Genomic DNA, 57671 nt, shown 5'->3' with positions numbered 1-57671 from the left:
GGTAATCGTCGGTAGCTGTCCTTGCGAAGTGTCGAGCCCATCGTGGCCAGCGTTGTTGCTGGTATTCAGGCATTCCGCAAAAGTCATCCAGCCAGCGCTAGCGTGAGTTCGCCGTGGGGATGATGGCTTCTTCCCGGTTCGGGCACACATGCAGTGGTTTTTCGGGTAGCTGCGTGGAGGCGCCCTGCCGCGCCGTCCGTGACGCCGAGCTCGCCCTTACTGACTGTTTGCCCACAGTAGGAGGCGTTGGAGGATCACGATCTGCAGGCCTTCGAGCACCACGCCGGAAACGGCGGGGTGAGCCTTTCTGGCCATCGCCAGCGCGCTGCGTACCGCTATCGACCCAGCCACTGTTCGCGTCGATCAGAGTCAGATGTTGGATCCATCAGGTGGCAGGTCGGCGGGTGGCTGCGGGGAGCCGCCGTCACCGGCGGCGTGGGGGCAGGACAGGCCGAGGGTGTAGGCCGTCATCGACAATGATCCGTAGGCGTAGCCGTCGACGAGGACCTCCGTGCTAGCAGTTGCCTCCGTGTCTGCGGCCAGGCCGGCGAGGTACAGGGCGGGGATGAAGTGGTCCGGTGTCGGTACGGCGTGGCGGTAGTCGCGGTGCGCGTCGAGGGTCGCGAACTCGGATGGATCGCTCAGCATCCGGGCTTTGGCGTCCTCGTCGAACCGCTGGGCCCAGTCGTAGCCGTCGTCGGTGAGCTTCCAGTCCATTCCGCGCAGGTTATGCACGACGTTGCCGCTGGCGACGATCAGTACGCCACGTTCGCGCAGCGGGGCCAGCTTCGCGCCGAGGCCGAGGTGGTAGTCGAACGGCTTGTCGGCGTTGACGCTGAGCTGCACGACGGGAATGGAGGCGTCGGGGAAGGCATGTGTCAGCACCGACCAGGTGCCGTGGTCGATGCCCCAGCTGTCGACGTCGGCGCCGACCCAGGTGGGGTGGACGACGTCGCTGACCTCCGCGGCCAACTCGGGTAGCCCGGGTGCCGGGTACTGCACCTGGAACAGTTCCGGCGGGAAGCCGTAGAAGTCGTGGATGGTCCGCGGCTTCGGCATCGCGGTGACGGCGGTGGCGTTGATGTACCAGTGCGCGCTGATCACCAGGATGGCGCGGGGGCGGGGTACGGCCGCGCCGAACGCCTTCCATGCGGTGGTGTAGCGATTGACCTCGAGGGCATTCATCGGGTTGCCGTGGCCGATGAACGCCGCAGGCATCAGCGTGTCTGAGGCTTTGAGGGAGTCTGCGGGCACGTCGGGCCTTCCTAGGTCGCGACTTCTTCGGAGGGCGGGGACCGTGGGTGGGGCAGGAAGTCTGCGTAGGTTTCGCCGGGCAGCGGCTAACCCAGACGCTTTCGGCGCAGCCATCGGGAGAGGCGGTCTGCCACCTCGACGTTGTTGAGGTCGGAGAAGAGGAAGTGGGTGTTGCCGCGGATGCCTTCGTCGGGGAGGTGCACCACGGTCACGTCTCCCCCATTGCGGTTAATGAGGTCGGCCCAGCGCCGGGCCATCTGCAGAACGGCGCGCCAATAGTCGCGGGCCGGGATGTCCGACGGCTGGCGGGGGATGTTGTCGCCGTAGTAGACCACGATGGGAATCTCGGTCAGTTTGAGGAACTCGCGCCGCGGAACCGCAACCCCGGTCACGGTGGCGTAGTTGTTCGGGATCGGCTCCGGCATCTCATCGTCGGGGAAGGTGAACGCACCACCCGGCTCGTAGGCGACGATCGCACGCACCCGAGAGCTCTTCATAGCCGTCCGCCAGCCCGGCGTTCCGCCCTGCGAATGTGTCACGAGGATGCCCGGTCCGGACCGTTGGAAGACGGCGGCCATCGCGTCGGAGATGACTTGATCGTTGTAGGGGCCGGTGTTGGGTGTCATCTGGCGGAAGAACTGGTTCAGCGATTCCTCGTCACGCGGGAATTGCACGCCTGGGTAGAAGCCGGGCCAGAGGCCGATGCGGAACTGGGTGAACCAGTTCTGGTCGGCGGTCTCGGCGGGGATGGTGCCCGGCTCAGTGCTCTGGCCGGCTTGTCCGCGCCGCGGTTGATCGACGAGGTACACACCGCGGCCGCGGCGCAGGAAGATGTTCTGGAAGCCGTCGCGGCCGTCCGGCGTGGTTTCCCAACAGCGTGCCGACTGGCCGGCGCCGTGCAGGAACACCAGCGGGTATCGCCGTGCCCCTTCGGGGATCTGGTAGCGCACGCTGGCGTGGTCGCCGTGCAGGGTCTGGCCTTGGGGGTCGAACGGCGTCTTGGGGTTGAAGACACCCTCGGCGCGTTTGACGGTTCCTCCGGCGGAGAAGCTTCCCTGTTCCCTGATGATCAGCGGCTTGGGCCTGCCGGAACCTGATGTGCTGCCCGCAGCGGGGCTCGCCGAGGCCGACGCGGGAACAAGAGGTGCGGTGCTCGCGGTGAGAGCCACCGCCGAAGCACCGAGCATTTGCCGCCGGGAGAGGGTCATCAGAGTGCTCCTGTCGGGATTTCGTCGGATGGATCCGGGAGGCAGAGCGTGGGCCGGCAGGTGGGACAGTTGTCACCCAGCTGGCAGGCAGCAGCCGTACGGCTGCGGATCGGGTTCGGTGCAGCGCCCCGTCCGGTTATGGCCGGGGCCGTCATCGCGTGGAGTGGCTGCGAAGCGTCCCTCGACTGGATGCTACACATTTTCGCTGGTAGTGGCGGGGCCGATACTTATGGTGACGTCGCCGTACGTATGCCGATTCCAGGGCCGTGAAGGGATCGCCGCTTGCAGGGGTATCGCCGTCGGACCGCTCACATCGTCAGTCGTTCCTGATGAATTCGCCGCGACGAGACTCCGATCTTTCTAAGCAGGCGCTGATTCGCCAGGACGGCGGGATTGGGGCCGACGATGAAGAACGCCCCGTTCCTGACGGCATCCGCCGGGAGCAGCTCAGCAAGGTCGTCCCGGCGGAAGCGCCCGACCTTGGTGGTCACGTGCATGCGGTTGTCCGACGATGCCTGGTACCGGGCGAGCACGTCGCGGTAGTAGGCGTCCTGCGGGTCGCGCACCGCCCACAGCAGGTGGATATTGCGGGTGGTGTGGTGGGCGGCGGCCAGGCTCAGTAGCGGTGCGACGCCCGCGCCCATGCCGAGCAGGACCAGCGGCGCGTCTGCGTCCTGTTTGCGGACGATCGATTCGAACCGGCCGAAGGGTCCTTCCAGCCGGACGCGGCTGCCTACCGAGACGTCCGTGAGGCGTCGGGTGAAGTCTCCGTGCTGACGGATGGTGAAGCTCAACGTCTTCTGATCGTCGTCGGTCACGGAGAACGGATGCCATTCCTTCGACACCGCCTGCGCGCCTTCGAAGCGCAGGAAGAAGAAGTCGCCGGGTCGGATGCTCGCGGCCGCGTGATCGAGTTCCACGGACAGGCGGCGGCTTGACCCGCCCCGTGCCTGGTTGCTGACGAGCGTTGCCGTCAAGTAGGTGTCCGGGGCGATCCACTTCTTCCACACGTAGAGGCCGAGAACGGCCACCGTGAACACGTCAAAGAGCATCATGAATGCGAAGTACTGGTTCACGCGCACGAGCAGGTGCGCGTGGAGCCAGATCATCGCGACGATCACCAGATTGAGGCGATGCACCCACACCGACAGCTGGTGATGGAACACCTTCTCGAGGAGCCGCTTGGCGCTCAGCAGCAGCCGGACCCGGTCGACCAGCCAGCCGCTGAGGAAGAACACGGAGAACAAGAGCACGGTGACCGCGGCGTAGAAGCTCCAGTCGCCCAGCAGGATCGCCAACTGGCTGCCCGAGTAGGAGTTGTCGCGGTGCACGTAGGCGAGCACGATCGCGAGCACGCCCAGCATGCCGTGCAACCCGTAGATGGACGGCAGCCCTACGAGGCGCTCCAGCCACGGCGGTCTGACGCTGAGCACGATCGCGAGCAGCCACCAGGCGTAGGCGGTGAGCCCGAGGGTGACGTAGAACCTGAGTTGCTCGGGTTCCACCGCGAGCGTGTTGTACGTCAGCACCAGCGGCAGCGGGAACACCACCGCGACGCCCCAGAACAGCACCTTGCGCAACATCGTCACACCTCCGCCGCGTTGGCGCTTCGTCGGCCGGCGTCCGGGTCCGCGGCTAGTGAGTAGTCCGACGAGCCGCTGGCCCCGCGCACATGCTGCAGGTTGACGTAGGTCAGCGCCGCCAGAGTCGCCAGCATGATCGCGACGAGGACGAACACTTTCGCCTTGAGGGTCATACGTGGCCGCGGCCGGCTTGGCGGAGGGTCGGAAGGGTCGTACCGGCCCGGCAGCGCTGGTGCCGCCGTGTCCGTGGGGTGCGTCATCGGATGGCTTTCTGTCGGATCGAGCGATTGGGCCGCAGGCGTCGGGCGCCGTCACAGCAGGATGAAGTCACGCCCGTGCGAGACGCGCGGGATTGCGTTGGTGCGGCGCGTGTTCTATCCGGCTGTTACGCCGAGGCTGTCGAGCCAGGCGCCGACCTCGTCTTCGGCGCTGTCCATGTCGTCGCGGGAGATCGTGAACGCGTTGTCGACGACGGTTGCGTCGCCGAGTTTCTCCGCGATCTTCTCGACGGTTCCGGACAGCCGGCTGCCGCCGTGCGTGGTGAACGGGATAATGGTTTTGCCGCCGAATTCGTGCCGTTCCAGGAACGTGTACAGCGGCATCGGCATGTCGTACCAGTAGATCGGGTAGCCGACGAACACCGTGTCGTAGTCGTCGAGGTTCGACACCAGGGCCTTCAGCTCGGGCCGAGCATCCGATTCTTGCTCCTGCAACGCTTGCTTCTCGAGCACAGGAAAGTCCAGCGGCAGTGGTTGCGCCGTCTCGATCCGGAACAGTTCAGCGCCGGTGCGCGCCTGGATGATCTGCGCGACGTGCTGCGTGTTGCCGAGGACTTTGCCGTCGACAACGTGCGTGCTGTTCTCCTCGTCCCTGTTCATGTTCTCCGGGTCGTCGGTCAACGGCAGGGAGAAGTACGCGATGAGAGTGCGCGCACCATCCACCGGGCGGGCCAGCGCGTCGCCGCCTCCTTCATTGCCGCCCAGTCCAGGAATGCTGGAACACCCGGCGACACCGAGACCCGCCAATCCGAGTGCGGTGAATCCGAGGAGGTGCCTGCGTGTCATATCCATCATCGGCAGTTCTGATCCTTCGCTGGCGTGTCTTAGGGCGTGCTAGATCGGTTGCGGTAGTTCAATGCCGTCCACAGGGCAGGTGTGGCGCTGGATCCGGTGTTCGCTCGCCGCTGCTCATCCCCAGCCGGGCGACGTCAGCGCCCGGCGTCGGCTTTGATCCGGGCGAGCGCGTCGTTGAAGCCATCGGGTGTGCTGCTGGAACCGGCCACCCGGTCGAGGTTCACCTCGTCGATGTCCTTGCCGATCACCTCGTCGCCGACACCCGCGGCGAAACGCTGCTGGTAGTCCAGCGAGGTGGCATTGGTGGCATGCGGGGTGACCTCGACGTCAGTGATCGTGTCGTCGGCGAGGGTGACGGTGACGTCGATGCTCGACGGACCGCTGCCGTACCAGCCGGTGGCGGTGTAGCGGCCGTCGGCGTACGTCGTCTGCCCCGACTGTGCCGAGGGAGGCGCGCTCGAGGGCGCGGGAAGAGCCGACGGGCCGGCGCCCGGGTTCGCGGGGACCGCCGTGTCGCTGTCGCCGCCCGAGCAGGCGGCCAATGCGAGGATCGTCATGCCCGCCATCGAGATCGTGGTGACATGCCTGTGCAGCCGTGTCATGGGTGCTCCGATCATGAGGCTCGGGTTCGCAGGAACAAGTCGCCGCCGAAGCCTGGCGAGGTCTCGGCGCGGCCGTCGGCGAACATCCCCACCGCGGTGAAGGCGAATGACTGCGCCAGGCAGCCTCTCGCCCCAGGCACGTCGGTTGGCTGCCGATGCGGCCAGCGCCTGGTCACCGAGCCGGGCCACACCAACAACCCGCCGAGAGTCACGCGGATCCTCCAGCCCGACGCGGATGCTGCCAGGCCCAGGCGCCGCGTAAGTCGCCATCGGCGTCGATGACGTTGCGGCCGATGAGCGGGTCGACGGCGCCGTCGGTGGCCGCGGCAAGCCGGTCGTAGAAGCCGAATAATGCGCGAGCGTCAGCTGGGAATTCGAAACGGCCGCGCGGCTGGGTGGCGATCCGACTGATCAGCGAATCGGTACGGAACCGCGAGTAGACGGCGTCGAAGCAGGCGATCCGCTGCTCGAGATACTTGCTCAGCTTGTCGTTCAGAGGTTGTGGTGTCTCAATCTGCCACCGAGTGCCGATCGCGTCGAACCCCCACGTCGTTGACGCCATCAGCTTGCTCCTCCCCCGCCCTCGCTCGACCACCTCCAGTAAATCGCTGCACATCGGCACGAAGAAGGCACTGCTGAAAGGGGTAATGGCAGGGACCCCCTGGCGTGGGACTCGCGGCGTACCAGGCAAATTCCTCGGCGGCGTGGCCGCCTGGAGGCGGCCGTTCGACGCTTCGGCGTCGGCCGCGCCGCGCGGTGGCAGCGGCGAGTTTTGGGGCGATGAGCGTTGCTGACCTACAGCCGCCGGCCGAGGTGCCTAGCCTGGAGGTATGGACAACCGCAGCGAGGTTCGCGCGTTCCTGACCTCACGCCGGGCGAAGATCAGCCCCGAGCAGGCCGGCATCCCGGCGTACGGCAGCCGCCGTGTCGCAGGGCTGCGCCGAGGCGAGGTCGCCGCGCTCGCCGGGGTCAGCGTCGAGTACTACACCCGGATGGAACGCGGCAACCTCACCGGTGCCTCCGAAAGTGTTCTGGAAGCCATCGCCCGTGCGCTGCAACTCAACGCGACGGAGACCGCGCACCTGCACCACCTGGCCCGCGCCGCCGGCTCGACACCGGTACGCGCGCGCGTCCGCCGCGACAAGGCACCCGAGATCCGGCCGGCGATCCGCCGTCTGCTCGACTCGATGACCGGGGTACCCGCGTTCCTGCGTAACCACCGCTTCGACATCCTCGCCGCGAACCCGATCGGCATGGCCCTCTACGCGCCGATGTTCGCCGCGAGCCGGGCGCTACCGGTGAACTCGATGCGGTTCAATTTCCTGGATCCGCACGCCCAGGCCTTCTACGTGGACTGGACGCCGGTGGCCCGCTCCGCCGTGGCTGCGCTGCACATCGCCGCCGCTCAGAACCCGGACGACCAGCAGCTGGCGAACCTGATCGGTGAACTGTCGATGCGCAGCGACGCCTTCCGCACCTGGTGGGCGGACCAGGACGTCTACGTGCACCGCCACGGCAGGAAACGGTTCCGCCATCCCGCCATCGGCGAGCTTGAGTTGGATTTCGAGGCGCTACAGCTGAGCGACGAGAGCCTGACGATCGTCACCTACTCTGCGGAGCCGGGCACTCCATCCGGGGACGGCCTGCAATTGCTCGCCGCCTGGGCAGCGACGGAGAACAGCGCCACGGCCTCGGCCGAATAGTTGACGTGCCAACTCACGCCTGCGCGGAGGCCAACTCCACAACCGTGATGTCGGACGGGGCGCCCACCCGCACCGGTGGCCCCCAGACGCCTGCCCCGCGGCTGACGTACAGCTGGGTGTCGCCGTAGCGTTCCAAACCGGCCACGGTGGGGTTGGCCAGTCCGGCGAGCAGGGGGCCCGGCCATAGCTGGCCGCCGTGGGTGTGCCCGGACAGTTGCAGGTCGACGCCGTGTGTGACGGCGTCGTCGATGACGACGGGTTGGTGGGCGAGCAGGACCGCGGTGCGGGTGCGGTCACGGTCGCCGAGGGCCTTGGCGAAGTCCGGGCCTTGACCGCTCTGTTCGCCTTGGACGTCGTTGACGCCGGCCAGGTCAAAGCCGGGCAGCTCGGTGCGGGCGTTCTCCAGCGGGCGCAGCCCGAGCTCACGGATCTTGTCGATCCATTCGGCGGGCTCGTTGAAGTATTCGTGGTTGCCGGTGACGAAGTAGCTGCCGTGGCGCGCGCTCAGCTGTGTGAGCGGTTCGACGGCGGAGGCGAGGTCTTCGACGCTGCCGTCGACCAGGTCACCCACGACGGCGATCAGGTCCGGCTGGGTGCTGTTGATGGTGTCCACCACGCGCTGGGTGAAGCGGCGGCCGAGGATCGGACCGAGGTGGATGTCGCTGACCACCGCGATACGGAACCCGTGCGCGGTGCGGGGCAGTTTGGCCAGCGGGACCGTGAGCCGTTTGACCTGGGGGCCGCGCATCACGCCGTAGGTGCCGTAGCCGACGGTGCCGAGCGCGGCAGCGGCGGCGGCGCCGCCCACTACTCGCGAGACGAATACTCGGCGTGACAGCGCCTGCGCCGCAGGTCCGTCAGGTTCGTGGTCTGTCTGCGGCGCCACCGCAACAACGCTCTCCTGGTCGGGATCCGCAGGCGGCACGGCAGCGACTAGATCGCCTGCCGCTGGCTTCCCGCCCGGCTGCCCGGCGGGTTCGGTGGTGCCGGTGTCGCGTCGGGCCAGCCACCACCGCAGCAAGGGACGGAGCAGCTCGCCCACGGCCAAGGCGAGAACCAGGTAGAGGAACAGGGCGAGCCACATGAACCCGGGCCAGTCGATGACGCCTTCGAAGGCGAAGGGGATGCCGGGCATGTCGTCGCGGATCGCGGCCAGCCCGAGCACCGGTCCGGCAATGAACACCGCGGTGCCGACGCGCCGCAGCGTGGAGCGGCGGGCTGTGGTGTCGCGAACGACGCGCCGCCACGCGTACCAGTGCCCTGCGGCAAAGGCGGCGAAAACGAGCACCGCTACCACGATGAGAATAAGAATGGTGATCATGTGGTGCGGTTCTCCTGTGGCGGGTGTCAGCGGGTGAGTAGGCCGATGCGGCGCAGCCACGCTTCGACGGCGGCCTCGGCGTCGGTGACTTCCTCGCCGCGCACGGCGAGGCCTTCCCCGAGCATCGCGTCGGGGCAGGCTGCGGTGTAGTCGCGCTCGGCGGTGCCGAGACCGCTCATCGCGTGCGTGGTGAGCGGATGGATCGTCTTGCCGGCGAAGTCGAACCCCTCGACGAACGTTGTCATGATCATCGGTGCTCGTACGTTCCAGATGGGGCTGCCCAGCAGGATCGTGTCGTAACGCTCGATAGATGCGAGTGGGTTCCCGATGCCGGGCCGGGCGTCCGCGTTCTGTTCCTGCACGTTGCGCGCGACCGTGGGATCGTAGTCGTCCGGGTAGGGGTCGGCGGCCTCGATACGGTGCACGTCGCAGCCGATCAGCCGGCTGATCATGCCTGCCACGACCTCAGTGTTACCGATGGCCAACCGTTTACGTCCGCCGTTGAAGTAGTTCTCACCCGCGCGGGAGAAATACGCCAGCAACACCGTGCTGCCCGCACCAGAAGTGGATGCCGGGGCACTGCGAGATACGTCGCTGGGCAGGGCGGAGGCCGGCGTAGAGGTGGTCGCTTGCGAGTCGGCGCAGGCGTTGAGCACCGCCCCGGACGCTGTCCCGGCGACACCGAGCAGCACGCCTCGCAGGACAGCGCGACGCGGATGTCTGTTCATCGCATCCATGAGTTCTCCCAGGGACAAGGGCGGGCTGGAGTCGCCGGGACGAGACGCTCTCCTGTGGTGAGCGAGCTCGGTGCCGAAGGCGCTCAGCACCAGCCGGATGGCCGATGCCGGCCATCCGGCCTGCTGCACGGGCTATGTCAGGGCAGCGGGGCTTCGACGCCCGACAGTGCGAGCACCGGCGCGGGCAGCCGCTCACCGCGGATGGGAATTGCGTTCAGCGCGGTGGTGAACTCGCGCAGCTCGGCAGCGGTGAAGGCGAACTCCTCGGTGCCGATGTTCTCCAGCAGGTGCGAAGTCCGGGTCGCGCTCGGGATCGGCACGATCCACGGCTTCTGCGCCTGCAACCAGGCCAGGGACAGCTGGCCCGGGGTGGCGCCCTTGCGGACCGCCCACTGGTGCAGCAGCTGCACCACTGCCATGTTGGCCGGCATGTTCTCCGGCGAATGCCGCGGCACAAACGCCCGGAAGTCGCCCTCGACGAAGCGGGTGTACGGGTTGATCGTGCCGGTGGTGAAGCCGTACGCCAACGGCGCCCAGCACACGAACCCGATGCCCAGTTCCTCACACAGCGGCAGAATCTGCTCCTCTGAACCGCGCCACAACAGGTTGTACTCGTTCTGGATAGCCGCCAGCGGCTGCACCGCATGCGCGCGGCGTACCGTCTGCGGGCCCGGCTCGGACAGGCCCCAGTGCCGCACCTTTCCAGCCTTCATCAGGTCCTTGACCGCGCCCGCCACGTCCTCGATCGGCACCGCGGGATCGACGCGGTGCTGGTACAGCAGGTCGATATGGTCGGTGCGCAGACGCCGCAGCATGCCGTCGACGGCGCGTTTGATGTGGGCCGGTTGACTGTTGAGGCCCGGCAGCTGCTGTCCGGTGTCCGGATCGATGTTCCAGCCAAACTTCGACGCGATCACCACTTCGTCGCGTACCCGGCGCAGAGCCTCGCCGACGATGCGTTCCGATTCGAACGGCCCGTAGGCCTCGGCCGTGTCGAAGAAGGTGACACCCTGATCGAACGCGGTGCGGATGATCTTCACCATGTCCTGGCGGCTGCTGACCGGCCCGTACAGCCGACCCGTCATGGTCTGGCAGCCCAGGCCGATGCTGGAGACCTTGAGCCGGCCCAGCTTGCGGCGGCTGGTCAGCGTGGTGGCCGTGGCCGCCGGAGCGCCGTTGCCGGCGGGACGGCCGGCCGCCTGCGCGGCCGCAGCGGGACCCACGAGGCCGGCCACCACGGGAGCTGCCGCCACACCGGCCGTACCCATCAGAAACCGGCGGCGGCTGTTGTTGTCAGACATTCGGCACCTTCTCGTTGTCGCGATAGGGCGTGCTCGTAGCCCATGCAACCTGCATCCCCGGCCGACAGGGAGCCTTTGCTGAAAGGGGTAAAGACAGTGCCCCCTTACGACGGCACGAATCCGCGCGAGAATTCGCTCGGCCTGGTACAACTCGGGCTGATCGCTCGGCGTTCTCCGCGCCAGCTGCAATCTCTCGTGGCATAGCCTCATGGTTTGCCAGCCGGACCTACGGCTGGGCGCTCCCGCTCGGCCCATGGACGGCTGCCTGGTTGGGCGCTGATGCCCCCGGCGGAGATCAAGCGAACCAGCGCGCGCCCCGCGGACGCACGCCCTCAGGGCGCAGTCATGGTCTTGACGCCACCCCATGATGCGTGGGCAGGGCACCCCACTATCTGGCGACAGCTCCGACACGAGGGACGTTCACCCCGGTGGCTGCGGCTGCTCGTGGCCGAGGGCGGCCCGCCCATGCTCGACTCGGTTTTCCGGAGGAGTACAAGCCGGAAGCGGAAGCCCACTCCCTCGTCCTGGACGGGCCACGCAACGCCGGCGCCACGGTCGACTGGTTCTATCTACCTCAGCCCGCGTTTCACTGTGGGCTACTGACAAAGATGATTCCGTGGCCGGTCGGCGCACTGCCCGGCGACGGAATCGATCTCAGAATTGGACGAGGACCTTGAGAGCTTCGCGGTCGTCCATCGCCCGGTAGCCGGCCGGGGTTTCCTCGATGCCGATGACGCGGTCGAAGACCTTGCCGGGCTCGATCTTGCCGTCCAGGACGTCCGGCATCAGCTCTTCGATGTAGTGGCGCACCGGGGCCGGTCCGCCGGTCAGGGTGAGGTTGCGGCCGAACAGGTTCCAACCGATGTCGCCGTCGTTGTACTGCGGCACACCGACCCGGCTGATCACCCCGCCCACCCGGACCACGCCGAGGGCCTGCTCGTAGGCGGGCATGTGGCCCACGCACTCCAGGACCGTGTGGGTGCCGTCGCCGCCGGTCAGCTCGCGGACCTTCTCGATGCCTTCCTGGCCGCGCTCGGCGACGACCTCGGTGGCGCCGAACTCCAGGCCCAGGTCGGTACGGGACTTGTGCCGGCCCATCAGGATGATCCGCTCCGCGCCGAGCCGTTTGGCCGACAGCACAGCGAGCAGGCCGACCGCGCCGTCACCGATCACGGTGACCGTGGTACGCGCGTTGACGTTCGCCCGGATCGCGGCGTGGTGGCCGGTGGCGAACACGTCGGACAGGGTCAGCAGCGACGGCAGCAGCGCCGAGTCGGCCGCGACCGGCAGCTTGACGAGGGTGCCGTCGGCCTGCGGGACGCGTACCGCTTCGGCCTGGCCGCCGCCGATGCCGCCAGCGGCCCAGAAACCGCCGTGCCGGCAGGAGGTCTGCAGGCCCTCACGGCAGAAGTCGCAGGTGTTGTCCTGCCACGCGAAGGGCGCCACCACCAGGTCACCGGCCTTGATCGTGGACACGTCCTTGCCGACCTCCTCGACCACACCGAGGAACTCGTGACCCATCGGCGTGCCGCTCTCGTCGGCCGGCATCGAGTGGTACGGGTGCAGGTCGCTGCCGCAGATGCACGCCTGCACGATCCGCACGACCGCGTCGGTCGGGCCCTGCAGCGTCGGGTCGGGGACGTCGATCACGCGCACGTCGCCGGTGCCATACATGAATGTCGCACGCATCAGAGAACATCCGTTTCTTGAAAGTTGAACTGGTGGCTGCGTGTCTCAGCCGCCGATATCTAGCTAAACATGCAGCTCAGCGGCGTCGCAGGGCTTGTCGTGACGGGTACTGGCAGTACCTGTCATCAACTGCCGCTGGTCTCGTTGGCGGCCTTGTACTGTTCGTCGGTGACCGGCTCGAGCCAGGTGGTGGGGTCGCCGCCGTCCGGTTTGGCCTCAAGCATCGCGAGGTGGCTCATGAAGGTGTCCTCGGCGGCGCCGTGCCAGTGGTCCTCGCCGGGCGGGCAGATGACGGTGTCGCCGGCCCGTGCCCGCACCACGGCGCCGTCGCGGGTGCCGACCAGAGCAACGCCATCGGTGACGTGCAGGGTCTGACCGACGGCATGCGAGTGCCAGTTGGTGTAAGCGCCGGGGGTGAAGCGCACGAGGGCAACGGCCATCCGCGACGGTCCGGCGCCGTTGTAGATAGGAGTCATGTAGACGTCACCGGTGAACGCGGTGGCGGGAGTCTTGACGGTAGCGTTGACGTGCTTGAGTTCCATTGACGTTCCTCGGAGGTTAATTCTCGTCGGTGCTGAAAACCTGCTTGGCGACGCTCATCCGCGGACATCGCCTTGGGTCAACCGGCGTAGAAGGCCAGGTGGGTGATCGCGTCCTTGAGCTCGGTCTCGGTGAGACCGTTCTCCCGGGCGAAGCTCAGATGGAACGTGAGCTGCTCAATGTTGCCGCTGGTCAGCAGGGCGGCCACGGCGATCAAACTGCGGTCCCGCTTCGACAATCCCGACTTTCCCGTACCTCAGCACAGCGGCTCCCATGGTTGTGATCGTGGACAGGTTCACGTCATCCATGAAAGCGAGCGGAACGGGCCGCTGGGAGGGTTTGGCGAAGCAGGTAATGACAGGGCCTCTTTCACCGTTCACCCCGGTCGTAGCGTGCATGTCGTGGACAACAGGAACGACATCCGGGAATTCCTGGCCAGTCGCCGGGCCCGCATCACGCCTGACGAGGCCGGCCTGCCCGACTTCGGCGGTAGCCGCCGGGTCCCGGGGCTACGCCGCGCCGAGGTGGCGATGCTGGCCGGCGTCAGCCCGGACTACTACACCCGCCTGGAACGCGGCAACCTGGCTGGTGTCTCCGACAGCGTCCTGGACGCCCTGTGCCGCGCCTTAAGGCTCGACGAGGCGGAGCGCTCCCACCTGTACGACCTGGCCCGCGCAGCCGGCACCGGCCCGCGCGCCCGCCACCGCCCCGCCAGGCAGCAGGTACGTGCCGGCACTCAGCATCTGCTCGACGCGATGACCGAGGCGCCCGCATTCGTCCGCAACGGTCGCCTGGACATCCTCGCCGCCAACCGCCTCGGCCAGGCGCTCTACTCCCCCGCGTTCGACACCACGGCCCTCCCAGCCAATCTGGCTCGGTTCTGCTTCCTCGACCCTCGCGCCGAGAAGTTCTACCCCAGCTGGGACGAGGCCGCGAGCACCACCGTGGCACTGCTGCGCACTGAAGCCGGCCGGGACCCGTATGACAAAGCGCTGACGGACCTGGTCGGTGAGCTCGTCACCCGCAGCGACGACTTCCGCATCCGGTGGGGCGCCCATGAGGTACGCCTGCACCACACCGGCGTCAAAACCTTCCAGCACCCGATCGTCGGGCGCCTTGAGCTTGGTTTCGAAGCCATGCCTATGCCGGCCGACCCCGGACTCACCCTGACCGCCTACAGCGCCGAACCGGGCACCCCGGCCAGCGACGCGCTACGCGTGCTGGCCAGCTGGGCGGCGACCGCGGCCAGCATCTTCCCCACCGTATAGCAGGGGGAACCGGGTTTCATGTCTACCGCGGCGCTGGCCCGCACGTCGCCGCCGGACAACGGCAGCCCCGACTCGGCAAGGAGGGCCCCTGTGGTGAACCCGAACAACGCACACGCCTGGCGAGGCCGGCCATGAAGGCACGGTACGGCCTGAGTGCGCCGAAGCGATGCCCACCTCGAACGACACCCCGGAAGCAGTGGCCGCCCCCGCAAGGGTGGTTTGAGCCGCCGATGCCGGTGCCCGGATCAGCGTCTACTGCGGCGACAACATCCTCATTGAACCGACGGATATCGCCGGGCGCGACAACTGACGTACTCGGGATCGTCCCACCAGGGCTGACGAGATCATCCAATGTAGGAGTGATCGGTGATCCGCATGAGATCGCCGCGTACCCCCGCCGAGCAGAAGAGGAGCATTAACCGCGATGGAAGAGCCGCTACTGGCCCGACGCGCGCTGCTGCGCGGTTTCCTGGTCGCGGGTTCCGTTGCCGCCGTCTTTCCCGTGCTCACCGCCTGCACGTCGGGTGATGTGACCCCCAGGACCGCGGCCAGCACCGGGACGCCATCCGGGGCTGCGACGGGTCAGACCCCGTCCGGAACGGCTGCGGGCACGCACCCGCTTCCCCCGGAGATGGCGGTCGTCCCGCAGGAATTCTCCGGCGCGGCCGACCGGCAAGGGACGCTGGTCGAGCTGGGCTATGACACATACGAGTCGATGACCTATGAGCAGAAAACGCAGAAGCTCACCAAGCGTGCGATCGTCTACCTCCCGTACGGCTACACCGAGGAGAGACGGTACAACGTCTTCTATCTCATGCACGGCGGGTGGGGCAACGAGACGACGACACTCGGAACGCCCAGCACCCCGTCCGACTTCAAGAACGTGCTCGACAACGCGATCGCCGCGGGTCGGATCGAACCTCTGATCATCGTCTGCCCCACGTACAACAACACCAGCCCGCAGGACAGCGCCAACTTCGGGCTGGCCTTGACGCTGACCCAGAACTACCACCACGAACTCCTGGGCGACCTGATCCCAGCCGTGGAGAGCCGATACTCCAGCTACGCCGAGAACGTTTCCCCGGATGGCCTCATGGCCGCGCGCGACCACCGCGGCTTCGGCGGGTTCTCGATGGGCGCCGTGGCCACCTGGCGGACCTTCCAGTACGGGCTGGACTACTTCCGCTACTTTCTGCCGATGAGCTGTGGCACCTCGCTGGACATGGACAGCATCCTTGCCGCCGCACGGGGTCACGACCCGGCCGGCTACTTCGTCTGGGTCATTACGGGAACCGACGACTTTGCCCACTCCTACGACCAGGACCGGGTGGAGCTCATGCGGGAATCCCCGTACTTCACCGAAGCCGACAACGAGCAGGACGGGAACTTCGCCTTCCGCGTCAAGGACGGGTACGCCCATGACGGGGTCGCCGCGATGGAGTACACCTACAACGGGTTGCGCTGGTTCTGGAACCCGTGACGCCAGGAAACCGCGCGAGAGCATCTCGTGCAGGTCACTTACGAGATCCCGGGCGCCGCGGTGCGGTGGACGCTGACGAGAGTGGGCGCACTTCAAGGTCCCCGGGATCGGCACCCGGTGGGAGATCGGCAACGCCTCCGCCCTCACCGCGGTTCGGGCCGACCGCATCCGGGAGGCGGTCAAGATCTTCGACAGCGTCCCTTCCGGTTCCGGCGTGACCCGCTGAACAGACGTATCGACGTCGCGACGATTAGTGCCTATTCAGGCGATGCCCTTCGCATTCGCCTGCCGGTGGCTGTGGCTGTCAGTCCAGCCCGATATACATAGTCCGATGCAGGGCGGCGACATGCTCGAAGACGGCCTCCGCCGTGGCGGCCAGGTCGCGTGAGTCGAGGGCCGCAACGATCAACCCGTGCTCGCGGTTGCTGTCTCGCAGGGAGGCGATCGGGTACGGCAGGAAGTACGCGTAGAGGTCGGTGAGCGTCGAGGAGTACAGGTGCATCGCCGCCGGCAGGCCTGCGGCGGTGGCGACGGCGAGGTGGAAGCGCTCGTCGAGCACGTGGAACTCCGCCCAGTCCCGCGCGGCTGCCATCCGCTCGACGCACTCCCCCAGTACGGCCAGGTCCTCGTCGGTGCGCCGCACGCAGGCCCGCTGAGCCAGGCCGACCTCGAGTACGGCACGCTCGTCGATCAGCTGCCGGACCCGCTGCGCGTCCTCGCGGTAGGCGGAGATCTGGGTGACGGCGCCCTTCGGCGGGGCGCCGCTGATGTAGGTGCCGCCGTAACGGCCCCGGCGGCGCTCAACGACGCCGGCCTGCTCCAGTTCCTCCAGCGCGCGGCGGACGGTGATCTCGCTGACCTCCAGGCCCGCCGCGATCTCGCTCACGCCTGGGAGTCGTTCGCCGGGTGTGAGCAGACCGTGCTCGGCCGCGAGCGCGATCCGCGCCTTCACCGTGTCGACTGCACTGGTCCGCCGGATGGCCGCCACGGCGCGGCTGTTCAGCACCGTGACGGCCTCCTGCGGCGTTCTGTGCACCGGGCGGCTGGGCATGTCAGGAGCTTACGACCCCTACTCCGCCGCGAATGCCGCTCGGGCCCCGCGTTGACCGATGACGCACCCGACCAGAAAGACGGCTGGCGGCGCGAGGCCGAGGGCGATGCTGACGCCGACGCTGCCGCCGGTGACCATGGTGAAGTTCGAGACCACCAGCCAGGCGCTGGCGAGCAGGCCGAGAACGGCCAGCACCGGCGCGATCCGGGTCGTCCAGAGGCGGCCACCGGCCTGGCGGGGGTTGCGGGCGAACCAGACCAGGACGGCTATCGACGTCAGCAGCATCAGCAGCACCATGCCGACGGTCGAGACGCCGGCCATCGAGCCGAACACGCCGACCAGCGGATCCAGGCCGAGAGCGACGAACGCGACGAGAAGCACCGCGGCCGTGATGGTCTGTACGACCGAGGAGCGCGCCGGGGAGTGGTGACGCCGATGCACCGTGCCGAGGCCGGCCGGCATCAAGCCCCTCCGGGCAAGCACGAACTGGTAGCGGGCGACGACGTTATGGAACGAGAGCACGCACGCGAACAGGCTCGAGATGAGCAGGACCTGCATGACGTCGCGCAGCATGGTGCCGAGGTAGGTCTGTGCGGTGTCGAGCATCATGTTGCCGTTTCCGGCCAGGGTGTCGCCGGCCACCTCCACGGCGTTGCTCGGGCCGACGCCGGTGACGATCGCCCAGCACGAGATCGTGTAGAACAGGCCGATGATCAACACGGCGAGGTAGGTGGCGCGAGGGATCGTACGCTCGGGGTCGCGGGCCTCGTCCCGGAAGATCGCGGTCGCCTCGAAGCCGATGAAGCCGGTCAGAGCGAAGAGCACCGCCACGCCCAGTGGCCCGGAGGTGATCGCGTCCGGCGTGAAGGAGGTCAGGCTGTTGCCCTCCGCGCCGCCGGTGAAGAAGATCCGCAGGTCCATGACGACCACGATCGCGATCTCCAGCACCAGCGCGACACCGAGCACCCTGGAGCTCAGCTCGATGTGCCGATAGCCGAGCAGCGCGACGACCCCGACGACCGCGAGGGCGTAGACCCACCAGGGCACTGCGGGGCCGCCAAAGTGCTTGACCAGGTCATCGGTCGCCCAGCCGAGGTAGCCGTACACGCCGGCCTGGATCGCGGTGTAGGCGAGGAGTGCAGTGAGTGCCGCACCGGTGCCGGCGCGCTTGCCCAGGCCCATCGTCACGTAAGCGAAGAAGGCGCCGGCCACCGTCACGTACGGGGTCATGGTGACGAAGCCGACGGCGAACAGCAGCAGCACGGCGGACGCGATGAGGAAGCCGACCGGAGCGCCTACGCCGTTGCCGTTGCCGACGGCGAGCGGGACGTTGCCGCCGATCACGGTCAGCGGGGCGGCGGCCGCGATCACCATGAAGACGATCGATCCGACGCCGAGCCGGCCGGACAGATTGGCCGGGGCGGAACTGGTGCCCGGTGGGACCGGGGGGTTCGAGGTGTCAGGGACGGACATGGGCGTCATCCTTCGCGAAAGGGGCGCGCGGGCGCACGTCAGGCCACCGGTCCCGGAGGGCCCGGGATCGGATGTGCTTGCTGCGTGGTGCTTTGGGGGGACCGTCAGTACAGGTCGAAACGCCGGTCGGCCAGGTACGGGTTGTCCGCGCGGGCCCGGGCGACGATGTCGGTGTCGATGGTGGCCATCAGCAGGTGGTCACCGTGCTCGGCGCTCGCCAGCACGTCTCCGGAGGGCGCGACGATGCTGCTGCGGCCGACGTACTCGAGGGTCTGCTCGCGGCCGTCGTGGTTGACGTAGGCGACGTAGACCTGGTTCTCCCAGGCGCGGGCACGGATCACGTGCTCGGCGACGAACGCGAACGGGGTCATCTGGGCGGTCGGGACGGCGATCAGGTCCGCGCCGTTCGCGGCGGCCGCCCGGACGGTCTCGGGAAACTCGACGTCGTAGCAGATCAGCACCGCGATCCGGACACCGTGCAGCTCGACCATGGTCACCAGCTTGTCGCCCGGGGTGAAATAGCGCCGATCAAGACCACCGAACAGATGCGTCTTCCGGTGCCGGGCGAGCACCTCGCCACGCTCGTCGACGACGATCGCGCTGTTGTAAAGCACTTTCGTGTCCGAGCCGGACGACTCCGGTATCCCCGCGACGATCGCGATCCCGGCTTCTCTCGCGATCTGCCGAACCATGCCGATCAGATCCAGCCGGGCCAACTCGCGCACGCGGTCGCCGATGTCGTACCCGGTGAGGAACAGCTCAGGAGTGACCAGGAGCCCGGCCCCGGCCGCAGCCGCCTTGCCGGCGGCCTCACGCAGCTGAACGTGGTTCGCCTCGACGTCCCCGGGAACGCCGGCAGCCTGCAGACCCGCCACGGTCAGCTCCACGCCGCCTCCCCCACCCGCTTATTTGCTCAATATGATCAAATAACAAGGAGGGCGCGGTGCACAAGACCTTCGACTGTTGCGTTCTCGTAAAGCACGCCGCACCGAGCGTGCGGGCCGGGCCGGCAAGGTCTGTCGTCCATCGCCACCCGCAATGGCCCAAGAGGGCTGCCGCGTAGTTGTCCGGCGCGAGCCCGAGCTGCGACCCGATCGGCTCCCAACGCCTGCATCGGCTGGATCATCGGGCACTGGACGCCCGCTTAACGGCCAATCGGGGCCACGTCTGTCGGTCTGATTGTCATGCCGGGGATGCGTCGCTGGACGGTCGTTCCCCGACCGTCCAGCGACGCGATGCGGCCCGGTGACCGCCGAGCGCGACCGGCTGCTACTCGGCGTTCAGCGCCCGGTCTGCAGCGCGGACATGATGCTCAGCCCGGCGTCGTTCATGAATGCGGCGCCGGTGGCGAACGAGGAGTCGTCGCTGGCAAGGAAGAGCGCCATCCGGGCCATTTCGATGGGCTGGGCCATCCGGCCGAGCACCGACATGCTGCGCATGGTGGCCTGCATCTGTTGCTCGGTGACGCCGCGCGCGAGGGCTTCCTGCCGCTGGTGCTCGGCCATCGGGGTCCAGGTCATGCCCGGGTTCAGCGTGTTGACCCGGATGTTGTGCCGGCCCAGCTCGGTCGCGGCGACGCGGGTCAGCGCGACGACGCCTGCTTTCGAGGCGCAGTAGCCGGCCGAGCTGACCGCGACGAACGCGCCGGCCGAGGCGTTGTTCACGATCGACCCGCCACCCGCTTCGATCATGTACGGGACGACGTACTTCATCATCAGCCAGGTCCCCTTGAGGTTGACCTCGACGGTCTTGTCGAACGCCTCCTCGTCGATGTCGATCGTCGCGCGTTTGTTCTCCAGATCCACCCCGGCGTTGTTGAACAGCACCGTGGGCAGGCCGAGCTCAGCGACCGTACGCGCGGCGAGCTCACCAACCTCGCCGGCCCTGGTGATGTCGGCGCCGATCGCGATCGCGGTGCCGCCGTCCGCGCGGATCTTGTCGACCACCGGCTGTACCGCTTCGGCCCGCAGGTCGACGGCGGCGACCTTGGCACCCTCCGCGGCGAACAGCAGCGCTGCGGCCTCGCCCATGCCACCCGCGGCACCCGTGATGATCGCGATCTTTCCATCCAGTCTCATGCTGCCGACCTCCCACCTTCCAACCGGACAATGATGTCCGGTTGGTTATAGTGGATCATGTGAGCGTGTCGCGCAAGGAGAACCTGGGACCGAAAGCCGCAGCCGGCAACCGGCAGGCACTGATCGCCGCCGCCGCCGAAGTCTTCGCCGAACGCGGCCTGGACGCACCGCTGTCCGAGGTCGCCAAGCGGGCCGGCGTCGGCCAGGGCAGCCTCTACCGGCACTTCCCCGACCGGATCAGCCTCGCCCTCACCGCGTTCGAGGAGAACATCGCCGCCGTCGAAACCCTCGTCGCCGCGGACAGCACCACTTTGCGTGACGTGCTCGACCTGCTCACCCGGCAGGCGATCGCCTCGGTCGCCTTCATCCAACTGGTCGGCCCCGACGATGACGACGAGCGGATCGCCGCAGCCTCACAACGCATCCGGCAAGCTTTGTCCGGCCCGCTCGACACCGCCCGCGCAGCAGGCGAGGTACCACCCACGCTCACCGTCACCGAACTCGCCCTCGCCGTCGGCATGATGGCCGCCTACGTCGCCAAACGCCCGCCCGGCGACCGGCGCCGCTCCGCGGACGCCTGCTGGACCCTGCTCAGCGACGCCATCGGCCTCAAGGACACAACCACCAACCCCTGACCTGTACGCGTCACCGGCACCAGAACGACTTTGCCGCTCTCTGTATCGACTTGTATCGACGTACCTCAGGTTCTCTTCCGGCACTGCAACCTCGCCGTCACGCTGGCAGGCACCCGGGCGCCCTCCCCAACGAGGTCCCCGCGCTCGCCAAGGGGGCGGATGGCCGGCTCCCAGTGCGAAGCCGGGCGCCGGGGCCATCGTGCGACGGCCCCGGCGGTGTTCAGTGCGCGGCTGCCGGTTGCCGTTCGTCGGCGTCGAGCCGTGCCGTGTCGGCGCCGATCGTGTCGTCGGGTCCGGTGCGGTCGCCGGGCGCGCTGGGCTCCCCGCGGCGCTCACGGCGCTTGAGCCACTGGTCGACCCCGAGGTTGAGCAGCAGGCCCGCGGCGGCCCAGATGGCGATGGTCAGCAGGTTACGGCCGACGCCGACGCCGTCGAAGTAGGTCAGGGACCGCGCGGTGTCGACCGCCGCGGGCAGCGGTAGGACGTGTTGCAGGCTCTGGAAGAACTCCGGAACCATGTAGACAGACAGGCCACCGCCGGAGGCGGGCACCCCGGCCATCATCATTACCACCATCACCGGGATGATCGCGGCGAGACCGAGCGTGCGGGTGAAGACACCGGTGACCACGGAGACCGCGAAGATAGCGGTGGCGCCGAAGCCGATCGTCTCGAGTGCGTTGCCGTTGACCGCGCCGATGATCACGTCGAACAGAAACCACAGCCAGACCGCCATGCCGATGGCCCAGCCGCCCAGGAAGGGCAGGAACTGCCGCAGCCTGCGCAGGTGCGGGGCTCCGCGGCTTCTCTCGTCGGCCTGGATGGCACCCTGACGACGAACGGTTCGCTGTGGATGTCGCCAACGGTCATCGACGGAATCAGGGAGATATTCGGGTCCCGGAACACCACCTGCACATCCTTGAATGGTGCGCCGTTCCTTCGCCGGGAGACGGGTGATGTCGCGCCTGTCGAACGTGATCCGGCCACCGGCCGGTTCGACCAGCCAAGCATTGCCCGGCCGATGGCCGGCTTGCCGGAGCCGACTCGGTCAGGAGCCGCTGATCGACATGAAGATCCGCGCTACTCACTGTCACCGCTGGTTAACAGTCTGGCGCGCACTTCTGCCGATGACAGTGCATTTGGCGGCTCGTCAGCCGTCGTAGTACCGAAAAAGGCAGGACTCTTGGCCTTCCGGATCGACCCTGACTTCGGCCACGCCATGGTGGCAGTCGTGCCGTGCGCCGATCGCTGGCCACTGAGCTTGATGACCGCCGCGGGGGGCGGCCATCCGTCATTACTCTGGATCGATGCAAGGTCTTCTTCCGCTCCTGGGAGCTATGTTGGGCGCGCTGTTCGCGTTCGCTGGCGTCTGGTTGACCCAGCGCCGAACGGACCACCGATCCATGCAAGAACGTCGTGAACAGCGACTGCTTCCCGCCTACCTCCGCTATCACACGAGCCTTCGGGAGTGGGTCCGGGTCATCGAATCGCATGCCCGAGCCAGCGCGATGACAGCCGACCTGGATGAGCAAATGCGCGCCGCCTTCGAGCAGGCAAAGCTCGCCGGCTACGAGATGGACCTCATGGCACCACCCGAGATCGCGCGCGCCGCGGAGAAGGTCTTGGATCGCCTGCTGGAACTATCCGAGCTGCTGGGCTACCCGTTGCGTCTCTCAGCCCTGGAGCCGCGCGCCGAACCCTATTCACGGGAAGAGGTACGCAGAAGTTTGATCACGATCAGCGACGCCCGACTGGCCTTGATGGTGCTGATGCAGCAGGATCTCGGACTGCGCTCCAAGAACGACTCGGACATCGGGACCCGCGACGACCATCGGATGCTGCGCTAGTAGCGCTCCTCTCGTTGGTACCGACCGGCGCCTGCGTGACGGATCGTCGACGACCGCGATGATCGGCGTATCGAGCCACCTTTGCGTCACGCGCACGGCAGTTGCATTGTCCGGATAAGTAGCCGAGATGAGTGCACCTGTGAACTGGACATAGAAATCTTCGTTGTCCTTTCCTTTCGTCAGCCTATTGAGCTGTCAGGATCTCGACACCGAATTCTGCGGCCCACTGCCGGATAGGTGCCTGAACATCTCGATACCAGTACGGAAGACGGATCCCCCCTTCGCGGGTGACTAGCATCGTTTCCGGCGTCCCGAAGTCCTGGAAAAGGCCGTTAGCGAGCCGCCAAGTTGCTGCGACTAGGCCGGGCCCGTCAACCGCCAAGTCATCGAGGTCCGCGACGGAGTCGGAAGTCACATTGCCCTCAATGAATCCACGGCCGACCGGCTCATTCGGCCATCCGACGCTAGATACCAACATCAACTTTGTTGGTGTGCGAGTCCATACGGTGGCCTGCATGTTCGCCAAGCCGCCGGCACCTGCGGTGTCGCGGGCATGCCTGCCGAGGCGCCGTAATCCCGTGGCTATACCCATAACCAGCTGGTCACTGTCGACGAACCTTTCTTGTCGCTGGACGTCATCTCGGGAGACAGATTCGACACTCTTGGCGAAGGCGCCGCTGCCGTCTGCGTGTAACTCGCATACTTTGTTCGTGGTGGGCTGACTGATTTCGGGCGAGCTGGTTGCGACGAGTCGACGCCGGCGCACGGTGGACTGCATGAAGCCGCCCATCGGGATACCAAAGGCGCTGAGCTGGCGGCTCGCATTACCGAGCTGGAAAGCGTCGAACGCTGCGGTATCAATCGTCATCTCCCCGGGCATGTCAGGAACCAGTGTGATGACGACGAAAATACCTTCGCTCGCGAGCCGTGGGAGGAGTTCGGCCTCGATGGTCGCAACTCTTGCGAATTGATCGGCGAGGCCAGCGAATCGAACCCGGTACGCTTCCGCGATCTCCGCCTCGCCGAGCCAAATTTTCTCGGTGCCGACCCGCCTCGGGTAATACCTGGCACTTCCCTGCGGGGAGTAGGCGTGTGGCGCTGCGGTCGAGCGGGCAACCCAAATGATGAGGAAGCCATGGCCAGGATGTTCTGGGTCTTCAACGGGGATGACGTCGAAGGTGGGAGCTGGGTGAAGGTTGCCATATAACGTCTGGCGGAGACGCTGACGCTCGCTGTCCGAAACATCCACGGGACTGTAGCTGGCTGCGCGGGCCTGATCGTCCTCTTCAATGCCGATGACGATGACACCGCCGCCAGCGTTGGCCATCCCGCCGATGTCGCCGCACAAGTCTTTCTTACCCCTGTCCCCGGACGGGTAAGTGTCCCGCTTGAAGTCGAGGTCTGGGCTTTCACTGGCGTTCGGGATGAGACCACGAACCTGGTCGAAGGTGAGATTCGCGTTGATAGGGCCACCGAAAAGGCTTTCGAGCCTCCGGTTACGCAGTGACTGCATCGGATGATGATGTACCTGCGGCCCAGGACTGCGCAAAGCCGTTCATCCCGCCGCCAAAGCGCGGGCCAGAGGGCGATACGGATGAGCTCCGGTCGTTGGCGGCCGCTCGTGTCGCCGCTTCCTGAAGAGTGACCCCGTAGGGATCCGGGAAAGTTAACCCCCCTCCTCCTTGATCTTGGAAGGGGTGCTGAAGGTGGAGGACTGGGCTGAGATCCGTCGGCTGCATCGAGCCGAGGGCGTGCCCATCAAGGAGATCGCTCGGCGGCTGAAGATCGCCCGGAACACGGTGCGGTCGGCGTTGGCCTCGGACCGGCCGCCGAAGTACGAGCGGACGCCGCGAGGGTCGGTGACCGACGCGTTCGAACCGCGGGTGCGGGCGTTGCTGACCGAGTGGCCGCGGATGCCGGCACCGGAGATCGCCCGACGGATCGGCTGGCCGCACTCACTGAGCCCGTTGAAGAAGCTGCTGACCCGGATCCGGCCGGAGTACGTAGGTGTGGATCCGGTGGATCGGGTGGTTTATGAGCCGGGCCGGTTGACCCAGTGTGACCTGTGGTTCCCGGAACCGCGGATCCCGGTCGCGGCCGGGCAGGACCGGATGCTGCCGGTGCTGGTGATGACCCTGGCATTCTCCCGGTTCATGACCGCGGTGATGATCCCGTCACGGCAGGCCGGTGACATCCTGGCCGGGATGTGGCTGCTGATCCAGGGCGTCGGCCGGGTGAGCAGCACGCTGTTGTGGGACCGGGAATCAGCGATCGGCGGGACCGGCCGGGTCAGCGTCCCGGCGGCGACGTTCGCCGGCACCCTCGCCACCCGGATCCAGCTGGCGCCACCGCGAGACGCCGAGTTCAAGGGCATGGTCGAACGCGCCAACGGATTCCTGGAGACCTCGTTCCTGCCCGGCCGCACGTTCGCCTCACCAGGCGACTTCAACGCCCAGCTCGCGGAGTGGCTGCCGTTCGCCAACGCCCGCACGGTCCGCTCGATCCAGGGCCGGCCGGTCGACCTGCTCGACGTCGAGTATCCGTCGCTGCTGGTCCTGCCGCCGACGGCACCGGCGGTCGGGCTTCGTGAGCGGGTGCGGCTGGGCCGTGACTACTACGTGCGGGTCGACACCGTGGACTACTCGGTCGACCCGCGGGTGATCGGCCGGTTCGTCGACGTGACCGCCACGTTGGACACCGTCGCCGTCCACTGCGACGGCCACCTCGTTGCTTGGCATCAGCGGTGCTGGGCCAAACAGGCCGTGGTCACCGACCCGGGCCACAAGCAGACCGCCGCCGCTCTGCGGCGCGAGTTCGCCGAGCAACGCCGCCGCCGGCAGGCCGCGACCCGCTACCACGCCGACGGTCACGCCGTGAGCATGCGGGCGCTGCCGGACTACGACGCCCTGTTCGGCGTCGATTTCAACCCACCATCGGAAGCGAGTAACCAGTAGTGAGCACAGCGACGAAGAACAGAACACCAGCCCGGGCTGCGGCCGGTGACGGCCTCCCGTCCCTGATCGGCTATCTGACCCGGGTCCTCAAGACCCCCACCATCGCAGCGTTCTGGGAGGAACTGGCCGTCCAGGCCCGCGAGGAGAACTGGTCGCACGAGGAATACCTGGCCGCGGTGCTGCAACGACAGGTTGCCGACCGGGAGTCCAAGGGCACCACGATGCGCATCCGCACCGCCCACTTCCCGCAGGTCAAGACCCTGGAGGACTTCAACCTCGACCACCTGCCGTCGCTACGCCGCGACGTCCTGGCGCACCTGGCCACCGGCACGTTCGTCGCCAAGGCCGAGAACGTGCTCCTGCTGGGCCCGCCCGGGATCGGCAAGACCCACCTGGCCATCGGCCTGGCCATCAAGGCCGCCCACGCCGGCTACTCGGTGCTGTTCGACACCGCCAGCAACTGGATCACCCGGCTCACCACCGCGCATCAAGCCGGCCGGCTCGACGCCGAACTGAAGAAGATCCGCCGCTACAAACTGATCGTGGTCGACGAAGTGGGCTACATCCCGTTCGACCAGGACGCCGCCAACCTGTTCTTCCAGCTCATCGCCTCACGCTATGAACAAGCTTCGATCATGGTCACCTCGAACCTGCCGTTCGGCCGCTGGGGCGAGACCTTCGCCGACGACATCGTCGCCGCCGCGATGATCGACCGCCTCGTCCACCACGCCGAGGTCCTCACCCTCACCGGCGACTCCTACCGAACCCGCCACCGGCGAGAACTCCTCGCCAGAGAAACACGCACCAAACGCTCATAACCGCAGGTCAGGGGGTTAACTTTCCCGAACCCATAGAGGGTCAGATTTCAGAAAGCGCTGACAGCTCGCCCGCAGCGTCAGTTCGGGACGCCCACCAGTCCAACCGGCACCGGCCTTCGACGCGGTCCCTTGGCCTCGTCGTCTCGCAGCGACCACGCAGATCGCCAGCGGAAGGCGCTCGCGGCGGCTTGATCACGTGCACTCTTCTAGCCCGTGTTTCGTAAGGGCATCGATGTCACGGCGTGGCGGTGATCGATAACTGAAGAGGTCTCCGGTAGGTGGTTTAGCGACCAAGCAAAACCAGAGACCGACCGGAGACCTCGTGCCGAGCGTAGCGGCAGTGAGGCGCCATGACCTGACCGACTCGCAGTGGGCGGTGCTGCAGCCGCTGCTGCCTGTCGAAACAAGGCGCGGGCGACCACGCGTATGGGCCAGCAGGGACATCATCGACGGGATCCGCTGGCGGGTGCGGACCGGCTCGCCGTGGCGCGATGTCCCGCCGGTGTATCCGCCCTGGCAGACCTTGTACCGCTGGTTCAGGCGCTGGCAACGCGACGGCACCTGGACACAGCTGCTGGCCCGGCTGCAGTCGGTGGCCGACGCGGCCGGGAAGATCGACTGGACGGTGAGCGTCGATTCCACGATCAGCCGCGCCCATCAGCACGCCGCCGGTGCCCGCCGCGACGGGCAGGCGCAGAAGGAGCCGCCGGGTGGCGTGCAGACCGAGCCTGACGATCACGGGCTGGGCCGGTCCCGGGGCGGGTTCACCACCAAGACGCATCTGGCCTGCGAGCAGGGCCGTAAGACCCTCGCCATGGTGATCACCGCCGGGCAACGCGGGGACAGCCCGCAGTTCATCACCGTGCTGGAACGGATCAAGGTGTACCGGCTCGGCGGCGGCCGGCCACGGACCCGGCCCGACCTGGTGCTGGCCGACAAGGCATACACCAGCCGGGGCAACCGCGGGTACGCGCGCCGCCGCCGGATCCGGGTGTGCATCCCGAGCAAGGCCGACCAGGACGCGCACCGCAAAGCGAAGGGGTCCAAAGGCGGGCGGCCACCCTCCTTCGACCCGCAGGTGTACCGGCTGCGCCACGCGGTGGAATGCGGCATCAGCCAGCTCAAACAGCACCGGGCCATGGCCACCCGCTACGACAAACTCGCCGTCCGCTTCGAAGCCACCGTCACCATCGCCATCATCAACCAGTGGCTCCGCGCGTTATGAAACGCGGCCTAGCCGCCGACCGTGCGCGCCAGCCGGCGGAGATCCGTCACGCTTCGCTGAACTGCCGAGTTCAGTTGCGTTCATCGGCGCGCCGATGGCGCCATGCCCCGGGCGTGATTCTCTGCGCGCGTGATCGCTAGCACGAGCAAATCTTCAAGCTTGTCAGTGTCGAGCCGGCTAACCGCGCGCCCTGACGCCGTACGGGTGAGCGTGCCGCTCTTCGGCAGCGCGTACACCGCCCCGCGGTCAGAGCGATACGGCGGTGAGGGCGATGCCGGCCACAAGCAGCAGGCCCGGCAGGAGCAGCCAGAATTGTCGGGTGCTGCCGCTCAGGCCGCGGGTCCAGCGATAGAGCGGGGTTTGCTGATGTTCGCGGTCCGAAGTCGCGAGCAGGGTGCGTATCGACCGCGGCTCCCCGGCGAAGTGTTCGTCGTCGAGGGTGGCGCGCAGCAGCATGGCCCGGCGCCGGTTGCGTTCGTGCAGTTCGGTGTACCCGGCCGCGAAGATCAGCCCGATAGCGCCGACGATCGTGATCATCGCGCACGGGATCAGGTCGGCCCGATCCACGCTGCCGTCCCGGACCACCGCCGCCACCAGGACCGAAGCGATCACGACCATGAAGTTGACAACGGTGGAGCGCAAGGTCTCGGCGTGCCGGGCGTGCGCCTGCAAGTCCGTGTACAAGCCCCACAGGAGGTCCTTGCGCAGCTTGACCGCATCCGGGACGTCTTCCGCCATGCCGCCGTCCTCCACGTGCATAATCAGTCACTTCAATCGATGGCCCGCCGTCTCTAGATTGACGGTAATTCCTCTCTGGGGAAAGGCGAGGGCATGACGGAAAGCCGGCTCGAGCAGTGGGAACCGTGGGCTCAGATGCTTGGCGAGGTTGGCGCCCGGGCGCTGGCCCACGGCCTAGAGGCGACCTCTTTCACGCTGGAGCACATCCGGTGGTTCAACCTGGGTCGCAGCGGCAGCCCGGTCGCCCTGGTGGTCCGCAAGGACGGCTCGGCGCACGATCAGCTGGTGCTTAAGTTCGTGGATCCACCCCACGTCAACCAAAAGGTGCTGAGCCTGCGCGAGGCGTGGAACAAGTCCGACCCACAGTTTCGCCAACGGCACCTGGTCGAGGTCGTGGAGCCAGTGGTACAGGCGGGACGGTCGAGCGCGGTCTTCCAGCGGCTGGCGTACGGCGAGCTGTCGGCTTCCCGGCCGTTGGAGGATCTGCTCGGAATGAAGGGCTTCCGCAAGGCCTGCCAGGTGATCATGCAATCCGTCATCGCGGAGTGGAACGACAACAGCTGGGAGATCAGCTCGGACCCGCGGCTGGTCACCGTCGGTGCGGTGCTCGGCGCGATGGTGGGCCGCAAGGAACGGCGCGACACCGCCGTGGCTTGGGTGCACCGGTACGGCCCCGACCTCGGCGGCACGAACCCAGCCGACCTGCTGACTGGCCCGGAGTCCGGCACCGAGCTGCGCAAGCTGCTGATCGGCAGGGCGCACGGCGATCTCAACGCCCGCAACATCCTGGTCTCGGGCAAGCCCGGCGACTACGTGCTGATCGACTATGACCGGTTCCGGCTGAACGCCCCGCTGGCCCGGGATCCGATGCATCTGCTGGTCACGCTGGCGCTCGACGAATGGCAGTACCTGGCGCCCGCGCTGCGTGACGAACTGATCACCGTGTTCGTGGATCCACGGGACCGGGCGGCGAGCGAGCGGGTCCGCTATTACCGGGCGGTGTCCGCGGCGACCCGCGACGCGTGCACGTCGAGCGCTCGCGGCAGCGGCTTCGTCACCGAGTGGAACCAGCAATGCCTGCTGGGATTGGTCGCCGGCGCCCTGCTGCACATCGGGCGCGACCTGAAGAAGAATCGGAAGTTGACCGCGGGCCAGGAGCGGGAGGCCAAGGTCTGGTGCTACCGGCTCGCCCAGGCGGCGGCCGAACGCTACCGGCGCGAAGCCAAGCCTGCCCCCGTCGTGGCCAAGCCCCGGCCCAGCGGGCGGGGCGGCCGCGCCAGCCGGCAACAGATGGTGGACCGAGTAGCGGAGAGTGAGTTACTAAGCCGTCGCCTGACCGACGGGCCGCCCGGGGTCACCGTCCTGCGCGGCGCCCGCGGCGTCGGGAAGTCGGTCCTACTCGACCGGGTGCTCCACGAGCGCTGGATCGGCGGGCCGACGGTTGTCCCGCACGAAGTGACCGCGCACTGTCGGCTCGACCTCAGGACCCTGACCGGGTACCTCGAGAAGGTGCTGCGCGGGGGCGTGAAGCAGGAGCGGCCGGCCGCACCCGCCTCTTTCGTCGCCCTGGAGAATGCGCTGGACGAGCTGGGGGAGCGGCCGGTGGTGATCGCCGTCGACGGCGCCGAGCACCTGCTCGATCCCCGATCAGGGCGGCTGGCCGACGTGGACCTCGACGAGGCCCTCGAGATGATCGACCAACACCCCGATCACCGGGTCGTGGTGCTGCTGGCGACGCGCCGGGAGCTGATCTCGCCGGGGCACCGGTTCTGGCAGCGCCACGGCGCGGAGTTCGGTCTCGACCGGCTGGAACCGCCCGCCTTCCTGGAGTTCTTGGAGGTGATCGACCCGGACGACATGCTGGGGGTGCGGCGCTCGGACAAGCGATGGCAGGGGCACTTCTGGGCCGGAGTGCAGGGTAACCCCCGCAATGCCGAGCTGCTCTTCGCCACCAAGTTTCTCGATGACCGCTTGAACGTCCGGCGGTTCATCGAGGGGCTGCTTACCGGACCCGCGGACGACGTGCCGGACACCATCGTGCGGGCGCTGCTCGACTGCCTGACCGAAACGCGAACGGCGGTTCTGGAGGCGGTGGCGGCGCTAAGCACGCCGGTCGAGGCGGCCACCATCGTGGCGCTCGGCCCGGAGTCCGAAGATCCGGAAACCCTGACGGACGCGCTGTCCTGGCTCGAGGCTAGACGGGTGGTCTACCGTTCCGAGGATCGGCGGTACTGGCTGCCGGAGGACGACGCCGACGTGGTGCTGGAGCGGATGGCGGAGCGTGCCGATGGCGCGGGGCAGCGGGTGGACCTGCTGTGCCGGGCGGCCAACCGCCTGACCAAGCTGCGGACCAGGAAGCCCGCCGAGGTCGGCGACCTTCGGATCCATTTCGCGGAACTCGGTGCGTTGCTGCGCGCCGGTCAGTGGCGGTCGGCGTACTCCGTCGTCGAGGGCATCGATAGGATCGTCGGCCCGTGGAACGCCCGCCACCTGCTGCTGGAGCAGCGAACGACGCTGCACGAGCAGCTCGGGGACGCGCACCTGGAGATGTGCAACGACATCGCGCTCGGCGAGATCCACCGGGCTCAGGGCCGCTTCGCCGAGGCCGACCAGGCGTTCGGCCGCGCGCTGGGCAGTGCCAAGGCCCGCGGCGACGACCGCAATCGGCTGCGGATTTACGTAGACTTTGCCTCGCTCAACCTGACGTTCCACCGCACCGTGGAGGCGGCGGGCTACTACGAGCTGGCGCGTGACGAGGCCACCCGCCGCGGCGACCTGGTGACCCGGATGGGCGCGCTGGAAGGGCTGGCCGACTGCCACCGCCGGCACGGGGGCTTCCGGGCGGCGATGGCGCTGGCGCTCGAGGCGTTGAGCGTACCGTCGCTGGAGGGCTTCTCGCGCCGCGCGACCGACCGTGCCTTCGCCGCCACCCGTGTCGCGGCCCTGCGCACCAAGCTCGCCCGGTGGTACTCGGAGACCGGCAAGTGCGAGGACGCCCGCCGGTTACTCGCCGTCGCGGCGCAGGAGGGCGGGGCCTCGCTCGCGGCCGGGCTCGTCGTTGAGGCCGACCTGCTGTTCGACGAGAAGAAGTTCGACCGGGTCGAGCCGCTCGCCAGCCGCGCCGTCGCGCTGGCTCGGGAATTGGACGACCTCGTCGTGCTGACCGCGGCCCGCACGACGCTGGGCGTGCTGGCGTTGCGCGACGGCCGGTTTGATTCGGCTGGCAAGGAGATCCGCCGGTTGAGTCACTACCCCCGCCCGAGAGGCGGGTCGCTGATCATCCCGGCGATGTCGGCGCTGGTCGAGCGGGGCCTCGGCAGGGCATCGAGGGCGGCCTTCGAGGCCCTGCACGACGAGGCGCGGGAGCGGATCGGGTCGGATTCGGACGACTTCGCCGCCTACGACTTCCTGGCCTTCGCGCTGTGCGGGCTTGCGCTGGACGGCGCCGGCGGCCTCGAGTCGGCCGTGGCCGCCGTGCGCGACGCACGTGCCGCGCAGCATGATCCGGCTCCGGCGCTCGTCGACCGGATGGTGGTGTTGGTGGAGGCGCTGGACGCGACCGGCCGGCCGCGCGGGCAGCTGCGGCCGGTCCTCGCGGCGCTACCGGGCGGCTGAGGGGTCGACCGTCCGCAGCAGCCCCTGCTGTTGCGCCTTCATGATGGCCTGAAGCCGGTTCGCCGCGCCCATCCTGCGGTAAACGTCCTGCAACAGCCGGAACATGGCCCGCTCGGAATAGCCGACCCGCTCGGCGAGCTGCGCGACCGTACCGCCGGCCGCGAGCGCTTCCAGCCACGACACCTGGTCGGTGGTCAGGGTGCCGCCAGCGGCGCCGGTGGTGGCCGCCGCGATCCCGGCCGCCACCGCGACCGGCATGAGCACCTGGCCGTCGAGCACCGCCTCGATCGTCCGCAGCAGGGTGCCGCCAGTGGCCGCCCGGGACAGCACCGCCCGGGCGCCCGCCCGCACCGCGTGGGCGCCGAGCGGGCCGTTCTCGTCGTCGAGCAGGACCACCACCCGGTGGCCGCCGGCGACAAGTCGATGGATCGGCTCCCAGTGGTGCGGGGCCGCCACGGTCATCACGACGACGGCGGATTCCCGGCTGTTCGCCCACCCCAGCAGGTCGGCGGGTGCCTCCGCCGCCATGTGGGCGGTGGCCAGCGCGTGCACGACCCCTTCCGCGAACATCGGCAGCGGGTCCATTACGGCGATTTCGACCGGCACGGGCGCCCGGCTTCCTTCCTCACCGGCGGAACAGGCCATCAGCGTAGGTGGCGTGGATCGAGGTGACGACCCCCGATCGTATGGCAGCAACCTGTCATCCGAAGTCATAACTATGCCGGGACAACGTCGTGGACCCGCGTCCCCGCCGCTCCCTACCGTCGAGACCAGGCGACAGAGGAGGACATCGTGGTCTACGACGACGATCCCGCGGAGCCGGTCTACATCCCGGTCTACGACGAGGATCGACCCGACGATCCCGCACTGGTGTTCCCGCCGAGAACCCAGGACGAGTACGACCTGATCGCTGAGATGGCCAGCGAATACGAGGAGTGGGACGCGCTGCGCATCCACAGCGAACTGATGCGGGAAGGGGCCGAGGTGGAGCTCGGAGCGGTGCGCTACGTCGTGGCCGAACTCGAGGAGCGGGAAGCGGGCTTCGAGCGGGGGTTCTGACGAGCGTTCCGGCGGAAGCCGGCGGCCAGCTTCGCCCAACTCGGACCGTGCCGGCAGGCTGCTGCCCGCCGCCGCGGACGAGTTCTTCGCCGCCCGCCGCCTGACGCCGCCGGGCCGCTCCGGCTCGAAGGCCGGCTGGAGGCGATACGCCTGGCCGCCGGTAGCTGGCCTGGCGCCGCGTGAGACCCGCACGACACGGCAGCGTGCTCCCAGTCGCCACCACCTCCTTATACGTTCCCATCACCGACCTTGAACCGGGTGTACGAGGCCGTACCCGAGACGATCAAGTACAACGGCGAATGAAAGGTGTTCAGTTCCGGAGTCGAATCTGGTAAGCAATCTTGACGGAAACATGAGGACCGCCACCGTAATCGACCGTCGGTTCGACGTCGAGGACTTGGCATAGGACATGCCCCGTATTATTCCGGAAAACCGCGATGTCGCCAATACCTACTTTGGCAAAGTGGCTGCCGTAATCCAGTGCGTCCGGGTCGTCTATTTCGTCGAACTTCCTTGCGTACCGAGCAAGGGCCACCACGCCGGGGTGTCCCGCGTTCGCATACACCGAGTCGGCACCACAAGTCCCCCAGCGCGTATTCCAGCATGGTGAGTCGATGCTCTCATCGACGGAGAAAACGTACTGTCCACCATTTTGCGTGTGGTCGAACTTTGCGACCCCTTCGAGGCCGTTCCGACGAAGGAAGAAGCCCTCGAAGCGGGCGGTGATTAACTCCAACTCATCTCGGAAGTCGGCGTCGAAATCCCAGCAATGGATACCATTGTCAACCAGGGCCCGCCAGCCCAACCGGTATACCTGAGGGTTAATATCGTATCTGCCAATGTATACGTCCGATACTCCCGCTCCGACCAAAAGGTCCGCGCAAGGGACCCGGCCGGTGCGCGAATTGGAGCAAGGCTCCAGAGTGGTGAACGCCGTTGCGCCATGAAGGCTGATACCCTGATCGTTCGCCTTTTTGAGCGCGACCTGCTCGGCGTGTAATCCGCCTGGCATCTCCCCGCGGGAGCCGGAGCACAGAACTTCTAGGTTGCGCGCGATGACTACTCCGACGCGCGGCTGGCCCTCGGGTGATTTAAGTGCCTCATCCACGGCGAGGCGCATGAACCGCCTGCGAAATTCTGCATCCACTTCGCCATCAACTCATAATCGAGAGCGCGGGTCGAAGCAATGCGATCACTGATCGAGTAAGATGTAATCTTTAAGGCGCGTTTATCATGGCATGAAATCGCAGGGCCGACTGCTGCAACGGCTCGCAATCGCCGCCAAAGCAACGCGCTCATTTGCCGCGATGAAAGCTCGGCCGGTCGATGTTTCACCCAGGGTCGGCGAGGAAGACGACACGGTCGGCCGCCACGAGGTAGGCGATCATCGGTGGGTAGGTGTTGTCGCCTTCGCTGTACACGCAGACGTCTTTCTGGAGTGCATCGCCCAAAGTCCGCAAGAGTTGGCAGAACGCATCCAGCCGTTCCTGGCCTTGGATTTGGTGGAGGTCGACGTCGCTGAGGATTTCTTCCTCGGCGTACGGCCTTATGATCCACTCCAGGCTGGGATCGGGCCACACCGTTAACAGCGTCCTCGGCTCGCCGGGCTCGAAAACGAAAAGGCCGCTCGCGGATTTCGGTACCGGCATCACCCGGTCACCGCGGTTGTACTCGCACCGCCATCCGTGCGAGCGGACCAGGCCAAGGAGGAGTTGCCAATCGGCCAACGCCGTATCCGCCACGACTACGTCCGGGGCGCTGCCGTTCTCCGTCGGGTCGAACCATTGCTTCACGTCGTCCCAACGCAGGTCACCACGACGCCATGATCCCCGAAGGGTCCGCCGGAGGCATCCTGATTTGCCGCTGTCCGCGCCGGGCTATCCCGCGGAGGCACGCCACCAGGTAGTCAATTGCTCCGCCACAAGGTTCGTCTCGTCCGGATCGACTGACATGCCGAAGTGATCGGCAGGTTCGTCATTAAGGAACTGCTGGATGGCGTCGGTGTCCTCGCCCGCGGCCAGGCGGCGGAGCAGAGGCGAGATCATGCAGTCGTACTCGTCGGTGTTGGTTTCAGGATCGAAGACGCCGATGAAGTCCCACTTATTCAACAGCTGACGGAGTTCATGCCACCGGTGGTCCACCCATCCATGATCGCAGTATCGAGCACGAGACAGCGCAATCCAGGCGGCGCCAGCAAACATCCGCTTCTGCCGCGAAGCGGTCGGATTGAGCCGCATGGCGGTCATGTCGACGCGGAAGGCTGAATCCGTGGGTCACGGAGGATCGCGAAGAGGTAGGCCCGCCCAGTTATCCGCTGGTCAACATCAGTCAGGGTAGCGTCGGACCCCATCGCCCAGATCTGCCTCGCACCCTCCATGAGTAACCAGGGCTTGGCGCGGCTGACCTTGATTCGAGATCCGTCGACCTTGTAGGTCATCGGTAGACCGCTTCGTGTTTGGAACGCCTCGCCCTGATGCTGCCGGATGAGGCGTTCCACCTCGGAAAAGTCATCGCCTGCCATGCAATCGAGCATGGACTACAAACGATGGTCGCCCGCAAGTGTTGCTAACCGAACGGCCGATGATACGAAGCTAGGGCGACATCCGCTTCCGCTGTCATCGCGCGTCCGCCGGAATCCGGCACCAACTCTCCGTGACCCGGCGCCCCCGAGGCGCAGGTACTACTGATCCCGTGTGCACATCGTTTGGTCGTCCGACTACTGGACTGGCGACATCTCACCTCCTCCGTCGGCGGCGGCGAGCGGGTGAGGCTCGCCGGTAAGTCCTTGCAGCGCGGTCGCCACCTCGGGCAAGCCGGCCTTCACATATTGCGCCGTGGTGCCCGCCTCGGATCGCGAGCCGCTGTGCCCGGCGTACGCTGCGGCGACGCCGTAGCCGTACGCCCGCTCGACCCAGGTCAGCGTGGTGTGCCGCAGCCAATGCATGCTGATCTGCTGCACCGCCACCCACGGCAGCTGCCGGCCGATCCGCGCCCACAGATAGTCATACCGGCGGCGGGTGATCGCACGGCCACTGCGATACCGCAGCAACTGCCCATCCTCCTGCGCGTCGCGGTCCTCGGCGTGCCGCCGCAGGTGCCGCATCAGGGTCGGGGATACCGGCTGCCAGCGGACCGTGCCGCCCTTCTCCCTCAATAGGATGAGGCACTGCTCTGCGTCCAAATCGATCGGTCGCAACGCCAGGGCTCCCCCGCGGCGGCACGCAGTCTCGGTGTGCAACCGCAGCAGCAGACTGTCCAGCACCGGATCATCGCCGGTCGACGCGGCGACCTCGTTGATCTCCGCAAGCCGCACGTCGGCCACCGCCCGGCGCGTACTTGGCTGCCGACCCGGCTTCGCCACCCTCAGCGCCGGATTACAGGTCTCCGGGATCAGCCCGTCGGCGGCGGCCCGCCGGTACAGACAGCGCAACGCGGCGATCAGATGCTCCGCCGCACCCCTACCGCCACGGGCGTTGCGCCGCAGCACCGCCGTCGCCCGAATCCGCCCGGCCAAAGCCTCGATCTCCGACGGCGTCGGCTCATCCAGCCGCCGCTCACCCCACTGCACGACCAGCTTGGTCCAGTACGAGCCGTACACCCGCCGCGTGCCGTCACCAACCGCCGCCGCCACGACCGGCACATACTCGGCGAACGTCGGCACCGCCTTACCGGTCGGCTGCTCGAGCAGGTCGGCCGGCGAGATCCCCATCCTGGCCAGCAACAACCGGGCAGCCTCCAACTCCGTCACACTCACCGTGCCGGCGCTCACGCAGCATCACCACCCAGCACCGCAGCATGCAGGGCGGCGACGACCGTATCGACGACGGCCGGCGGATGGACGACCAGCCGCTGCTGATCGGCCAGGGCCACGAGCAGAACCCGGTCGCCGGCGGACAGTCCGCACCACGCTCTGACCGAAGCAGGCAGCCGCAGGTGCCCGGGCGCGGCCACCGTCATCCGGCCGACCGGGTCCGGCATTACCACGATCGAACCCTGCCTCACCGCCGCAGTCAGCCGCAATCCGGGAACCCACCCGAGAACCAACACCACGTGCCGGTCCGCCACCCGGCCACGGGCGTCGAGTGTGGCCAGCCCGTAGACCACACCGGCGTCGCGGACGACCGGCATACGCGACAGTGGCAACGACGCCCGTCTCATCGGCGACAGCGAGGACATTCGAGGGTCTTGCGGCGGCACGGCCGGGATCAACGCCGGGACTACGGCAGCCATGACGCCCACATCCCCAACCTGCTGGAGGTGGCAGAACAATCCGTCCCGCTGACGTGTTCAAGTGCGCTTGACCACTGGTCCGTCAAAAGTCGCACAGATGCTACGCGTGGGGGTTCAAGTCCCCCCTCGGACACAACCTGAATCCCAACGGTGCGCGGCAAGATCTACATCTGCCCGCACCGTTTGGCGTTCCTGTAGGTAAGTCAGTCGTAGCCCCAGGTTGCGGTATACCTGCTGTTTATGGTCGGGGTCCGCTTCTGCGAGCACGGTGACCATGTCGCCGAGTTCCTCGACGATCGCCAGGACGTCGTCGGCGGTCAGCTGGCTGCTTTCCTCGGCGCCGGATGGTTGCGCGGCCTCAACCTGCTGGCGGATCAGGGCACGCTGGCGCTCCTCCTGGGTTTCGGCGATCCATCCAGTCACCACTGCCGGGTCCGCTCCCGCCTCCAGCGCAGCCCGGTAACGAGCGAGCTTCGCATCACAGTCGGCCACGGACGGCCCGGCCGGCGCAGCGAGTGGCGAGGCGCCCGGCATGCTGGCCGTGGCTTGCTCGACGAGCTTGGCGACGGTGTGCCGGCGTTGCAGCGGGCTGAACTCCTGCGCCAGCCAGGTGTCCAGCGGTTTGATCAGCCTGTCTTCGCGCAGGATCACGTTGCGCGGATGCTCGACCTTGTTGACCAGCGCATACTCCTGCGGGAAACGGCAGCGGTAGTAGGCAGTGCCGTGTGAGTGCTGGCCCTGCATCTTGCGGTCGCAGACCCCGCAGTGGATCAGGCTCTTGAATACGTACGGGTGACGTGAGCGGTGCGCCCGTTTCGGTGCCGTACCGGTCCTGCCCCGTGTCGCCAGCATCTGCTGGACCCGGTCAAAGGTCGCCGGCTCGATCAGGGCCTCGTGGACCGGCTCTTTGGAGGTGACCCACCGCTCGCGGCCGTTCCATCGCATGACCGCGGTGTGGCCGAGCGCGACGTCGTTGACGTCGAGCAGCACGTCGTCGGTGCGCTGCTTGTTCCAGACCTGGTGACCGGTGTACCGCGGGTTGTTCAAGATGACCCGGATCGCGCTTTTGGACCAGGCCCGTCCGTCGCGGTGCGGGTTGCGGTCACGGTCATACGCTGACGGGCAGGGGATGCCGCTGCGGGTGAGCTCCTCGGCAATGGCGAACATGCCGTATCCGGCCAGGTACCTCGCGAAGATGGTCTGCACGACAGCTGCGGCCCGAGGGTCCGGGATGAGTCCGTGCAGGCGTTTGCCTTCGGCGGCCTTCGCCGGATTCGGGTGCGGTCCCAAGTCGGCGAGGGCGTAGCCGTACGGCGGGCGCCCGCCCAGGTAGCGGCCTTCCAGCAGGGTCTGGGAGGCCATCGCTGTGCGGACCCGGACCCTGATGCGGTTGCGTTCGCCTTTGCTCATGCCGCCGAACACGGACATGACCAGGTCGTGTGCCTCGTTGTCCGGGTCGATCGGTCCGCCCACCTCGGGCACCCACAGCTGGACGCCGTAGTGGTGGAACAGGGGCATGGTCAGACCGAACTGGTTGCCATAGAAGGCACGGTGCGGCTCACCTATAACCACCGCGGTGAAGCCACGGCGCTTGTCCTGCAACGTGGCCAGCAGTCGACTGGCCTCCGGCCTTCGCTGCCATGGCAGGGAGCGGCTCTGCCCGATGTCGAAGAACTGCGCGACGACCAGGCCGCCGCGCGGCGTGATGAGTGTCCGCGCGAGTGACAACTGCCAGTGGCGTGATGACTCCGGGTCCTGGTGGTCCTCGGTCGAGACACGGCCGTAGAAGGCGAACCGGATTTGCGGGGCCGCGAAGCTTGCCGCTGACAAGTTGCGGCCAATTCTTTCGTTGTCTACTGTCATACTTCCTCCGAGGGTGCTTTGATTTCTTCTTCGGACCGTTTTCGGCGCACCTCCATGATTAGACGCAGGAAGGCGCGCGCGGCCAGCGGCCCGAATACGGGCGGATCCGGCGGGGTGATGACGTGCGGGACTGGTGGCACATCGCCCGATTCATCATGACGATCATATCCCTGAACAGGCATAACGCGCGAATCAGGTTCTATGTTATTCATACATACCCCCCATTTGTTCCAATTCCCACCTACGGAATTAATCGCAGCTGCGAACACACCTTTCCCCCTACTCTTTGTTCTGCGAATTCGAGGACTTCGCTTGACGCCGATCTAATACCAAGCCCGGCGAGCCAAAGGACAGAAGTCATCGCTGCCACGCGTGCAAAATGAGCGTGGTGACTGCAATTGATAGGTAAACGTCGCACCGGTCGAAGGCAGTGCACTTCGGCCGGATTGGGGCGCCTGGCCGAGACAGCAAGAAGGCCCACCGAGGATGGCTACCTCGATGGGCCTTCGCTTACGATGCCGTGCGCGGGTTATCCCGAGACGACTGCTGGTCGTTCGACGACTCTGTGATCACGTCCCCTCGGTCTCGCTGGCGAATGGCCGCCGTCCGCGTCCAGGGCGTTGTCCGCGGAGCCGCCGCCGTGGTGAAGGGGCCGCAATTGACGGAACGGTACTGGAACCGGGGGCGCCAGACGGTCAGCTCTTTGGGAGCCAGCGGGTGACCGGGTGATCGTGGGGTGTGGCGGCGCGCACCGTGTCGGCTGTCGCCGTGGAGTACCACCAGAGAAGCGCGGCGATGTACGCGATCGTCAGGTAACCCATGGTCGGCACGGTGACGATCAGGGCGTAGCCGGGAACGAGGATCAGGCCGATGGCGATGCGGATGCCGAGGTGGCGGGTGACTGTGGCGGCCGTGGCCACGCCGAGGATGGCGGCGCCAGCCGCGGCGACGACGACGTAGTTGCCGGTGAAGTTGACGGGGAAGGTCAGGGTGTACGCCGCCTGGACGAGGTAGACGCCGGTTGCGGCGGTGACGATGGGCCAGATCGGTGGGTGCATGCCGCGCAGCCAGGCGGTGAGCCGGATGCTCGGGATATGCGGCGACGCCAGGGCGATGATGGCTGCACAGACTGCAATCGGGGCGGCTGCGGTGACTGCCCAGCGCAGGTAACGAGGGTCGGACAAGCCGACGCCGACACCGGTGCCCAAGCCGAACAGACCGGCGAGGGCAAGACTGGCGGCTGCGGCGGCGAAGTACGAGCGGCGCAGCAGCCAGCCGGTGGAGACGGTGTCGGCCATGCCTCGCGGGGAGAGCCATGTGGTCGGGGCCAGCTGTGCAGCAGCCGCGGCGGCAGTCGCGGCCAGGACCGCCGCAAGGGCGATGTTCTCGACGGGCAGGCGTACCCATCGGGTGTCGCCTCCCCAGGAGGAGCCGATGTCGGCGGTGGTGATCGTCTGGAGCAGTAGAGCGACTGCGGTGGCGGCGAACGCGGCGACCCCGGTGAGGCTGCGCAGTGTCAGCCGGGCTCGAGGCAGACGCGTGGTGGCAGCCGTCAGCCCTGAATCCGCACGAGTGCCGGCAGTGAGGCGCGCGGCGCCGACGGCGAGTTGCTCCGGCTGGGTGACAGCGCTCGGCGCGGGCAGACCGGCGTCAGTGAGCGCCGCTTGAACGTCCGGGACGGTGCCGTCGTAGGCGACCAGGACCGCAGCGGTGACATCCGCGAGGTCGATGTCCGCGTCGGCCAGGATTTGAGTCACCGCCGGACCGAGCTGTTTGAGGTGGGGCTGTGCCGCCGCCTGCAGGTCGGCTGCGTCCATCACGACCGGGCTGGGCTGCTCAGGCAGCAGCACCGCGGTGCGGTCCGCGCCGGCCAGCGCCATGCGGGCACGGTCGATCTCACCCGCAATCCGCCAATCCAGCTCGGTAGATATGTCGTCCCCGCCGCTACGCCGCTGGACAGATACAGCGAGAGCGCGATGAATGCCGGGCGCATCGGGATCCTGCGCGGAAGCTGCCGCGAGTTGCGCGTACTGATTCGCGACGTCCAGCAAGGCCAGGCGGGGACAATCGTCCTCAACCAGGCAGACCAACACGTACGGGCCGCGTTGACCCTCCACTCGCTGGACTGAAGCGGTCGCCGCCGCTGCTGCGGCCGCGGTGACGATCGCTGGTTCCGGCAGCCCGGCGGTGGTCGCGGCTTGAGTGAGACGCTGCCGGGACTTCGGCCCCCACGGTTGCGGTGTCGTGACGGTCAGGGCAGCCACCGGCGCATTCGCCTGCGTCGAGGCAGCGTTGGCGGCATACGCAAGCAACGCCGAGACGGCGGCCATCGGCTGTGTGTCTGCCTCGCCGGAGGTTCGCAGTGCCGCCATCGGGTCGGACAGGTACGCCTGCGCGGGATCGGCCGTGGCGGACCCGACGAGTGTCGCACCGGTCTGCGCGTCGATGGCGACGGCGCTGGGGATACGGGTCTGGCCCTCGAAGGTGACCGTCCAGGTCCGGCCGCCGATGGTTACGGCGGCTGTGGTCCATCGATGTCCGAGGTGGACGCTGAGGTGCAGGTCTGCCGTGGCCATGCCGCAGTGTCTCGCCATCGCGCCGTGCGCCGTGGCCCTCGCCCGTGTGCGGCGGCGGGATCTTCGGACTGTGAAAGGTCATCACAATTGGGGTGGCGAGGATGAATCTTCACACGATAGTCAGGGTGATTCGCGTCGATGTTCGGGGGACACGTGCCGATAGACGAAGAACAGCTGCCACAACCGGCCCGCCAGCGGATCGCGTACTACTCCCGGCAGCCATCGGTGTGGCCCGCCCCAACCCCCGATCCGCCAAGACCCCAGCGAGTACGCCGACTCGTCGCAACAATCCGGATGCTCCTCGTCGCGGGTGCGCTGCTTGTCGTACCGCCCTGGTTGCTCTGGCAGGTGTCCGGCAATCCGATCACCGAGCTGTCATCGTGGTGGACCTCCGAGCCGTTCGCCACCGATTCGCGCACAGCGCCGGCTGCCGGACTGCGTATCGCGCTGATCTGGGCCGGCTGGCTGTTCTGGGCCCTGCTGGCGACGCTGCTCATCGGCAGCCTGCTCGGCGTCGTTCGCAACCGCCGCCTACCACGGTGGCGTCTGCCAATGTCGGTCCACCGCCTCATCTTCGGGCTCACCGGCACCGCCACCGTCGCTGTCGTCAGCACCCCGGCTGCCGCAGCGATCGCGAGCCCTGTCCCGTCGGACACGGCAGCCGCCCACGCCGGGCCGAGTACAAGCGTCGAGCGAGCCGTCCGTGAAGCCATCCCGCCCGGGCTCGTCGCCCGACAGGACAGCATCGCCGATACCACGACGATCACGGTCTCCACCGGTCAGATTCGCTACGAGCATCGCGTGCGCAAGGGCGACACCCTGTCCAAGGTCGCCAAGGTCTGGTTACGCGACCCCGATAGGTGGGGCGAGATCTGCTGGCTCAACAAACACCGACACTTCACCACCGGGACGCTTACCGACTGCGACCTCATCTATCCCGGCTGGGAACTACGGCTGCCCGCCGACGCCGTACCGCCGGCCGACGCCAAGCCCACCGCCCCGAAGCGTCCCAACGTCAAGCCCCGCCCCACGCCACCACGAACCAGCCCGACACCGGCCCCGACCGCGTCCGTCGCTGCAACACCGCCGCCGAGCTCCGACGCCATTGACCACGCCGAAGACACGGATGACAAACCGTCCGCAGGCGCGGACCTCGTCCTGCCCGGCGGCAGCGTCATCCCCTGGACCTTGGCGTCCGCGATCAGCGCCACCGCCGCCCTCGTCTGGTTGCAACGCCGGCGCCGCGACCGGCCCGGCAGCGACGAAAATCTCCAGGACCTACCCGCCCCGGTACGCGCCGCCCAGCACCACACCCACACCACCCCGCCGCCCGCTCCCCCAGCCGAAACCGGCAAGCAGCGACTGCCCGACGGCGGCGTCGGCCTGGTCGGCGCCGGAGCTGACTCCGCCGCCCGAGGACTGATCGTCACCGCCCTGACCAGCGGCACTCCCGCCGAACCCGATCAGCGCGCCGAAGTCATCATCGACCGGCAAACCCTGCAGGATCTGATCGGCGACGCACCCCTTCCCGGTTGGCCCCGGCTGCACATCACCCACACCGTCGACCAGGCACTGACCCTGCTCGACACCCGGCTGCTGCACCGCGCCCGCATCATGGACGATCACCAGCTCACCGACATCGGCGAACTGCGTGACGCCGCACCCGCCGAAGAGGCCCTGCCACCGCTGACCTTGATCACTCAAGCGGAGTTGGCCGCACCCAGCAGCCGAGCACGGATCACCTTCGCGCTGACCCATGACCTCGACGTCACCGTCATAGTCCTCGGCCACTGGCCCTACGGCCACAACGTCTCAGTCGCCGACGACGGGCAGACCGCGCCCGACGCCGACGACGTACCGGACATCGGCAGGCTCGCCGTCCTCGACCGCGCCACGACACGAGACCTCCTCGCCACCACCCGCGAGGCCCACACCGGCGAACCCATCAGCTCACTCCCGGCAACATCAGCACGATCGGCGGAACGGGTTCCAGCCGCGGAACCGTCGGCAACAGACGCCAGCAGCGCCATGGATCAACGCGTCCGGCTCAGAGTCTTCGGCCCACCACAGATCGAAAACGTCGTCCAGCCCGGACGGCCCCTGCGCCGCAAGGCAGCCGAACTCGCCGTCTACCTCGCCTGCCACCCCGACGGCGCCGACACCGACACCCTCGCCGAACACCTCGCCCCGGACGCTCGGATGAACCAAGCCCGCCAACAGGTCCACACCAACGCCAGCAACCTGCGCCACGTCTTCACCCGCGCCGGCGGCGCCCACCCCAACGGCTACGTGATCAAGAAGGGCGCGTCCGCCCGCTACCGCCTTGATCCCGACACCGTCTACGTCGACCTCTGGCACTTCAACAAATTAGTCCGGCGCGCGCAGCATGCTCCGCCGTCAGAACGCACTGAACTGCTCGAACAGGCCTGCGCACTCGCCGTCGCGCCACTGGCCGACGGATGCGACTACGAATGGATCACACCGCACCGCGAACAGGCCCGCCGATCCGTCACCGAGGCACACCTCAACCTTGCCGAGCACCTTCTGCCCGACCATCCGCAACAAGCCGCGACCGTCCTCCAGCAGGCAATCGCTCTCGATTCCATGAACGAACAGCTCTACCGCCAAGCAATGCGAACCAGCCACGCCCTGAACGACCCGGACGGCATCCGCACCCAGCTACGCGCCCTCACACGAGCCCTGAACGACATCGACGCCGAGCCCAGCGAGGAGACCATCGATCTGGCTGAACAACTCTTGGGGGCCACCCGCCACCCGGGCAACGAGAAGTCATGATGACCGCCCCGCAAGTACAAGCGTTGGCAGCGCGAAGCCCCCATGCACCTGTGGCAGCTCGACCTGGTCGGCGGGATCTACCTCGCCGACGGCCGCGAATGAAAAAATGCCGACCGGCGGTTTGTGATGACCGCCGGATCGGCTGGCGGGCTCGCCCGGCCGGATGAGGACGCGGGCGAACATGATCGCCGCAGCTCGGACTCCGGACCTAAATCCAAGTCTAGGGGCGGAGGGTTTTCCGTAGCCGACCACGCCAACGCGTACGCCTCGGATGGAGAAAGACCTCGATATCCGACAACGCGTTAGTCGCACCGAGTTGGCGCAACTTGGGGACCACCCGGTGTTCGTCCAGCCGGCCATAAACCCTCGCCAGGTGCCCCAGGCAAGTCGCGGCAAGCAGTCTCACTTAGCGATCATCATGGTCGAGCAGAGCAAGATAGAGGTCTTGTAGCTCCTCCCAATCCCCGTCGCCATAGAGAACGGCGCCGACCATGGCGTCCAAGGCGTTGGACACCTCGCCGCGACCGAGCGCCATACGCACCTCGATCGGTGTTGCTGACACCGAATTGTGGAAGCGTTGATGCTCATGGCCCATGAGATCCATCTTTGCTCACCAGGAACGCCCATCAGCCAGCAGCCGCGCCGCTGGGGCGACCGGAACGCGGAGGTCCGCGCGTCAGCGGAACGTGACAGGGGTTCGCTGCGCCCAAGAGCATGGCGAACTCGTTTTCATCGGGGACTGAACACAAGATTTGCGGCAAATCCGGATACTCGGATAGGTCGCACGGGCACCGCGCGGCGTTATAAGAGACCACTTCCTACCGGGCGGCAGCTCGGTAACGGCGCGCGCGATCCCGGAAGGCTCGATCACCACCTTCGAGGATCTGCCGGGCCGCGTCGGCGACAGCCGGTTCGTCGATAGCACCGCACGCGACGACCCGGCTTTGGTCGGCCGTGGCGTCTAGGGCGAGAATCAGCTCGGCGTCACCGAGGATTGGGATATTCGGGTTGTGGGTGGCGACGATGACCTGCCGACGGTCGGCCACCTCAGCGATCTGCCGCACCACCTGGTCGTAGATGTAGCGGTTATCCAAGTCGTCCTCGGGCTGATCGATGATCAGCGGGTTGACGCCGGTTACCAACGCCAGGGACAGCATCGCCGTCGCTTTCTGCCCGGGACTCACGTCACGGACGTTGAGCCAGCGCGCTTGTCCCGCCTCGCCGAGGTCGATCTCCACCACGATGAGATCGGGAGTGACGCATCCTTCGATCTTGCGTACCTGGCTCGGTGACAGCTCGCGAAGTTTCTGGGCGGTGGTAGCGCTGGCGCCCAGCTTGACTACCTGTTCGTCGTCGCCGCGCAAGGCGGTCACGAGCGCAGCCGGGCCGGCGTCGGCCAACTTCGCGAGTTGGTCACGATTCACCCGCGTGACGAGACCGGCCAGCAGTTCCAGCAGTCGGGTGCGGTCGGCCTGCGGCTGGACGACGACGCGAACCCGGCCCTTAACCGCGGCGGTCAGTGATTGTGCGGCGGCCTGTAGCTGCTGGGAGATCGAGCTGCGCGCATCACGAAGTCGCTCGACCTGCTCGGTGTGGACCACGTGGAGCTCGGCGAGCCGTTTACGCTGTTCTGGAGCCTGCGCGACGGCACGCCCGAGGGTCGCGGCGCTGCGCTGGAGCTTCGCCAACTCGTCCGGATCCTTGAGGCCAGCGTCGGCCAGAGCGACGTTGATCTGATGACGTGCAACCTCGACACGCTTGCCGTGCTCTTCCAAGGCTGATTTGAGTGCCTCGCGCGTGAAGATTGCAGCTTGGGCGATCACCGTCGCGGCGGCGCGGATCGCGGATTCTGCTTTGGCGCTGACCTCGGTCAAGGTGGTGGGGACGCACGCATGCTCGCGCAACTCGGGCCGGTCGGCGGCCTTCGACACCTGCTCGGCGAGCGGGCCTAAGGTGGCCAGCCATTCCTCGACCGCCGTCACTTCTTCCTGCACTGCGGTGAGGTTCTTGGACTCCTCGACGTGCTGGGCGGCGCCGGCCTGGCCGGCGACCTCCAGCTGATCGCGGACGTCTTTGAGCTTCTCCTCCTTCTCCGTCACCTTCCGCAGAGCGGATTCGAGTGAGTCCAGCTTCTGAGTCGTCGCGTCAAGTTCCTGCTGCCTTCGTCCCTCTTCGGCCTGAGCCTCGAGCAGATCCGGGTCGGCGGAGATTGCGAGGAAGTCGCGCAGCGCGGGCTGGTCGTCGGCGAGCATGGCAAGTTCTCTCTGGCCGTACACGCTAATCCCGAAGCGAAGCGTCACGTCGACATCGAGGTCTAGGCCGTCGCGGCGTAGCTGCGGCGGAGTGTCATCTCCGGAGCGGACGATGTCATAGCGCTGTTGGTCGGCGACCGCGATGCCGATCGTGGCGGTCGCGTTGGCGGAGAAGTTCTCCTTGCGGTTCTTCCGGTTGTCGTCGTTCTTCGGTGCCGGCGCGGCGCAGGCGTGCCGCGTGATCTCCACGGTCGTCGACTTGCCGGTGCCACGGCCCCCGATAATCGCGTTAAGGCCGGGGCCGAGCTCAACGTCGAGACCATCGTGGAAACCACCGCTCACGGCGACGCGAGTCAACCAAGGCCACGTCGGCTCGGGGTTGTCGAGGAACTTCACACCCTGAGTTCGGCCGAACTTCGCGCGCAGATGCTCGGGCAGGCGGATCCGTTGTTCCGGCATCGGAACCTGTCAAGTCAACTGAGACAGTTTCTTGATTTTGTTTAGCTTTGTGCTGCCGGAAGGCTGGTCGTTGGTGCGGCGGCGGCCTGTTCGAGGGCGTTGTCGTCGGGTTTGTTGATCCATGCCTGGTCCGGGAGGCGAGGCGGTTGCGGCCGGCGGCGCCCGAACCGTTGCGGATGGGCGGCCCAGGCGGCGTCGAGGGTGCGTTGCCGCTGCTCGCGGATCTGCCCGGCGGTGCCGTGATGCACCGATGCCGGGGTGTGCAGGCCGATCCCGGAGTGCCGGTGCTCGTGGTTGTAGTAGGTGTAGAACGCCTCGCAGTGCTGCCGGGCGTGCTGGATGGAGCCGAACCGGTTCGGGAAGCTTGGGTCGTACTTGAGTGTCTTGAAGCTGGCCTCGATGAACGGGTTGTCGTTGGAGGTCTTGGGCCGGCTGTGACTACGGCCGATTTTCAGATCGGTCAGTAGCTGGGTGACGGTCTTGCTGGTCATCGCCGCACCCCGGTCGGCGTGCACGATCAACTGGTCCTGGTTCACGCGTTCCCGGGCGGCCGCGTCAGCGATCAGTGCTTCGGCGAGCTGGCCGTCCTCGTAGGCGGCGACCAGATGACCGACGACGTAGCGGGACCAGATGTCGATCACCGTGTAGAGGTGGAACCACACGCCTTTGACCGGGCCGCGCAGCCTCGTGATATCCCAGGACCAGACCTGATTGGGTGCGTCGGCCACGAGTTCGGGCTTGGTCCGGGCCGGGTGCGTGGCCTGGGCCCGGCGTTCACCGGTCTGCCCGGCGGCCCGCAGGATCCGGTACATCGTGGACTCCGAGCACCACCAGCGGCCCTCGTCGAGCTCCCGGGCCCACACCTGCGCCGGTGCCAGATCTTGGTATTCGGGCCGGTTCAGCAGCTGCAGCACCTGCTCACGCTCGGCCTCGGACAACGCGGACGGTGGTGGCTTGCGCGGCGTGCGCGGCTTCGGCTCGGCGGGTGGGTTGCGGCGCCGGTACAGGGTGGCGCGTGACAGGCCGGTCAGCCGGCACGCGGGCGCGATACCCCAGAGCTCGGTCAGCGCCTGCTGCGCCTCGGCGAGGACGGGTTCGGCGTCGGCGCGGTGTCCGCGCTCTCGGAGAGCAGTTCCAAGAGCGCGTGCGCTTTTCCCATGATCGAAAGCGCGGTCTCGGTCTTGGCCAGCTTGGCCTGCAGCCGGGCGTTCTCGCGCTGAAGGCGGGCAAGTTCGGCGTTCTCGGCTTTCTTCGCCGCCCGCGCGGCCGATTGCCGCCGGTCCGTCAGGCCGGCCTCGGCTCCGGCATCGCGGGCCTTGCGCCAGTCGAGAATGTGTGACCCGTACAGCCGTTCCCGGCGCAGGATCGCCCCGCGAGCCGCCGCGTCCGGCGCCGACTCGTACTCGTCCAGGATCCTCGCCTTGAACTCTGCGGTGAATGTCCGCCGCTGGGGCCGGGCGTCCGGATCCAGGCTCTCGTGGGGCTTCGACGTCATGCTGATGTGCTCTCCTCAGGGCCGTCCAGGAAGAGTATCCCCTGGTAGACGGGCTGTCTCACATCAGCGTGACAGGGAGGGCATGAGGAATGCCTGCCGCAAGCTTTCCAGCGTCGGAGGCGTCCCCAGCTTCAGATAGACCGCTCGCTCGCCGACCGACTCCAGGCTGCGCACGTCGCCGGAAACGAACCACGTGGGTAGGTGATCACCGAACTGTGAGCGCGGGTTACGCAACACGTCCGCACCGTCTTGACCCCATACATCGAAGCCCGCAACGAAGCCACTTTGCGCGACCTGAGCGCTGATGTTGCACACGTCCTTGCCGAACAGGCCGATCGCCTTCGCGGTGGAGTGCGGCGCCAGGACCAGCGCCCCGAAGTCGTCCGCGGCTGCTTTGACGATGTTCAGCGGCGAGCCGTTCGTGACCGGGTTGGGCTGACGCCTCTCAGTCAACGCCGGCGGGCCGCTGGGCGGGAACAGCGACGACAGGAACTGCTGCCCACGCTGGTAACCGTCGGACGTGCAGTCCCAGATCGCGATGAGGTGGCACTTGTTGACGTTGACTTCGACGCCCGGAAACACCGTTACCCCATACCTTCGGCCAGCTTCGGCGAGCACCGGGTACCAGGCGATCGTGTTGTGGTCGGTGACGGCCAAGACGGTAACGCCCGCGTCGGCATGAGCTTTGATCAGCGTCGTGGCGAAGGCGGCGTTCGGCTGCGGCCCGCCGACGTCACCGTAATGGTGGTTGAAGTCGACCGGCGTGTGGACATGAAGGTCCGCCAGTGTCCATCGGGAGTAACCCACGACCGAAGACAGTAGATCTACGTGACCGCCAGTCACCACCAGCTTTTGTCCCATTCCCGAACTGAACAAGCACTGATCAGCACCAACGCAGATCCAGATGGCCGGAATCTTCACCCTCCTGAGGTACGGAGAGCGACCGTCTACCGCCCCGCGGATCGCAACGCCCGGACCTGCGCATGGTCGAGAGCCCGAGGATGTCGGCCCTCATCCGAGCCACGCTCGGATCGGAGGGATATCCGCTCATCGGCTACTTGTTGACGCGCGTTGTGGGCGGCATGGGCGGATGGGCCGTGGTTAGTCGCCTCCGGCGTGGCTACGGGTAGGGACTTAGTCGCGATGCGGACGCAGCGCTGCGGCGGCGGCAACGTGTCGTCCAGATGCCCTATCTTGAGACGGTAAGGGGGGTGCGATGACCGAGTTGCTGACCGCGACCGATCTGGAACAGTGGTCGGAACGCAACGACTCGCGCGAGCACCTGCCGACGCTGGTTCGGCGCCTCATCCTCGCGGTGGCCGCTCCGGAGACACTCCGCATGCCCGCCGCAGAAGGCGTGGGGCTGCCAGGTCTCGATGGCGAGGTCACGAGCCCACCGGGCGCGCCGCCGTTCCTGCCGCCGGGGCGCTCCGTCTGGGAGATGGGCACGGGCCGCCACCCTCAGGACAAGGCGCAACGCGACTACCGGAAGCGGGTCGACGGGTCATCTCGGGATGAGCGCGCTGGCGTCGCCTTCGTGTTCGTGACAAGTCGGCGGTGGCCCGGTTCGCAAGACTGGGTTGATCGCCGCGGGAAGGACGACGATGGCTGGGCGAGCATCCGGGTGCTCGACGCGGAGGACCTCGTTGCGTGGCTTGCGCTGTGCCCTGGAGTGCACCGGTGGCTGGCGACCGAGCAGCTCGGGCGGGATCCGCACGGCGTGATCGGTCTGCGCGACTGGTATCGCAACTGGGCTGAATGCACCCAGCCGGCGATCCCGGCAGCGCTGCTGCTGGCAGGCCGCGACGACCAGGTTCACTGCCTTCGGGACTGGCTCCGCGGCGAGCCGGGCGAGCAAGTGGTGGCTTCGGCGAGCCGGGACGAGTCCGTGGCGTTCGTTGCGGCCAGTCTGCTGGCGCAGGCGCCGCAGGACGTTACTACGACGCTGCGTCAGACGTCCGAGGATCCGCCGGTGGACGCGACCGGCGGGTCGGAGGAACCGGTCGGCGTCGTTGCGGATATGCAGCCGACCGAACCCGATGGATCGTCCACCGCGGAGCAGGATGACGCCGTGATGGGGCTCGCGCACACTACGGGCGCGCTGGCCGAGTTTGAAGCGCTCTTCGAACGGGCCGTTGTCGTGGAGGACGTGCGGGCATGGCGGCGAGTAGCCGCTCACGAACGCCCGACGTTGCTGGTGCCTGTGTTTGCCGATCCTGAGATCGGCGACGCCCTGCGCGCCGGTCATCACGTCTTGCTGCCTCGCGCCGGTCGGCCCGCCGACGACCGGCTCCCACGGCTGCACCGGCACCTCGCCAGGGAGGTCTGGATCGCCGCTGGGCTCGATCACGACCGCGCCGACGAGTACGCACGGGCGGCGAGACGGAGCCTGACATCGTTGCGTCGACGCATCGGCCGGCCCGGCTGGCTCCGCCAGCCGCCGTGGGCCTTGGACACCACGGCGAACCTGCTCGCTCCGCTGCTGCTCGCCGGCGCCTGGGCCGACGACGCCCCAGGCGACCTGGAAGCGCTGCAGAGCTTGACTGACCGTGGCTGGCGGGCGACTGCCCGGGACCTGAGCATGCTGACATCAGGTGAGGACGCGCCGCTGCTGTTGAGAGACCGACGATGGGAGTTCGCCGATCCGGTGGATGCATGGGACGCGCTGAGCCACGCCCTGACGGCCGAGGATCTTGATGCGTTCCAGTCGCTGGCACCGGGCGTGCTGGGCGAGAGCGACCCCGCCTCAGGGTTCACCGCACGAGAGCGCATCATTGCCTCGCTCAGCGAGACCGGCGGGCCGCGTCGACGGCACTCCCATACGCTGCGCCGCGGGATGGCTACGACCACGGCGATCCTCGGCGCGGTCGTCGGCGACCGTGAACTTCCCGGCGGTCTCACCGGTCAGCAGTGCGCGTCCCGGGTCGTCCGTCAGTTGCTCCACGACGCTGACGCCGCGCGCTGGCATGCAGTCGTTGATCTGCTGCCCCTGCTGGCGGAGGCGGCGCCCGAGAGCTTCCTCGCGAGTGTCGAGCGTTCCCTCGACGGAACCGACCGGCCGGTGATGTCGTTGTTCGCCGAGACGCCCGACGACTTCGGGCTAGGCAGCGGAAGTGCCCATTCCCCGCTGCTGTGGGCGCTGGAGAGCCTCGCCTGGTCGCCTGCGCTGCTGTCGCGGGTGGCGGTGGTGCTCGGCCGCCTCGCCGAGCGGGACCCGGGCGGGCGGCTCGCCAACCGGCCCAGCGCCTCACTGGCTGCTGCGCTGCACTTGCGGATCCCGCAAGGCGCGGGAGACGCGGCGGCGCGTATCGCTGCGCTCGACGCCGTCCGGACTGTCGCGCCGATGGCCGCTTGGCGCCTCGCGCTCGACCTCGTCAACCATGCAAACCGAGGGATGATCCTGGTCAGCGGCCCGGAGTTCCGAGACTGGCCGCGTCCGCCGCACGCCACCGTTAACGACATCGTTGACGCACTGGACGCCCTGGCCGCGCGCATCGCCGATGACGTCAGCGCCGATCCGAACCGGCTCGCCGCCGCCTTCGCCCTCGTCGACCGATTCCGGGAGCCCGGCAGGCTCGCGCTGCTCCACGTAGCCGAGACCACATGGCCCGACCTGCCGGAGGAGGGCCGTCGCACCGCCCTCGCCAGCCTCGCGGAGAGGGTCACGATGCACCGCCAGCACCCGGACGCGGGCTGGGCGCTGCCCGATCAGGCCCTCCAGCCCCTCGAAGCGTTCCTGGACACCTACGCCCTCCCGGGGAGCCAACCCGACGATGCCGAGCTGTTCTCCTGGCGGCCTTCTCGACGCGGGCTCAAACTCGGCCGCAAGGACGCCGATCTGGAGGCGCTTGCGTCCGCGAGGACCGAAGCGGTTCGACGCTGCCTCAGCGATGGGCTCTCAGCGGTCCTTCGACTTGCCGAGGCGTCCAAGAACCCGGCGACCGTCGGCTACACCCTGGCTTCAGTTACGACCGACCACGACGCAGCGGTCCTCGAGCACCTCGCGGGCTCGTCGCAGCCCCTGCACGCGATGGCCGCTGCACTGGCTGCGTACCGGCAGCAGCAGGACGTAGGGTGGCTCGCTGCCACGGTAGCCGCTAGGCCCGCGCAGGCTGCAGCGCTGTGCCAGACTGCGGCGATCGACGAGGCTCTGCTGAGGTTCTTGGACGGCCTGGAGCCGGACACGCAAGATCAGTTCTGGCGTGACATGCAACCGTTGGGAGTTCCGGACGCCCTGACGCCGACCGTCGCGCGGCGTCTGCTCGAGCGCGGCCGGGCCTGGACGGTGATCGACTTGCTCAGCGATGCTGGCTGCGGCGCTGACCTCGTACTGGCTGTTCAGGCGTTGCAGGCGCCGGCCGTCACGGCGACCGAAGACATCTCACGCGCACAGTCGCCGGAGTACGCGGTCGGACACGTGCTCGATCGTCTGGAAGAAGCCGGCGCGGACGACACGCTGCTCGCAGACCTCGAGTGGTTCTATCAGCCGCTTCTCGACCACAGCCGGACACCGACGGCTTTGTACCGAGAACTCGCCCGCAATCCCGCACGCTTCGTCGACCTCGTGTCGTTGATGTATCGGCCGGATCCGGACACTGACGCGGCGTCAGACGACGGCGAATCAGCCGGCGAAGACGCGACGGACAGCGCGGCGTCACGGGCGTCCAGTGCCGCCTGGACCATCCTGCGTGAATGGCGCGCACCGCTCCCGGGCTCCGTTGACGGGCAATTGCCGACCACCGAAGACATGCTGCGATGGGTGGAATCGGTACGCGAGAAGCTCACCGCGTCCGGCCGTGCTCGCGTGCTGCCGCGCGTCCTGGGCAATGCGCTGTCCGGTGCCGTCACCGACGCCGACGGCACGTGGCCCAGCGAGCCAGTCCGAGATGTCCTCGAGATTGTCAGAGACACCGACCTCGACGAGCATCTCGCTGTGGCGAGAATCAACCAACGCGGCGTCACAGGCCGCGGTGTCTACGACGGCGGAGCGCAGGAACGCGTACTCGCGGACCGGTACAGCGCGGCGGCGGACCGTGTACGCGGCCGGTGGCCTCGTTCCGGCGCGCTGCTTGACGGGCTGAGCCGGTCCTACCGCGATGACGCCCGCCGGGAGGACCGCTCGGCTGAGGGCCAGGGCGATCGTTGAAGGCTGGCCAGCCCGACTCACGCAACCCCATCCGAACCTCAAGGGGCTCCGAGTCGGGGTCATACATTTGCTCGTCGGTCATGAGAGCGCATATCTGGTTGGTGGGGACGTCGGTGGCCTACTGGGTACGGCGCCCCACCGCCTTGGGGTGTGGCGGGCGCCGCCTGGAGTGATCTCGTCCGACGTCGTTGTCCCATCCTGCTCGCGATGTACAGAGCAGGCATCGCCGGTGCGCTGGCCTGTGGATAACTTCGCTCGGCTTCAACTTTGATGACGGGATGACGGGTAGGGAGGACATGCCGGCGTCGTCGCCGAGGATCGGCTCCGGCGGCGATCACCCCTTGGAGGGCCCTTGGAGGTGTCGGGCCCCCGGCGACGCGGAACAGGCCGGTGTTGTAGTGAACCTCGACCCCTGCCGAGCCGATGCACGGCTCCATGCCTCTTGGCCTGCGAAGACGCGACGTTCGGTGTTATGGAGCGCTCAGGCTTACCGAATGTTATTGGATCGCACCCCGGGTGGTCCGACAGAACCGCTGGTTAAAGCCGCGCAGCATCCGTGCAGACGCCCGGATCGCGGCAACTGGGCGACGCCGGACGGCTGGATGATCACACCTTGATGGCGTAGACCGGCCGCGCCGACCAGGTCGACGCCGCCATTCCGCATCTGCCGGACCTACCGTCGCGCGGCGGTAGCCGGACTGCCCGACCGCGCGTTATCGGCGGCATGTGAGTGCGTGGCCTGCGGTTGTCGCGGGGACGTAGCAAAATCGCCCGGAGCGAATGAGCGCCTGACACCTTCGAGGGGAGGATGCGTGCCCGAGGAACGTCCCTGGTGGCACAACGAACCGTGCTGTGGTTGATGGCCATGTCCTCGATGGGCATCTTCATCTCACGCCTGCTCGACGATCCGTACGACAGCTTCGGCGGCCCGCTGCTCCACTTCATCGTGCTTGGCGGCTCCGGCGCCCTGTTCGCAACGACGGTCGTAATGCTGGTGGTGCAGCGCAACACCCGTGCTGGCACGGGATAGATCGTCAGTCATCTCGCACACCCGGATCTGCGGCTGACTTGGACAACGTACGCAGCCGACTGACATGGCCGGCAGCCACGCAGACCATCGCCAGCGTCAACAGCCAGGCGCTGACATTGGAGGGTTCCCGAACCGCGAAGATTAGGCAGCTCAGCCCGACAGCCACAGACGCCGCCAGGAGAATCTGCGTACCTCTTTTGCCCACTGGTAGAGGCTCTCACAACGCACTCATCTCGGCATGACAATGAGACCAGGCAGGGATCTGAGAAACTCGCGAAGGCCGAGATTTCGGAAAGCGCTGACGGGCTGCGCGGGCGGCGGCGATGACGTTTGAGCGATGCCCGATAGCGCCGGTGCTCGGTCCGGCGGTCAGCAGGATGAGCAGGAACCGCCGGGGCGTAGCAGCGCTCGCCACGTATCGATGGCGGGGCTGATGCCGAGGTGTCGCGGCTGTCGGATGATGTCGCCGTGTGCCCTGCCACCCCACTATCGCGATTGACCGATACGGCACGCCGCACCCTCTCACCTGCCCAAAGCTACTAATAGCTGTATGACGTCGCTGGGCCGACACGGGCGATAGAGGTCCGGGCAGCTCGAAGGCTAGTGAGACGACCCTGAGTCGCCATTTGCCGGTTCGGTGAAGCCTCGCCACAGCGCATCGGCGCCCGTGGCAGCTATACCGGGGGTGCCGCTGGTCGGGTCAGTCAGCCACGGCCGGTCTCTAGCGTCCAGGTCCGATAAGTATCTCAACGCCTGTCCTTCGAGCCACGCGGTCAGCGTCATGGCGACGTCGCTCCACCGAAGGCCGGCTACGGGTCGTACCTTTTCGCGTTGTCCGAGCGCGGTGTAGAGATCACCAAGAAGGTTGTCGAACGCCTGATAGACCGCCTTTAGCTCCTTAGCCATGTCGGGACTTGCCGCGTAGGCGTGGGTCAGGAACCAATGACGTGTCGGCGCCTCCGAGCGAGTCATGTTGGTGAAGTCGGCCTCGGCCAGTCGGCGGCGGATCGTTGCGGGGTCCTCCGCTGACTGCGAGATTTCCTCGACAGCGACCGCCAAGTCTCCGATGAGCTTGTCGGAGTTCGTGTACGCGGCAGAGAGTGCCTTGAGATAACCGATCTTGCCGCCGAATGTGGTTCCGACGGCGCCGGTGGTCAGGGCGTGCGGCTCGTCAGGTCGGGCGACTTCTGGCACCGCCAGAAGAACGTCGGAGATCGCGACAGGCAGCGACGGTCGTTCCGCGGCTGACGTGTAGTAGCTGTCTAGGACAGCGAAGCCAGCGCGGAGCAGCAGGTCTCGCGTGACTTCTGGACGTCGTTTCGCCATCTGGCACCTTCCGCGCTTGACGATCAATCATTGATTGACTCACTATCGACCATAACGAAGAGTGGTACTGAAGTCACGATCAGGTATGAAACAGTCCTCGGCTTCGATGAAGCCAAGCAAGTCGGGAACCCCACAGCGCATCCCGCGAGGAGCTCACATGTCCCGTCGCCGCAGCCAGGATCGTCAGTCCCCCGATGAGCTACCGGCCCCGATGGACCGCAAAATGAAGGCCAGCGGCGGTACCGGCGACGACTCAGCCCGAACTCCCACGATGCGACCGTCCGCGAGGCGGAGCACGGCAGGCCGAACGGGATCCGAGGTAGCAGTGAAAGTCCTCGTCAGCGGCGGCACCTTTGCCACGGCAATCGCCGGCATATTGGGCGCGGCCGGCCTCTGGGGGTACGGCGATCGGGTGGTGCTTTACGCGCTTGTCACCTTAAGCGTTCTGGCTGCGCTAACGCTCGTCACCTCCGCATTGGCAATCCCCTGAAACCGTAGAGACTTTGATCTTGTGGTTTTTGGATCTTGATAGGTGGGGAAGCGGCGGCGTAGCCGCCTCCGTCTCCAGATCCTCAAGCCGCCTGTTCGGCGCGGACCCGGGCCTCGTAGACCACCGGCGGCAGCCGGCCCGCGGTCGAGTGCCGCCGCTCGTGGTTGTACTCGTCGATGAAGGCGGCGACCGCGGTCCGGGCCTGGGCCCGGGTGCCGTAGCGGCCGGCGTCGGCCAGCAGTTCGAACTCGAGGGTCGAGTTGAACGACTCGGCGACCGCGTTGTCCAGCCCGGAGCCGGTGCGGCCCATCGACTGGCGCACCTTCGCCCGATCGCACGCCGCGCGGAACAGGTTGCCGGTGTATTCCCCGCCTTGGTCGGAGTGGAAGATCACCCCGGCCACGTCACCACCGCGGACCGCGATCGCGACCTGCAACGCGGCGATCGCGAGGGCGGCGTCGTGGTGGGCGCCCATGGCGAAGCCGACCGCCCGGCGCGAGTGCAGATCCAGCACGGCTGCGAGGTAGAACTTGCCCTCATCGCAGGGGATCTCGGTGAGATCGCCGACCCACGCCACGTTCGGCTCGGGCGGCGGCGTGAAGTCGCGGTGGAGCAGGTCCGGTGCCTTGCGCGCGGACTTGTCCGGCTGGGTGAGGTTCCGGCGGCGGCGTTTCGGGCGGGCGACCAGATGCTGCTCGGCCATGATCTGCGCGATGGTGTTCACGCTGACCTTCCAGCCCATCGCCCGTAGATCATCGG

The 57671-nt window shown here is 67.3% G+C and carries 48 protein-coding genes and 2 pseudogenes (1 of these 50 only partly in view); 14 read left to right on the top strand and 36 right to left on the bottom strand.

The window, feature by feature from the left end:
• Window positions 1–369: 369 nt before the first annotated feature.
• The 7 genes from ygiD to OHA21_RS00460 all read right to left on the bottom strand — a co-directional run bounded on the left by ygiD (window position 370) and on the right by OHA21_RS00460 (window position 6282).
• Complete coding sequence (ygiD, locus tag OHA21_RS00490) at window positions 370–1254, bottom strand: 4,5-DOPA dioxygenase extradiol (protein WP_328468956.1); 885 nt, start codon at window positions 1252–1254, stop codon at window positions 370–372.
• A gap of 86 nt (window positions 1255–1340) precedes the next feature.
• Window positions 1341–2462 carry an alpha/beta hydrolase gene (locus OHA21_RS00485; protein ID WP_328468954.1) on the bottom strand — a complete coding sequence of 374 codons (1122 nt, stop codon included), beginning with the start codon at window positions 2460–2462 and terminating at the stop codon, window positions 1341–1343.
• Between the two features lie 308 nt (window positions 2463–2770).
• Window positions 2771–4045, bottom strand: a complete 1275-nt coding sequence (locus tag OHA21_RS00480) for an FAD-binding oxidoreductase (RefSeq protein WP_328468952.1) — start codon at window positions 4043–4045, stop codon at window positions 2771–2773.
• 2 nt (window positions 4046–4047) lie between these two features.
• The gene (locus OHA21_RS00475; RefSeq protein WP_328468950.1) at window positions 4048–4200 is read right to left on the bottom strand and encodes a hypothetical protein; all 153 of its coding nucleotides are present in this window, start codon (window positions 4198–4200) and stop codon (window positions 4048–4050) included.
• A gap of 219 nt (window positions 4201–4419) precedes the next feature.
• Entirely contained in the window at window positions 4420–5115 is a 696-nt protein-coding gene (locus tag OHA21_RS00470; RefSeq protein ID WP_328468948.1) for a flavodoxin, read from the bottom strand.
• A 137-nt stretch (window positions 5116–5252) separates the two neighbouring features.
• Window positions 5253–5720 carry an FMN-binding protein gene (locus tag OHA21_RS00465; protein WP_328468946.1) on the bottom strand — a complete coding sequence of 156 codons (468 nt, stop codon included), beginning with the start codon at window positions 5718–5720 and terminating at the stop codon, window positions 5253–5255.
• A gap of 208 nt (window positions 5721–5928) precedes the next feature.
• Window positions 5929–6282 carry an FAD:protein FMN transferase gene (locus OHA21_RS00460; protein ID WP_328468944.1) on the bottom strand — a complete coding sequence of 118 codons (354 nt, stop codon included), beginning with the start codon at window positions 6280–6282 and terminating at the stop codon, window positions 5929–5931.
• 268 nt (window positions 6283–6550) lie between these two features.
• Here OHA21_RS00460 and OHA21_RS00455 point away from each other — a divergent pair, with 268 nt between their 5' ends.
• Window positions 6551–7423 carry a helix-turn-helix transcriptional regulator gene (locus tag OHA21_RS00455; protein WP_328468942.1) on the top strand — a complete coding sequence of 291 codons (873 nt, stop codon included), beginning with the start codon at window positions 6551–6553 and terminating at the stop codon, window positions 7421–7423.
• A gap of 13 nt (window positions 7424–7436) precedes the next feature.
• Here OHA21_RS00455 and OHA21_RS00450 read toward each other — a convergent pair whose 3' ends face one another.
• The 6 genes from OHA21_RS00450 to OHA21_RS00425 form a co-directional block, all read right to left on the bottom strand.
• Complete coding sequence (locus tag OHA21_RS00450) at window positions 7437–8744, bottom strand: metallophosphoesterase (protein WP_328468940.1); 1308 nt, start codon at window positions 8742–8744, stop codon at window positions 7437–7439.
• Window positions 8745–8770: 26 nt separating this feature from the next.
• A complete protein-coding gene (locus OHA21_RS00445; protein WP_328468938.1) occupies window positions 8771–9481 on the bottom strand; it encodes a flavodoxin in 711 nt (236 codons plus the stop codon).
• 137 nt (window positions 9482–9618) lie between these two features.
• Complete coding sequence (locus tag OHA21_RS00440; protein ID WP_328468936.1) at window positions 9619–10932, bottom strand: aldo/keto reductase; 1314 nt, start codon at window positions 10930–10932, stop codon at window positions 9619–9621.
• Between the two features lie 504 nt (window positions 10933–11436).
• The gene (locus OHA21_RS00435) at window positions 11437–12471 is read right to left on the bottom strand and encodes an alcohol dehydrogenase catalytic domain-containing protein (RefSeq protein WP_328468934.1); all 1035 of its coding nucleotides are present in this window, start codon (window positions 12469–12471) and stop codon (window positions 11437–11439) included.
• Between the two features lie 125 nt (window positions 12472–12596).
• Complete coding sequence (locus tag OHA21_RS00430; protein WP_328468932.1) at window positions 12597–13013, bottom strand: (R)-mandelonitrile lyase; 417 nt, start codon at window positions 13011–13013, stop codon at window positions 12597–12599.
• A gap of 77 nt (window positions 13014–13090) precedes the next feature.
• Window positions 13091–13249 (bottom strand): carboxymuconolactone decarboxylase family protein, encoded by a 159-nt coding sequence (locus OHA21_RS00425; protein WP_328468930.1) that lies wholly within the window; start codon window positions 13247–13249, stop codon window positions 13091–13093.
• A gap of 163 nt (window positions 13250–13412) precedes the next feature.
• Here OHA21_RS00425 and OHA21_RS00420 point away from each other — a divergent pair, with 163 nt between their 5' ends.
• On the top strand, window positions 13413–14279 hold the full coding sequence (locus OHA21_RS00420) for a helix-turn-helix transcriptional regulator (protein WP_328468928.1): 867 nt from the start codon (window positions 13413–13415) through the stop codon (window positions 14277–14279).
• 424 nt (window positions 14280–14703) lie between these two features.
• A complete protein-coding gene (locus tag OHA21_RS00415) occupies window positions 14704–15759 on the top strand; it encodes an alpha/beta hydrolase (RefSeq protein WP_328468926.1) in 1056 nt (351 codons plus the stop codon).
• 304 nt (window positions 15760–16063) lie between these two features.
• Here the strand turns inward: OHA21_RS00415 and OHA21_RS00410 are convergent, their stop codons facing one another.
• The 4 genes from OHA21_RS00410 to OHA21_RS00395 all read right to left on the bottom strand — a co-directional run bounded on the left by OHA21_RS00410 (window position 16064) and on the right by OHA21_RS00395 (window position 20361).
• Entirely contained in the window at window positions 16064–16810 is a 747-nt protein-coding gene (locus OHA21_RS00410) for a FadR/GntR family transcriptional regulator (RefSeq protein ID WP_328468925.1), read from the bottom strand.
• An 18-nt stretch (window positions 16811–16828) separates the two neighbouring features.
• Complete coding sequence (locus tag OHA21_RS00405) at window positions 16829–18283, bottom strand: APC family permease (protein ID WP_328468923.1); 1455 nt, start codon at window positions 18281–18283, stop codon at window positions 16829–16831.
• 104 nt (window positions 18284–18387) lie between these two features.
• Window positions 18388–19170: a carbon-nitrogen hydrolase family protein gene (locus OHA21_RS00400; protein ID WP_328468921.1), complete on the bottom strand. Its 783-nt coding sequence runs from the start codon at window positions 19168–19170 to the stop codon at window positions 18388–18390.
• A gap of 393 nt (window positions 19171–19563) precedes the next feature.
• Window positions 19564–20361, bottom strand: a complete 798-nt coding sequence (locus OHA21_RS00395) for an SDR family NAD(P)-dependent oxidoreductase (protein WP_328468919.1) — start codon at window positions 20359–20361, stop codon at window positions 19564–19566.
• Window positions 20362–20420: 59 nt separating this feature from the next.
• Here OHA21_RS00395 and OHA21_RS00390 point away from each other — a divergent pair, with 59 nt between their 5' ends.
• Window positions 20421–20996: a helix-turn-helix domain-containing protein gene (locus OHA21_RS00390; RefSeq protein ID WP_328468916.1), complete on the top strand. Its 576-nt coding sequence runs from the start codon at window positions 20421–20423 to the stop codon at window positions 20994–20996.
• Window positions 20997–21216: 220 nt separating this feature from the next.
• Here the strand turns inward: OHA21_RS00390 and OHA21_RS00385 are convergent, their stop codons facing one another.
• A complete protein-coding gene (locus OHA21_RS00385; protein WP_328468915.1) occupies window positions 21217–21729 on the bottom strand; it encodes a hypothetical protein in 513 nt (170 codons plus the stop codon).
• Window positions 21730–22300: 571 nt separating this feature from the next.
• Here OHA21_RS00385 and OHA21_RS00380 point away from each other — a divergent pair.
• The gene (locus tag OHA21_RS00380) at window positions 22301–22840 is read left to right on the top strand and encodes a hypothetical protein (protein WP_328468913.1); all 540 of its coding nucleotides are present in this window, start codon (window positions 22301–22303) and stop codon (window positions 22838–22840) included.
• Window positions 22841–23024: 184 nt separating this feature from the next.
• On the opposite strand, the gene OHA21_RS00375 is transcribed toward OHA21_RS00380, so the two are convergent.
• Window positions 23025–24353 carry an AlbA family DNA-binding domain-containing protein gene (locus OHA21_RS00375; RefSeq protein ID WP_328468911.1) on the bottom strand — a complete coding sequence of 443 codons (1329 nt, stop codon included), beginning with the start codon at window positions 24351–24353 and terminating at the stop codon, window positions 23025–23027.
• A gap of 184 nt (window positions 24354–24537) precedes the next feature.
• Here OHA21_RS00375 and istA point away from each other — a divergent pair, with 184 nt between their 5' ends.
• The 3 genes from istA (at window position 24538) to OHA21_RS00360 (ending at window position 27837) form a co-directional block, all read left to right on the top strand.
• Entirely contained in the window at window positions 24538–25794 is a 1257-nt protein-coding gene (istA, locus tag OHA21_RS00370; protein ID WP_328468909.1) for an IS21 family transposase, read from the top strand.
• A complete protein-coding gene (gene istB / locus OHA21_RS00365) occupies window positions 25794–26612 on the top strand; it encodes an IS21-like element helper ATPase IstB (RefSeq protein WP_328468907.1) in 819 nt (272 codons plus the stop codon). The genes istA and istB overlap by 1 nt, the downstream gene beginning before the upstream one ends.
• Window positions 26613–26952: 340 nt before the next feature.
• On the top strand, window positions 26953–27837 hold the full coding sequence (locus OHA21_RS00360; protein WP_328468905.1) for an IS5 family transposase: 885 nt from the start codon (window positions 26953–26955) through the stop codon (window positions 27835–27837).
• 246 nt (window positions 27838–28083) lie between these two features.
• Here the strand turns inward: OHA21_RS00360 and OHA21_RS00355 are convergent, their stop codons facing one another.
• A complete protein-coding gene (locus OHA21_RS00355; RefSeq protein WP_328468903.1) occupies window positions 28084–28590 on the bottom strand; it encodes a hypothetical protein in 507 nt (168 codons plus the stop codon).
• A 78-nt stretch (window positions 28591–28668) separates the two neighbouring features.
• On the opposite strand from OHA21_RS00355, the gene OHA21_RS00350 reads away from it, so the two are divergent.
• Window positions 28669–32190 carry a hypothetical protein gene (locus OHA21_RS00350; RefSeq protein ID WP_328468901.1) on the top strand — a complete coding sequence of 1174 codons (3522 nt, stop codon included), beginning with the start codon at window positions 28669–28671 and terminating at the stop codon, window positions 32188–32190.
• Here the strand turns inward: OHA21_RS00350 and OHA21_RS00345 are convergent.
• On the bottom strand, window positions 32176–32796 hold the full coding sequence (locus OHA21_RS00345) for a response regulator transcription factor (RefSeq protein ID WP_203383740.1): 621 nt from the start codon (window positions 32794–32796) through the stop codon (window positions 32176–32178). The genes OHA21_RS00350 and OHA21_RS00345 overlap by 15 nt on opposite strands.
• Window positions 32797–32982: 186 nt before the next feature.
• Here OHA21_RS00345 and OHA21_RS00340 point away from each other — a divergent pair, with 186 nt between their 5' ends.
• The gene (locus OHA21_RS00340) at window positions 32983–33249 is read left to right on the top strand and encodes a hypothetical protein (protein ID WP_328468896.1); all 267 of its coding nucleotides are present in this window, start codon (window positions 32983–32985) and stop codon (window positions 33247–33249) included.
• Between the two features lie 310 nt (window positions 33250–33559).
• Here the strand turns inward: OHA21_RS00340 and OHA21_RS00335 are convergent, their stop codons facing one another.
• The 8 genes from OHA21_RS00335 to OHA21_RS00300 all read right to left on the bottom strand — a co-directional run bounded on the left by OHA21_RS00335 (window position 33560) and on the right by OHA21_RS00300 (window position 41918).
• Window positions 33560–34396, bottom strand: a complete 837-nt coding sequence (locus tag OHA21_RS00335; RefSeq protein ID WP_328468895.1) for a hypothetical protein — start codon at window positions 34394–34396, stop codon at window positions 33560–33562.
• Window positions 34397–34580: 184 nt separating this feature from the next.
• Window positions 34581–35042 carry a hypothetical protein gene (locus tag OHA21_RS00330; protein ID WP_328468893.1) on the bottom strand — a complete coding sequence of 154 codons (462 nt, stop codon included), beginning with the start codon at window positions 35040–35042 and terminating at the stop codon, window positions 34581–34583.
• A gap of 84 nt (window positions 35043–35126) precedes the next feature.
• A complete protein-coding gene (locus OHA21_RS00325; RefSeq protein WP_328468891.1) occupies window positions 35127–35495 on the bottom strand; it encodes a hypothetical protein in 369 nt (122 codons plus the stop codon).
• Window positions 35492–35770: a hypothetical protein gene (locus OHA21_RS00320; RefSeq protein WP_328468889.1), complete on the bottom strand. Its 279-nt coding sequence runs from the start codon at window positions 35768–35770 to the stop codon at window positions 35492–35494. Before OHA21_RS00320 ends, OHA21_RS00325 begins: the two co-directional genes overlap by 4 nt.
• Before the next feature lie 195 nt (window positions 35771–35965).
• Window positions 35966–37018: a tyrosine-type recombinase/integrase gene (locus OHA21_RS00315; RefSeq protein WP_328468887.1), complete on the bottom strand. Its 1053-nt coding sequence runs from the start codon at window positions 37016–37018 to the stop codon at window positions 35966–35968.
• Window positions 37015–37377: an AbrB/MazE/SpoVT family DNA-binding domain-containing protein gene (locus tag OHA21_RS00310; protein ID WP_328468885.1), complete on the bottom strand. Its 363-nt coding sequence runs from the start codon at window positions 37375–37377 to the stop codon at window positions 37015–37017. The genes OHA21_RS00315 and OHA21_RS00310 overlap by 4 nt, the downstream gene beginning before the upstream one ends.
• A gap of 216 nt (window positions 37378–37593) precedes the next feature.
• Window positions 37594–39342: a recombinase family protein gene (locus tag OHA21_RS00305; RefSeq protein ID WP_328468883.1), complete on the bottom strand. Its 1749-nt coding sequence runs from the start codon at window positions 39340–39342 to the stop codon at window positions 37594–37596.
• Window positions 39343–40037: 695 nt separating this feature from the next.
• Window positions 40038–41918: a hypothetical protein gene (locus tag OHA21_RS00300; protein ID WP_328468881.1), complete on the bottom strand. Its 1881-nt coding sequence runs from the start codon at window positions 41916–41918 to the stop codon at window positions 40038–40040.
• Window positions 41919–42212: 294 nt separating this feature from the next.
• On the opposite strand from OHA21_RS00300, the gene OHA21_RS00295 reads away from it, so the two are divergent.
• Complete coding sequence (locus OHA21_RS00295; protein WP_328468879.1) at window positions 42213–44714, top strand: BTAD domain-containing putative transcriptional regulator; 2502 nt, start codon at window positions 42213–42215, stop codon at window positions 44712–44714.
• A 406-nt stretch (window positions 44715–45120) separates the two neighbouring features.
• Here the strand turns inward: OHA21_RS00295 and OHA21_RS00290 are convergent, their stop codons facing one another.
• From OHA21_RS00290 to OHA21_RS00270, 5 genes and pseudogenes are all read right to left on the bottom strand, one after another.
• Entirely contained in the window at window positions 45121–45318 is a 198-nt protein-coding gene (locus OHA21_RS00290; RefSeq protein WP_328468878.1) for a hypothetical protein, read from the bottom strand.
• Between the two features lie 214 nt (window positions 45319–45532).
• Window positions 45533–46555 (bottom strand): annotated as a pseudogene (locus OHA21_RS52645) (AAA family ATPase); the annotation flags it as partial.
• 911 nt (window positions 46556–47466) lie between these two features.
• Entirely contained in the window at window positions 47467–48492 is a 1026-nt protein-coding gene (locus OHA21_RS00280; RefSeq protein ID WP_328478429.1) for an IS3 family transposase, read from the bottom strand.
• Complete coding sequence (locus OHA21_RS00275) at window positions 48489–48920, bottom strand: hypothetical protein (protein WP_328468874.1); 432 nt, start codon at window positions 48918–48920, stop codon at window positions 48489–48491. The genes OHA21_RS00280 and OHA21_RS00275 overlap by 4 nt, the downstream gene beginning before the upstream one ends.
• 81 nt (window positions 48921–49001) lie before the next feature.
• Window positions 49002–49727 (bottom strand): annotated as a pseudogene (locus OHA21_RS00270) (PHP domain-containing protein); the annotation flags it as partial.
• Between the two features lie 409 nt (window positions 49728–50136).
• On the opposite strand from OHA21_RS00270, the gene OHA21_RS00265 reads away from it, so the two are divergent.
• Window positions 50137–54066, top strand: coding sequence for a hypothetical protein (locus OHA21_RS00265; protein ID WP_328468870.1), 3930 nt, complete (start codon window positions 50137–50139; stop codon window positions 54064–54066).
• 832 nt (window positions 54067–54898) lie between these two features.
• Complete coding sequence (locus tag OHA21_RS00260; RefSeq protein ID WP_328468868.1) at window positions 54899–55096, top strand: hypothetical protein; 198 nt, start codon at window positions 54899–54901, stop codon at window positions 55094–55096.
• A gap of 600 nt (window positions 55097–55696) precedes the next feature.
• Here OHA21_RS00260 and OHA21_RS00255 read toward each other — a convergent pair.
• Window positions 55697–56422, bottom strand: coding sequence for a hypothetical protein (locus OHA21_RS00255; RefSeq protein ID WP_328468866.1), 726 nt, complete (start codon window positions 56420–56422; stop codon window positions 55697–55699).
• Between the two features lie 325 nt (window positions 56423–56747).
• On the opposite strand from OHA21_RS00255, the gene OHA21_RS00250 reads away from it, so the two are divergent.
• Window positions 56748–56912, top strand: a complete 165-nt coding sequence (locus tag OHA21_RS00250) for a hypothetical protein (RefSeq protein ID WP_328468864.1) — start codon at window positions 56748–56750, stop codon at window positions 56910–56912.
• An 82-nt stretch (window positions 56913–56994) separates the two neighbouring features.
• Here OHA21_RS00250 and OHA21_RS00245 read toward each other — a convergent pair whose 3' ends face one another.
• Window positions 56995–57671: the 3' portion of an IS3 family transposase gene (locus tag OHA21_RS00245; protein WP_328463989.1), read on the bottom strand. The gene runs 205 nt beyond the window's last position; the window shows 677 of its 882 coding nt (coding positions 206–882); its start codon lies beyond the right edge, outside the window; it ends in the stop codon at window positions 56995–56997.

The organism is Actinoplanes sp. NBC_00393 (genome assembly GCF_036053395.1).
Classification (GTDB): domain Bacteria; phylum Actinomycetota; class Actinomycetes; order Mycobacteriales; family Micromonosporaceae; genus Actinoplanes.
This window is presented reverse-complemented; position numbering and strand designations above follow the sequence as displayed.

Excerpts from the sequence above, each read along its gene's own strand:
- OHA21_RS00485 (WP_328468954.1), bottom strand. The coding sequence starts at position 2,462 with ATGACCCTCTCCCGGCGGCAAATGCTCGGTGCTTCGGCGGTGGCTCTC.
- OHA21_RS00480 (WP_328468952.1), bottom strand. The coding sequence starts at position 4,045 with ATGTTGCGCAAGGTGCTGTTCTGGGGCGTCGCGGTGGTGTTCCCGCTG.
- OHA21_RS00470 (WP_328468948.1), bottom strand. The coding sequence starts at position 5,115 with ATGGATATGACACGCAGGCACCTCCTCGGATTCACCGCACTCGGATTG.
- OHA21_RS00465 (WP_328468946.1), bottom strand. The coding sequence starts at position 5,720 with ATGACACGGCTGCACAGGCATGTCACCACGATCTCGATGGCGGGCATG.
- OHA21_RS00460 (WP_328468944.1), bottom strand. The coding sequence starts at position 6,282 with ATGGCGTCAACGACGTGGGGGTTCGACGCGATCGGCACTCGGTGGCAG.
- OHA21_RS00455 (WP_328468942.1), top strand. The coding sequence starts at position 6,551 with ATGGACAACCGCAGCGAGGTTCGCGCGTTCCTGACCTCACGCCGGGCG.
- OHA21_RS00450 (WP_328468940.1), bottom strand. The coding sequence starts at position 8,744 with ATGATCACCATTCTTATTCTCATCGTGGTAGCGGTGCTCGTTTTCGCC.
- OHA21_RS00445 (WP_328468938.1), bottom strand. The coding sequence starts at position 9,481 with ATGGATGCGATGAACAGACATCCGCGTCGCGCTGTCCTGCGAGGCGTG.
- OHA21_RS00435 (WP_328468934.1), bottom strand. The coding sequence starts at position 12,471 with ATGCGTGCGACATTCATGTATGGCACCGGCGACGTGCGCGTGATCGAC.
- OHA21_RS00430 (WP_328468932.1), bottom strand. The coding sequence starts at position 13,013 with ATGGAACTCAAGCACGTCAACGCTACCGTCAAGACTCCCGCCACCGCG.
- OHA21_RS00415 (WP_328468926.1), top strand. The coding sequence starts at position 14,704 with ATGGAAGAGCCGCTACTGGCCCGACGCGCGCTGCTGCGCGGTTTCCTG.
- OHA21_RS00410 (WP_328468925.1), bottom strand. The coding sequence starts at position 16,810 with ATGCCCAGCCGCCCGGTGCACAGAACGCCGCAGGAGGCCGTCACGGTG.
- OHA21_RS00405 (WP_328468923.1), bottom strand. The coding sequence starts at position 18,283 with ATGTCCGTCCCTGACACCTCGAACCCCCCGGTCCCACCGGGCACCAGT.
- OHA21_RS00395 (WP_328468919.1), bottom strand. The coding sequence starts at position 20,361 with ATGAGACTGGATGGAAAGATCGCGATCATCACGGGTGCCGCGGGTGGC.
- OHA21_RS00385 (WP_328468915.1), bottom strand. The coding sequence starts at position 21,729 with ATGGCGGTCTGGCTGTGGTTTCTGTTCGACGTGATCATCGGCGCGGTC.
- OHA21_RS00380 (WP_328468913.1), top strand. The coding sequence starts at position 22,301 with ATGCAAGGTCTTCTTCCGCTCCTGGGAGCTATGTTGGGCGCGCTGTTC.
- OHA21_RS00375 (WP_328468911.1), bottom strand. The coding sequence starts at position 24,353 with ATGCAGTCACTGCGTAACCGGAGGCTCGAAAGCCTTTTCGGTGGCCCT.
- OHA21_RS00350 (WP_328468901.1), top strand. The coding sequence starts at position 28,669 with ATGACGGAAAGCCGGCTCGAGCAGTGGGAACCGTGGGCTCAGATGCTT.
- OHA21_RS00325 (WP_328468891.1), bottom strand. The coding sequence starts at position 35,495 with ATGACCGCCATGCGGCTCAATCCGACCGCTTCGCGGCAGAAGCGGATG.
- OHA21_RS00320 (WP_328468889.1), bottom strand. The coding sequence starts at position 35,770 with ATGGCAGGCGATGACTTTTCCGAGGTGGAACGCCTCATCCGGCAGCAT.
- OHA21_RS00310 (WP_328468885.1), bottom strand. The coding sequence starts at position 37,377 with ATGCCGGTCGTCCGCGACGCCGGTGTGGTCTACGGGCTGGCCACACTC.
- OHA21_RS00305 (WP_328468883.1), bottom strand. The coding sequence starts at position 39,342 with ATGACAGTAGACAACGAAAGAATTGGCCGCAACTTGTCAGCGGCAAGC.
- OHA21_RS00300 (WP_328468881.1), bottom strand. The coding sequence starts at position 41,918 with ATGGCCACGGCAGACCTGCACCTCAGCGTCCACCTCGGACATCGATGG.
- OHA21_RS00295 (WP_328468879.1), top strand. The coding sequence starts at position 42,213 with ATGCTCCTCGTCGCGGGTGCGCTGCTTGTCGTACCGCCCTGGTTGCTC.
- OHA21_RS00290 (WP_328468878.1), bottom strand. The coding sequence starts at position 45,318 with ATGGATCTCATGGGCCATGAGCATCAACGCTTCCACAATTCGGTGTCA.
- OHA21_RS00275 (WP_328468874.1), bottom strand. The coding sequence starts at position 48,920 with ATGACGTCGAAGCCCCACGAGAGCCTGGATCCGGACGCCCGGCCCCAG.
- OHA21_RS00265 (WP_328468870.1), top strand. The coding sequence starts at position 50,137 with ATGACCGAGTTGCTGACCGCGACCGATCTGGAACAGTGGTCGGAACGC.
- OHA21_RS00255 (WP_328468866.1), bottom strand. The coding sequence starts at position 56,422 with ATGGCGAAACGACGTCCAGAAGTCACGCGAGACCTGCTGCTCCGCGCT.